General features: G+C 70.9%; 51 protein-coding genes (1 of these 51 only partly in view). 22 read left to right on the top strand and 29 right to left on the bottom strand.

What is annotated here, in order from left to right; translation table 11 throughout:
• Positions 1-52: the 5' portion of a TetR/AcrR family transcriptional regulator C-terminal domain-containing protein gene (locus ACWCXB_RS17465; protein ID WP_450723707.1), read on the bottom strand. It extends 590 nt beyond the left edge of the window; 52 of the gene's 642 nt are visible here — the first part of the coding sequence; the start codon lies at positions 50-52; its stop codon lies off the left edge, out of view.
• A 93-nt stretch (positions 53-145) separates the two neighbouring features.
• Here ACWCXB_RS17465 and ACWCXB_RS17460 point away from each other — a divergent pair, with 93 nt between their 5' ends.
• Positions 146-733, top strand: a complete 588-nt coding sequence (locus tag ACWCXB_RS17460) for a peroxiredoxin-like family protein (protein WP_450723705.1) — start codon at positions 146-148, stop codon at positions 731-733.
• A 17-nt stretch (positions 734-750) separates the two neighbouring features.
• Here ACWCXB_RS17460 and ACWCXB_RS17455 read toward each other — a convergent pair whose 3' ends face one another.
• Positions 751-939: a hypothetical protein gene (locus ACWCXB_RS17455; RefSeq protein WP_450723703.1), complete on the bottom strand. Its 189-nt coding sequence runs from the start codon at positions 937-939 to the stop codon at positions 751-753.
• A 176-nt stretch (positions 940-1115) separates the two neighbouring features.
• Here ACWCXB_RS17455 and ACWCXB_RS17450 point away from each other — a divergent pair, with 176 nt between their 5' ends.
• Positions 1116-2150 carry an NUDIX domain-containing protein gene (locus ACWCXB_RS17450; RefSeq protein ID WP_450723701.1) on the top strand — a complete coding sequence of 345 codons (1035 nt, stop codon included), beginning with the start codon at positions 1116-1118 and terminating at the stop codon, positions 2148-2150.
• Between the two features lie 11 nt (positions 2151-2161).
• Here the strand turns inward: ACWCXB_RS17450 and ACWCXB_RS17445 are convergent, their stop codons facing one another.
• Positions 2162-2863, bottom strand: a complete 702-nt coding sequence (locus ACWCXB_RS17445; protein ID WP_450723699.1) for an MBL fold metallo-hydrolase — start codon at positions 2861-2863, stop codon at positions 2162-2164.
• An 87-nt stretch (positions 2864-2950) separates the two neighbouring features.
• On the bottom strand, positions 2951-4315 hold the full coding sequence (locus tag ACWCXB_RS17440) for a M20/M25/M40 family metallo-hydrolase (RefSeq protein ID WP_450723697.1): 1365 nt from the start codon (positions 4313-4315) through the stop codon (positions 2951-2953).
• A gap of 149 nt (positions 4316-4464) precedes the next feature.
• On the opposite strand from ACWCXB_RS17440, the gene ACWCXB_RS17435 reads away from it, so the two are divergent.
• Positions 4465-5781: a geranylgeranyl reductase family protein gene (locus tag ACWCXB_RS17435; RefSeq protein WP_450723695.1), complete on the top strand. Its 1317-nt coding sequence runs from the start codon at positions 4465-4467 to the stop codon at positions 5779-5781.
• Here the strand turns inward: ACWCXB_RS17435 and ACWCXB_RS17430 are convergent.
• Positions 5771-6235, bottom strand: a complete 465-nt coding sequence (locus ACWCXB_RS17430; protein WP_450723693.1) for a nitroreductase family deazaflavin-dependent oxidoreductase — start codon at positions 6233-6235, stop codon at positions 5771-5773. The two genes, ACWCXB_RS17435 and ACWCXB_RS17430, sit on opposite strands and share 11 nt — an antisense overlap.
• Positions 6236-6357: 122 nt before the next feature.
• Between ACWCXB_RS17430 and ACWCXB_RS17425 the strand changes: the two genes are divergently transcribed.
• From ACWCXB_RS17425 to ACWCXB_RS17415, 3 genes are all read left to right on the top strand, one after another.
• Entirely contained in the window at positions 6358-7149 is a 792-nt protein-coding gene (locus ACWCXB_RS17425) for a TetR/AcrR family transcriptional regulator (protein WP_450723691.1), read from the top strand.
• A gap of 244 nt (positions 7150-7393) precedes the next feature.
• A complete protein-coding gene (locus ACWCXB_RS17420) occupies positions 7394-8647 on the top strand; it encodes a sensor histidine kinase (RefSeq protein WP_450723689.1) in 1254 nt (417 codons plus the stop codon).
• Positions 8644-9309 (top strand): response regulator, encoded by a 666-nt coding sequence (locus tag ACWCXB_RS17415; protein WP_450723687.1) that lies wholly within the window; start codon positions 8644-8646, stop codon positions 9307-9309. The genes ACWCXB_RS17420 and ACWCXB_RS17415 overlap by 4 nt, the downstream gene beginning before the upstream one ends.
• Positions 9310-9366: 57 nt before the next feature.
• Here ACWCXB_RS17415 and ACWCXB_RS17410 read toward each other — a convergent pair whose 3' ends face one another.
• Positions 9367-10884 carry an MFS transporter gene (locus ACWCXB_RS17410; protein WP_450723685.1) on the bottom strand — a complete coding sequence of 506 codons (1518 nt, stop codon included), beginning with the start codon at positions 10882-10884 and terminating at the stop codon, positions 9367-9369.
• A gap of 87 nt (positions 10885-10971) precedes the next feature.
• On the opposite strand from ACWCXB_RS17410, the gene ACWCXB_RS17405 reads away from it, so the two are divergent.
• Positions 10972-11373 carry a MarR family winged helix-turn-helix transcriptional regulator gene (locus ACWCXB_RS17405; RefSeq protein WP_450723683.1) on the top strand — a complete coding sequence of 134 codons (402 nt, stop codon included), beginning with the start codon at positions 10972-10974 and terminating at the stop codon, positions 11371-11373.
• A 96-nt stretch (positions 11374-11469) separates the two neighbouring features.
• Here the strand turns inward: ACWCXB_RS17405 and ACWCXB_RS17400 are convergent, their stop codons facing one another.
• The 3 genes from ACWCXB_RS17400 to ACWCXB_RS17390 all read right to left on the bottom strand — a co-directional run bounded on the left by ACWCXB_RS17400 (position 11470) and on the right by ACWCXB_RS17390 (position 13982).
• Positions 11470-12225, bottom strand: a complete 756-nt coding sequence (locus ACWCXB_RS17400) for a maleylpyruvate isomerase family mycothiol-dependent enzyme (RefSeq protein WP_450723681.1) — start codon at positions 12223-12225, stop codon at positions 11470-11472.
• A 21-nt stretch (positions 12226-12246) separates the two neighbouring features.
• Positions 12247-12597: an SCO4225 family membrane protein gene (locus ACWCXB_RS17395; protein ID WP_450723679.1), complete on the bottom strand. Its 351-nt coding sequence runs from the start codon at positions 12595-12597 to the stop codon at positions 12247-12249.
• 65 nt (positions 12598-12662) lie between these two features.
• Positions 12663-13982: an MFS transporter gene (locus ACWCXB_RS17390; protein ID WP_450723677.1), complete on the bottom strand. Its 1320-nt coding sequence runs from the start codon at positions 13980-13982 to the stop codon at positions 12663-12665.
• Between the two features lie 202 nt (positions 13983-14184).
• Here ACWCXB_RS17390 and ACWCXB_RS17385 point away from each other — a divergent pair, with 202 nt between their 5' ends.
• Together ACWCXB_RS17385 and ACWCXB_RS17380 are read left to right on the top strand one after the other, a co-directional pair.
• Positions 14185-15411: an ROK family protein gene (locus ACWCXB_RS17385; protein ID WP_450723675.1), complete on the top strand. Its 1227-nt coding sequence runs from the start codon at positions 14185-14187 to the stop codon at positions 15409-15411.
• Between the two features lie 112 nt (positions 15412-15523).
• Positions 15524-16288 carry an SAM-dependent methyltransferase gene (locus tag ACWCXB_RS17380; RefSeq protein ID WP_450723673.1) on the top strand — a complete coding sequence of 255 codons (765 nt, stop codon included), beginning with the start codon at positions 15524-15526 and terminating at the stop codon, positions 16286-16288.
• Here ACWCXB_RS17380 and ACWCXB_RS17375 read toward each other — a convergent pair.
• A complete protein-coding gene (locus ACWCXB_RS17375) occupies positions 16261-16887 on the bottom strand; it encodes a DUF4865 family protein (protein ID WP_450723725.1) in 627 nt (208 codons plus the stop codon). The two genes, ACWCXB_RS17380 and ACWCXB_RS17375, sit on opposite strands and share 28 nt — an antisense overlap.
• Positions 16888-16901: 14 nt before the next feature.
• Positions 16902-17474: a TetR/AcrR family transcriptional regulator gene (locus tag ACWCXB_RS17370; RefSeq protein ID WP_450723671.1), complete on the bottom strand. Its 573-nt coding sequence runs from the start codon at positions 17472-17474 to the stop codon at positions 16902-16904.
• 250 nt (positions 17475-17724) lie between these two features.
• On the opposite strand from ACWCXB_RS17370, the gene ACWCXB_RS17365 reads away from it, so the two are divergent.
• From ACWCXB_RS17365 to ACWCXB_RS17355, 3 genes are read left to right on the top strand one after another with little or no spacing between them, the layout of a single operon-like run.
• Complete coding sequence (locus ACWCXB_RS17365; protein WP_450723669.1) at positions 17725-18003, top strand: SHOCT domain-containing protein; 279 nt, start codon at positions 17725-17727, stop codon at positions 18001-18003.
• Positions 18000-18776, top strand: coding sequence for an ABC transporter ATP-binding protein (locus ACWCXB_RS17360; RefSeq protein ID WP_450723667.1), 777 nt, complete (start codon positions 18000-18002; stop codon positions 18774-18776). The genes ACWCXB_RS17365 and ACWCXB_RS17360 overlap by 4 nt, the downstream gene beginning before the upstream one ends.
• Positions 18773-21343: an ABC transporter permease gene (locus ACWCXB_RS17355; protein ID WP_450723665.1), complete on the top strand. Its 2571-nt coding sequence runs from the start codon at positions 18773-18775 to the stop codon at positions 21341-21343. The genes ACWCXB_RS17360 and ACWCXB_RS17355 overlap by 4 nt, the downstream gene beginning before the upstream one ends.
• 41 nt (positions 21344-21384) lie before the next feature.
• Here the strand turns inward: ACWCXB_RS17355 and ACWCXB_RS17350 are convergent, their stop codons facing one another.
• Positions 21385-22005, bottom strand: a complete 621-nt coding sequence (locus tag ACWCXB_RS17350; RefSeq protein WP_450723663.1) for an ATP-binding protein — start codon at positions 22003-22005, stop codon at positions 21385-21387.
• Positions 22006-22277: 272 nt separating this feature from the next.
• Positions 22278-22610 carry a hypothetical protein gene (locus tag ACWCXB_RS17345; protein WP_450723661.1) on the bottom strand — a complete coding sequence of 111 codons (333 nt, stop codon included), beginning with the start codon at positions 22608-22610 and terminating at the stop codon, positions 22278-22280.
• Between the two features lie 206 nt (positions 22611-22816).
• Here ACWCXB_RS17345 and ACWCXB_RS17340 point away from each other — a divergent pair, with 206 nt between their 5' ends.
• Complete coding sequence (locus tag ACWCXB_RS17340) at positions 22817-23932, top strand: PLP-dependent cysteine synthase family protein (protein ID WP_450723660.1); 1116 nt, start codon at positions 22817-22819, stop codon at positions 23930-23932.
• Between the two features lie 51 nt (positions 23933-23983).
• Here the strand turns inward: ACWCXB_RS17340 and ACWCXB_RS17335 are convergent, their stop codons facing one another.
• Both ACWCXB_RS17335 and ACWCXB_RS17330 read right to left on the bottom strand, forming a co-directional pair.
• Positions 23984-24463 carry an SRPBCC family protein gene (locus tag ACWCXB_RS17335; protein ID WP_450723658.1) on the bottom strand — a complete coding sequence of 160 codons (480 nt, stop codon included), beginning with the start codon at positions 24461-24463 and terminating at the stop codon, positions 23984-23986.
• Between the two features lie 203 nt (positions 24464-24666).
• Entirely contained in the window at positions 24667-25506 is an 840-nt protein-coding gene (locus tag ACWCXB_RS17330) for a DeoR/GlpR family DNA-binding transcription regulator (protein WP_450723656.1), read from the bottom strand.
• A 210-nt stretch (positions 25507-25716) separates the two neighbouring features.
• On the opposite strand from ACWCXB_RS17330, the gene ACWCXB_RS17325 reads away from it, so the two are divergent.
• On the top strand, positions 25717-28293 hold the full coding sequence (locus tag ACWCXB_RS17325; RefSeq protein WP_450723654.1) for a hypothetical protein: 2577 nt from the start codon (positions 25717-25719) through the stop codon (positions 28291-28293).
• On the opposite strand, the gene ACWCXB_RS17320 is transcribed toward ACWCXB_RS17325, so the two are convergent.
• From ACWCXB_RS17320 to ACWCXB_RS17305, 4 genes are all read right to left on the bottom strand, one after another.
• Positions 28263-30695, bottom strand: coding sequence for a right-handed parallel beta-helix repeat-containing protein (locus ACWCXB_RS17320; protein ID WP_450723652.1), 2433 nt, complete (start codon positions 30693-30695; stop codon positions 28263-28265). The genes ACWCXB_RS17325 and ACWCXB_RS17320 overlap by 31 nt on opposite strands.
• A gap of 87 nt (positions 30696-30782) precedes the next feature.
• Positions 30783-31391, bottom strand: a complete 609-nt coding sequence (locus ACWCXB_RS17315; protein WP_450723651.1) for an Rv1733c family protein — start codon at positions 31389-31391, stop codon at positions 30783-30785.
• A gap of 155 nt (positions 31392-31546) precedes the next feature.
• Positions 31547-32371: an MOSC domain-containing protein gene (locus ACWCXB_RS17310; RefSeq protein ID WP_450723649.1), complete on the bottom strand. Its 825-nt coding sequence runs from the start codon at positions 32369-32371 to the stop codon at positions 31547-31549.
• An 85-nt stretch (positions 32372-32456) separates the two neighbouring features.
• Positions 32457-32915 carry a DUF6643 family protein gene (locus ACWCXB_RS17305; protein WP_450723647.1) on the bottom strand — a complete coding sequence of 153 codons (459 nt, stop codon included), beginning with the start codon at positions 32913-32915 and terminating at the stop codon, positions 32457-32459.
• Positions 32916-33154: 239 nt separating this feature from the next.
• Between ACWCXB_RS17305 and ACWCXB_RS17300 the strand changes: the two genes are divergently transcribed.
• On the top strand, positions 33155-34453 hold the full coding sequence (locus ACWCXB_RS17300) for a TerD family protein (protein WP_450723645.1): 1299 nt from the start codon (positions 33155-33157) through the stop codon (positions 34451-34453).
• Positions 34454-34466: 13 nt separating this feature from the next.
• Here ACWCXB_RS17300 and ACWCXB_RS17295 read toward each other — a convergent pair whose 3' ends face one another.
• On the bottom strand, positions 34467-35651 hold the full coding sequence (locus ACWCXB_RS17295; RefSeq protein WP_450723643.1) for a glycosyltransferase: 1185 nt from the start codon (positions 35649-35651) through the stop codon (positions 34467-34469).
• A gap of 58 nt (positions 35652-35709) precedes the next feature.
• Here ACWCXB_RS17295 and ACWCXB_RS17290 point away from each other — a divergent pair, with 58 nt between their 5' ends.
• Positions 35710-36513, top strand: coding sequence for a glutamate racemase (locus tag ACWCXB_RS17290; protein ID WP_450723641.1), 804 nt, complete (start codon positions 35710-35712; stop codon positions 36511-36513).
• 133 nt (positions 36514-36646) lie between these two features.
• The gene (locus ACWCXB_RS17285; protein ID WP_450723639.1) at positions 36647-37207 is read left to right on the top strand and encodes a hypothetical protein; all 561 of its coding nucleotides are present in this window, start codon (positions 36647-36649) and stop codon (positions 37205-37207) included.
• Between the two features lie 35 nt (positions 37208-37242).
• Here the strand turns inward: ACWCXB_RS17285 and ACWCXB_RS17280 are convergent, their stop codons facing one another.
• The gene (locus ACWCXB_RS17280; protein WP_450723637.1) at positions 37243-38433 is read right to left on the bottom strand and encodes an O-antigen ligase family protein; all 1191 of its coding nucleotides are present in this window, start codon (positions 38431-38433) and stop codon (positions 37243-37245) included.
• Between the two features lie 232 nt (positions 38434-38665).
• Between ACWCXB_RS17280 and lnt the strand changes: the two genes are divergently transcribed.
• The 4 genes from lnt (at position 38666) to ACWCXB_RS17260 (ending at position 43739) form a co-directional block, all read left to right on the top strand.
• Positions 38666-40270 carry an apolipoprotein N-acyltransferase gene (gene lnt, locus ACWCXB_RS17275; protein WP_450723636.1) on the top strand — a complete coding sequence of 535 codons (1605 nt, stop codon included), beginning with the start codon at positions 38666-38668 and terminating at the stop codon, positions 40268-40270.
• 78 nt (positions 40271-40348) lie between these two features.
• Positions 40349-40831, top strand: coding sequence for an NUDIX hydrolase (locus tag ACWCXB_RS17270; RefSeq protein ID WP_450723635.1), 483 nt, complete (start codon positions 40349-40351; stop codon positions 40829-40831).
• Between the two features lie 55 nt (positions 40832-40886).
• Positions 40887-41708: a 3-hydroxybutyrate dehydrogenase gene (locus ACWCXB_RS17265; protein WP_450723633.1), complete on the top strand. Its 822-nt coding sequence runs from the start codon at positions 40887-40889 to the stop codon at positions 41706-41708.
• A 135-nt stretch (positions 41709-41843) separates the two neighbouring features.
• A complete protein-coding gene (locus ACWCXB_RS17260) occupies positions 41844-43739 on the top strand; it encodes a helix-turn-helix domain-containing protein (protein ID WP_450723631.1) in 1896 nt (631 codons plus the stop codon).
• A 73-nt stretch (positions 43740-43812) separates the two neighbouring features.
• Here the strand turns inward: ACWCXB_RS17260 and ACWCXB_RS17255 are convergent, their stop codons facing one another.
• Positions 43813-45204, bottom strand: coding sequence for an MFS transporter (locus ACWCXB_RS17255; RefSeq protein ID WP_450723629.1), 1392 nt, complete (start codon positions 45202-45204; stop codon positions 43813-43815).
• Positions 45205-47032: 1828 nt separating this feature from the next.
• On the opposite strand from ACWCXB_RS17255, the gene ACWCXB_RS17250 reads away from it, so the two are divergent.
• On the top strand, positions 47033-47683 hold the full coding sequence (locus ACWCXB_RS17250; RefSeq protein WP_450723627.1) for a hypothetical protein: 651 nt from the start codon (positions 47033-47035) through the stop codon (positions 47681-47683).
• Between the two features lie 81 nt (positions 47684-47764).
• Here ACWCXB_RS17250 and ACWCXB_RS17245 read toward each other — a convergent pair whose 3' ends face one another.
• The 7 genes from ACWCXB_RS17245 to ACWCXB_RS17215 form a co-directional block, all read right to left on the bottom strand.
• A complete protein-coding gene (locus tag ACWCXB_RS17245) occupies positions 47765-48871 on the bottom strand; it encodes a M20 family metallopeptidase (protein ID WP_450723625.1) in 1107 nt (368 codons plus the stop codon).
• Between the two features lie 132 nt (positions 48872-49003).
• The gene (locus ACWCXB_RS17240; protein WP_450723623.1) at positions 49004-50284 is read right to left on the bottom strand and encodes an aspartate aminotransferase family protein; all 1281 of its coding nucleotides are present in this window, start codon (positions 50282-50284) and stop codon (positions 49004-49006) included.
• A gap of 138 nt (positions 50285-50422) precedes the next feature.
• Positions 50423-51583 carry an MFS transporter gene (locus tag ACWCXB_RS17235; protein ID WP_450723621.1) on the bottom strand — a complete coding sequence of 387 codons (1161 nt, stop codon included), beginning with the start codon at positions 51581-51583 and terminating at the stop codon, positions 50423-50425.
• A gap of 92 nt (positions 51584-51675) precedes the next feature.
• Complete coding sequence (locus ACWCXB_RS17230) at positions 51676-52926, bottom strand: ATP-grasp domain-containing protein (protein ID WP_450723619.1); 1251 nt, start codon at positions 52924-52926, stop codon at positions 51676-51678.
• Between the two features lie 79 nt (positions 52927-53005).
• The gene (locus ACWCXB_RS17225) at positions 53006-54214 is read right to left on the bottom strand and encodes an NAD/NADP octopine/nopaline dehydrogenase family protein (RefSeq protein WP_450723617.1); all 1209 of its coding nucleotides are present in this window, start codon (positions 54212-54214) and stop codon (positions 53006-53008) included.
• Between the two features lie 15 nt (positions 54215-54229).
• Positions 54230-55150, bottom strand: a complete 921-nt coding sequence (locus tag ACWCXB_RS17220) for a TauD/TfdA family dioxygenase (RefSeq protein WP_450723615.1) — start codon at positions 55148-55150, stop codon at positions 54230-54232.
• 532 nt (positions 55151-55682) lie between these two features.
• Positions 55683-56648 (bottom strand): TauD/TfdA family dioxygenase, encoded by a 966-nt coding sequence (locus tag ACWCXB_RS17215; RefSeq protein WP_450723613.1) that lies wholly within the window; start codon positions 56646-56648, stop codon positions 55683-55685.
• Between the last annotated feature and the right edge of the window lie 178 nt (positions 56649-56826).

Here is a 56826-nt window from a genome sequence, read left to right as displayed (position 1 = left end):
CGAGGGCGGCCGAGGCCACCTGGGCATGGGTGAGCGAGCGTGGGCGCGGCATGACGGTTGACAGCGTACGGCATACGCCTACGATTGGTAGGTGTACGGCATACGCCAACGATGGCTGTGTCGCCCGCGAGGGAAGGGTTGTCCGATGCGCACGTCCCGAACGTCTCCCGGCTCCGTCGTCACCGCCCGCGCACTGACCGCCGTGTCCGGTCCGCCCGTGGCCGTCCCCGATCCCGGGCGCCTTGTTCATCTGCAGTTCCGGCGGTTCGCGGGCTGCCCGGTCTGCAACCTTCATCTGCGGTCGGTGGTGCGGCGGCACGGGGAGATCGAGGCGGCCGGCATTCGCGAGGTCGTCGTCTTCCACTCGCCGGCCGGTGAACTGGCCGAGCACACCGCGGACCTGCCGTTCGCCGTGATCGCCGACCCCGGCAAGCGGCTGTACGCCGAGTTCGGTGTCGAGTCGGCGCCCCGATCGCTGCTCAGTCCGCGCGCGTGGGGCCCGATCCTCCGGGCGGTCGCGCGCAGCGCATGGGAGGTCGCCCGCGGAAGGGAACGCGCACCGGCACCCACCCAGCCCGGCGGACGGCTGGGGCTTCCCGCCGACTTCCTGATCGGACGCGACGCCCGTGTGCTCGCCGCCAAGTACGGCGAGCACGTCTACGACCAGTGGTCGGTGGACGAGCTGCTGGCCCTGGCAGCGGGCGCGCCGCGGCCCGAGCCGACAGCGCCCTGAGCCGGGCTCCGACGAGGTCAGCCGAGCGGGTGGCGGCCCGGTTCGGTCGGCTGGTGCGGGACGATCACCAGGAAGGCGTCCGTGTCGAGGTCCATCACGACCTCTGCCGGAAGGCCCTCGTCGCGCCGGGCGCGCGCGAACTCCTCTGCCGGGCGGCTGCCCCATGGCCCCCCGGCGGGAAACATCTCCAGCACCCTGCGGCGCATCCGCGCACCCCCTCGTCGTCGTGAACCCCAACGACGCTCCCTCAGGAACTGTTACGCCCCGACCGCTTCAGGCCGTTGCGGGCATGGATGCGGCCGGTCCGACCCACCCGGAGACACGGGTTTCCGTGGCAGGGTGTTGCGGGCAGTCCACTGGGGGCTACGGAAGAGGGGGAACCGTGATCGTCTGGATCAACGGTGCGTTCAGCGCGGGCAAGACCTCCGCCGCTCGCGAACTGATCGATCTGATCCCGAACAGCACTGTGTACGACCCCGAAGTGATCGGCGGGGCACTGCGGTATCTCCTGCCGCAGAAACGCCTCGACGAGGTGACCGACTATCAGGATCTGCCGATCTGGCGCCGGCTGGTCGTGGACGCCGCGGCCGCCCTGCTCGCCGAGGTCGGCGGCGTGCTCGTCGTTCCGATGACGGTGCTGCGTCAGGAGTACCGCGACGAGATCTTCGGTGGGCTCGCCGCCCGCCGCATACCGGTCTGCCATGTCCTGCTGGCCCCGGAGGAAACGATCCTGCGGACGCGTATCGCCGAACGCGAGGAACCCGACGTCCCCGACGCCGAACAGCGGGTACGGCAATGGGCGTACGACCACATCGAGCCCTACCGCAACGCCCTCGGCTGGCTCACCGCCGACGCCCACGTCGTCGACACCTCGCACCTGACACCCCGCGAGACCGCCGAGGCCGTCGCCGAGGCCGTACGCACCGGCGCCGCCGGGATATGCGAGATCGTGCAGACACCCGAGCCGACCGCCGAGACACTCGCCGCCGGAGTCCTCCTCTTCGACGACGAGGACCGGGTGCTGCTCGTCGACCCCACCTACAAGCCGGGCTGGGAGTTCCCCGGCGGAGTCGTGGAGCAGGGCGAGGCCCCGGCCCGCGCCGGGATGCGCGAGGTCGCGGAGGAGATCGGCATCCAGCTCGACGCGGTACCACGGCTGCTGGTCGTCGACTGGGAGCCGCCGCGGCCGCCCGGCTACGGCGGGCTGCGGCTGCTCTTCGACGGCGGACGGCTCAGCGGCGAGGCGGCCGCACGGGTGCTGCTGCCCGGTTCGGAGCTGCGGGGCTGGCGCTTCGCCTCCGAGGAGGAGGCGGCCCGGATGCTGCCCCCGGTCCGCTACGAACGCCTCCGCTGGGCCCTGCGGGCCCGCGAGAGAGGCACGGTGCTCAACCTGGAGGCAGGTGTGCCTGTCGGCTGAACGCCGTCGGGTCACGCGCCTTCGGGCGAGGCATCGGCCGCCGCCGCGCTCAGTGCGTCCGCGGCGTCCGCGGTCACCGGGTCACCGTGCCCGCAGCAGACCGTCGTCGGCGCAAGAGCGGCCAGCCTGTGCAGTGACGCCCTCGCCTGCTCCCGGTCCACATTGAACACACCCAGCATCACCTGTCCCACGGACGCGACTGCGTCCCCGGTGAACAGCACGCCGTGGCGCGGCAGATGAACCGCGATCGAGCCGTCGGTGTGGCCCGGGACATGCACCACCCGGGCCCCGCCCGCGAACCCGAGCTCGTCCCCGTCCGCCAGCTCCCGGTCCACCCGGGTCGGCGGCGCCTCGGGCACCGTGAGCCCGTGCTCGTACAGCGGGATCTCCCAGTCGAGCAGTACGGGTTCGGGCACGGGCGCCTCGCCGCGGATCACCGGTGCGTCCAGCGCGTGCGCCAGCACCTGGGCCCCGTACCGGTCCGCGAGCTCCTGTGCCGCACCGACATGGTCACGGTGACAGTGGGTCAGCACGATCCGGCGGATGTCCGCGGGGTCGAACCCGAGGCCGCGTACCGCCTTCTCGATGCCGGCGGCGGCATGGACATGGCCAGCGTCGACCAGGGTCAGCTCGTCGCCGTCCCGCCACAGGTAGGCCTGGCCGATCGGGAAACGGAACATGTGCAGCTGGGGGAGCACCTCGATGACGTCCATGCGGCGAACGTACGGTGCCCCGTACGCCCGCCGCATGGATGTCAGCTCTCGGCGATCTTCGCCCAGCGCTTAACCCTGCTGCGACACCTAATTCTGCTTCGAGCGCGCGTAGTTCACCAGGAACAGCGCCTCCGCGACCGACAGCCGCTCCAGCTCCTGCGGCGAGACGCTCTCGTTCACGGCGTGGATCTGCGCCTCCGGCTCGCTCAGCCCGATCAGCAGGATCTCGGCCTCCGGGTAGAGCGCGGCGAGCGTGTTGCACAGGGGGATCGAGCCGCCCATGCCGGACGTCTGCATCTCCTCGCCCGGGTACGCGACCTGCATCGCCTCGGCCATCGACGTGTACGCCGGGCTGTTCACATCCGCACGGAACGCCTGGCCCTGGCCCACCTGCTCCAGGCTCACCCGGGCGTTCCACGGCGTGTGCTTCTCGATGTGGGCGAACAGCAGCTTCGTCGCCTCGGCCGCGTCCTGTCCGGGCGGCACCCGCAGGCTGATCTGCGCGCGGGCGCTCGCCGGGATCGACGGGGTCGCACCGGCCACCGGCGGGCAGTCGATGCCGATGACGGTGACCGCGGGGCGCGCCCAGATCCGGTCGGCGACCGTGCCGTGGCCGATCAGGCCCACGCCGTCCAGGACCTTCGCGTCCTTGCGGAAGTCGCCCTCGGGGTACTGCAGCCCGTCCCAGGCCGCGTCCGCCGTGAGGCCCTCCACGACCGTCGAGCCGTCCTCGGCCCGCAGTGAGTCGAGGACGCGGATCAGCGCGGCCAGCGCGTCGGGCGCGGCGCCGCCGAACTGCCCCGAGTGCAGGTTCCCTTCGAGGGTGTCCACCTGGACCCGGATCATCGTCATGCCGCGCAGCGTCGCCGTGACGGTCGGCAGCCCGACCCGGAAGTTCCCGGTGTCGCCGATCACGATCGTGTCGGCGCTCAGCAGCTCCGGGTGCGCCTCCGCGTACTGCTCCAGACCGCCGGTGCCCTGCTCCTCGGAGCCCTCGACGATGACCTTCACGGAGACCGGGACGCCGCCGTTCGCCTTGAGGGCGCGCAGGGCGAGCAGATGCATGATGAAGCCGCCCTTGCAGTCGGCGGCCCCGCGCCCGTACCAGCGGCCGTCCCGCTCGGTCAGCTCGAACGGAGGCGTGATCCACGCCGACTCGTCCAGCATCGGCTGCACGTCGTAGTGCGCGTACAGGAGCACGGTCGGCGCGCCCTCCGGGCCGGGCAGCAGGCCGTACACCGACTGCGAACCGTCGGGGGTGTCCAGCAGCGCGACGTCCTGGAAGCCCTCGGCGCGCAGCGCGTCCGCCACCCACTCCGCGGCCGCCTCGCACTCGCTCTTCGGAGCCACGGCCGGGTCCGCCACCGAATGGAACGCCACCAGCTCCGCGAGCTCCGTCTTGGCGCGGGGCATCAGGGTGGCGACGGTCTCGGCTATCGGATTCGCGGACATGGGCACGCTCCTTGTGGGTGCGACGTTGTGTTCATTGTGTGTACGGCGAAGGTACGGCCGATCCTCCCACAGCGGGGGTCGCGGGCCGCGCCCGTAGGATGCCGTCGAGAGCTTGGGCCTTGGGGTCGGATCGGGAGCAGAAGCACATCGTGAGCAGCGAGAAGGCAGATGCAGTCAGCGGACACGGCGAGCCGGTGTGGGATGTCGTCGTGGTCGGGGCCGGACCGGCGGGAGCATCGGCGGCCTACGCCGCCGCGGTCGCCGGACGCCGGGTGCTCATCCTGGAGAAGGCCGAGCTGCCCCGCTACAAGACCTGCGGCGGAGGGATCATCGGCCCTTCGCGGGATGCCCTGCCGCCCGGCTTCGAGCTGCCGCTCCAGGACCGGGTCCACGCGGTCACCTTCTCGCTGAACGGCAAGCTGTCCCGTACCCGCCGCTCGCGGCGGATGCTCTTCGGGCTCATCAACCGGCCCGAGTTCGACGCCGCGCTGGTCGAGCAGGCGCAGAAGGCGGGCGCCGAGCTGCGCACGGGGGTGACGGTCTCCCGGGTCGAGCAGCACGGCCCCTCCGTGCCGGACCGCCGCACGGTCGCGGTCGTCCTCGCCGACGGTGGGACGGTCCTCGCGCGGGCCGTCGTCGGCGCCGACGGCAGCGCCAGTCGGATAGGAGCGCATGTAGGGGTCAAGCTCGACCAGGTCGACCTGGGCCTGGAGGCCGAGATCCCGGTGCCGGCGACGGTGGCCGAGGACTGGGCGGGGCGGGTGCTCATCGACTGGGGCCCGCTGCCCGGGAGCTACGGCTGGGTCTTCCCCAAGGGCGGGGTGCTGACCGTCGGAGTGATCTCGGCGCGTGGCGAAGGGGCCGCCACCAAGCGCTATCTGGAGGACTTCATCGCCCGGCTGGGGCTGGCCGGTTTCGAGCCGTCCATCTCGTCCGGGCATCTGACCCGCTGCCGCGCCGACGACTCACCGCTGTCGCGCGGTCGGGTGCTGGTGTGCGGGGACGCGGCCGGGCTGCTGGAGCCGTGGACGCGTGAGGGCATCTCGTTCGCCCTGCGCTCGGGGCGCCTCGCGGGGGAGTGGGCGGTACGGATCGCCGAGGCGAACGACGCCGTGGACGCCCGCCGCCAGGCGCTGAACTACGCCTTCGCCATCAAGGCGGGGCTGGGCGTCGAGATGGGCGTCGGCCGGCGCATGCTCGCGATCTTCGAGCGGCGCCCGGGCTTCCTGCACGCGGCGATCACCGGGTTCCGGCCGGCCTGGAAGGCGTTCGCGGACATCACCCGCGGGTCGACGTCGCTGGCGGGCATCGTGCGCTCCCGGCCCATGGCCCGGCGCGCGCTGGAGGCGCTCGACCGGGTACGGCCGGTGAGCGCGGGGGCGGACCGCCGGGGGGCCGCCGCGTCGGGAGCGGGCGAGCGGGGACCGGGCGAGCTGGACGCCGACGGCGCACGCGTCACTTCATGACCGTGATCCGGAACACCGGGTGATCGGGGGCGGCCGCCAGGATCTCCGAGTCGGAGGACTTGGCGGTGACGCCCTGGAAGAACCGGTCCACCTCCCAGCCCCAGCGCTCGAGGTAGCCGCGGAGGACGGGGAGTTTCTCGCTGTCCGGGATCTCCTCGGCGGTGAAGGTGTGCACCTTGCGGCCGAGGCGGAGCTCGCCGCCACCCGCGGCGCGCATGTTGCGCACCCACTGGGAGTGGCCGCGGGCCGAGACCAGGTACTGCACTCCGTCCTGGGTGAACGGATTGACGGGGATGCGTTGCATGGTGCCGCTCTTGCGGCCGCGCACGGAGAGCTCGGCGGTGCCTAGGAGGCTGACGCCGCGGCGGGCGAGCCAGCCCACGATGCGGTTCATGCGGACCTCGAGCGCGTTGGCATGGACGTAGTGCGGCGACGACGACATCGCGATCTCCATCGTATGAGGTTGAGAGAGCACTGCTCTCGCTTGAGAGCAGTGTGCACCGGATCGGCGATCCAAAGCAAGAGCACTGCTCTCGTTCTTGAGCGATGCTCCGGGAACGTGACACACTGTCTCGCATGAGCAGCGCCGGCCGGACGAGCAGCACGAGCACCACGAGCACCACGAGCAGCACCGGCTCCACCGTGCGGGGGGCCAGGGAGCGGGCCCGCAGCGAGATCACCGCCGCCATCAAGGACGAGGCACGCAGACAGCTCGCGGCCGAAGGCGCCACCAAGCTCTCCCTGCGCGCCGTCGCACGCGAGCTCGGCATGGTGTCCTCGGCGCTGTACCGCTATTTCCCGAGCCGCGACGAGCTGCTCACCGCGCTGATCGTCGACGCGTACGACGCCGTCGGCGCCGCCGCCGAGCGGGCCCTCGCCGACGTCGACGCCCACGCCGAGGCGCAGGCTGCCGGACCGGCCGACCCCGTCGTCCGCTGGACCGCCGTGTGTGTGGCCGTCCGGGCCTGGGCGGTCGCCCACCCCCATGAGTACGCCCTGATCTACGGCTCCCCGGTCCCGGGCTACGCCGCCCCGGCGGCCACCATCGCGCCGGCCTCCCGCGTCGGCCTCACCCTCATCACCATCGCCCGCGACGCCCACCGCGGCCCCGGCGTCGCCCCGGCCCCGCTTTCCGCCGAACTCCGTCCCGAAGCGGACCGTCTGACCGCCGACCTCGCGCCCGACCTGCCCGCTGCCCTCGTCGTCGCCCTGGTCGCCGCCTGGTCCCAGGTGTTCGGGCTGATCTCCTTCGAGGTCTTCGGCCAGTTCAACCGCATCGTGGAGGACCGGGAGACCTTCTTCTCGTACGCGGTCTCCCGCCTCGCGCGAGACACGGGACTCGTCCTGCCCGGCTCCGCCCCGCGTTAGGTCCCTGCCCCGCGCCGGCTCAGAACCTGCCCATCTGCTCCTCGGTGCGGTGCCCCAGCCGCCTGCCGAACTCCTCCGGGTGGTCACCCAGCGACAGCACCCCCGGCCCTTCGGCTCCGTCTCGATCAGTGCGGCCCACTGTGGCACGGCCCTCTGAGAGCAACTCTCGTACTCCACAGGGAGTACGTCCGATCACCGCGCCCGGCTGACGCCCGCCGGGACCGGTGCGGTCTAGCGTGACGGTATGGATGAGCAGCGCACGAGCCACCACCATGGTGGCCCGCCGTGGATGCACGGCGGGCCACCGTGGTGGCGTGATGGACGGGACCGGTGGGCGGACCGGTGGGGCGGCACCGGCGTGCCCTGGCGGTCCACGCTGTTGCTCGCCGTCTTCGTGATGGTCGGTACGGGCTTCGCGGCGCGGAACCAGCCCTACAGGGAGCCGCTCGACACCTTCGCCCGGGCCCTGCTGCTCGCCGGGCCCGCCTTCCTCCTGCTGCGCCGGAAATACCCGGTCGTCGCACTCGTCGGCGCGGCGGCGACCGCCCTGGTGTATCTGGCCACCGGGTATCCGTACGGACCGGTCTTCGCCACCGTCGCCGTCGGAGTGTTCTCGGCGATCGTCGCGGGCCACCGTCGCGCGGCCTGGTGGGCCGTCGGAGTGCTCGCAGCCGGCCACCTGCTGGTCGGACACTGGCTCTACCGCTATCTGCCACCCGGAAACGACACGGCTGCGCCGTGGGGCGAGGAGCTGATCGGCACCGCATGGGTCGTGGCTGTCCTCGCCGGCGCCGAACTCGCCCGCGCCCGCAGGGAGCAGTGGGTCCGCGAGCGCGCCGAGCGCGCCGCCGCCGAGAAGCGCCGCGCCGACGAGGAGAGGCTGCGCATCGCCCGCGAACTCCACGACGTACTCGCCCACTCCATCTCCGTCATCAACGTCCAGGCGGGGGTCGGCCTCGCGCTGCTGGACTCCGACCCCGAGCAGGCCCGTACGGCACTGACGACCATCAAGGCGGCGAGCAAGGAGGCCCTGGGGGAGGTGCGGCAGGTCCTGGACACCCTCCGCGCTCCCGGCGACGCCCCCCGCGCACCGGCGCCCGGCCTCGACCGGATTCCCGAACTCGTCGAGCAGGCCGCCAGGACCGGACTCACGGTGGAGGTCACCACCGAGGGGACGAAGGCCGCTCTGCCGCCGGGAGCCGATCTCGCCGCCTTCCGGATCGTGCAGGAGGCGCTGACCAACGTGGTGCGCCACTCCGGGTCCCGCACGGCACGGGTAGCGATCCGTTACGCGCCGGGCCGCCTCGCTCTCCGTATCGACGACGACGGCCCCGCCACCGGCACCGAACAGGGTGGCAGCGGCAACGGACTCGCCGGGATGCGGGAGCGGGCCGCCGCGCTCGGTGGCACGATCGAGGCGGGCACCCGCCCGGACGGAGGCTTCCGGGTGCACGCCGACCTGCCGTTCCAGCCGAGGGCACTGGAGGAGACACCGTGATCCGGGTACTGCTCGCCGACGACCAGTCGCTGGTACGGGCCGGCTTCCGGGCACTGCTCGACGCCCAGCCGGACATCGAGGTGGCGGGGGAGGCCGCGGACGGCGAGGAAGCGCTGCGCGAAGTCGCCGCGCTCAAGCCCGACGTCGTCCTGATGGACATCCGGATGCCGCTGCTCGACGGGCTCGCGGCCACGCGCCGTATCACCGAGGACGAGTCCCTGGACGGTGTGAAGGTCGTCATGCTGACCACCTTCGAGCTGGACGAGTACGTCTTCGAGGCGATCCGCGCCGGGGCCTCCGGCTTCCTGGTGAAGGACACCGAGCCGGAGGAACTGCTGCGCGCCGTAAGGGCGGTGGTGGACGGCGACGCGCTGCTCTCGCCCGGTGTGACGCGCCGGCTCATCGCCGAGTTCGCCGCCCGGTCCAAGGCGCCCGCCCAGGACGAGCGGCTCGCGGAACTCACCGAGCGGGAGCGGGAGGTGATGGCCCTCGTCGGGATAGGCCTCTCCAACGAGGAGATCGCCCGCCGGCTCGTGGTCAGCCCCCTCACCGCCAAGACGCACGTCAGCCGGACGATGGTGAAGCTGGGCGCCCGCGACAGGGCCCAACTGGTCGTGCTGGCCTACGAGTCGGGGCTGGTCCGCCCTGGCTGGCTCGGCTGACCGGACAGCGCGGCGGCGTGCGGGCAATGACCCGCACGCCGCCCCGTGTCGTTTTGGTCAGTTACGGGCCCCGACGCGCTCGTCGGCCGCGTCGTCCTCCCGTACGGACCCGGTGCCGGAGCTGGACCCGGACCCTGACTTCGCGACGACCACCGAGTGCTGGGCGGCGCGCCGCGCACGCAGTCCGGTCAGCGTGATCAGCAGCCCGGCCGCCGCGATCGCGGTGACCACCACCAGGCCGGGCCGGAAGCTGTCGAGCACCTCCTGCGGGGAACGGCCGGTCTCCCCGCCCGCGGTGACCACCGCCGTGACGACAGCCAGGAAGATCGCGCCGCCCACCTGGATCGACGTGTTGAGCAGCCCGGAGACCATGCCCTGCTCATGGTCCTCCACCCCGCTGGTGGCCTGGATGTTGAGCGAGGGGAAGACCAGCGCGCACGCCGCGCCGAGCAGCAGCATCGACGGCAGGATCACGGCGGCGTAGCTGGGTGTGAGGTCGATCTGGAGGAACAGCGCATACGCGATCACCAACAGCGTGAATCCGGTGGCGATCACCCGTGGCGTGCCGAACCGGTCCACGACCGTGCCGATCTTCGTCGAGGAGAGGGCCACCAGCGCACCCGCCGGCAGGAAGGCCAGCGCGGTCTGCAGCGCCGACCAGCCGAGCAGGGACTGCATGTACTGCGTGACGAGGAACTGGAAGCCGACGTACGAGCCGAAGAAGAAGGCGGCACCGAGGTTCGCCCGGACCTGGCTGCCCGAGCGCAGCACCCCCAGCCGGATCAGCGGGTGGGAGCTGCGCCGTTCGATCGCGACGAAGGCCGCGATCAGCAGGGCCGTGGCCAGGAACGACAGCAGCGTGCGGGCCGAGGCCCAGCCCACCTCCGGCGCCTGGACGACGGTGAAGACCAGCAGCAGCATCGAGGCCGTACCGCTGACGGCGCCGGGGACGTCGTACCCCTTGCCGGAGTCCTCGCGGCTGCTCCGCGGGATCAGCCGGATGCCCACGAGGAGCGCGATGAGCGCGATGGGCGCGGGCAGCAGCATCGTGAGCCGCCAGCTCACCTCGGTGAGCAGCCCGGACAGCACCAGGCCCATGGAGAAGCCGGTCGCGGCGCAGGTGGTGTAGATGGACAGGGCACGGTTGCGCTGCGGCCCCTCCTTGAAGGTCGTCGTGATGATCGAGAGCCCCGCGGGCGCGGTGAACGCGGCGCTCAGGCCCTTGATGAAGCGGCTGGCGATGAGCAGCGGCCCGGAGTCGACGAGCCCGCCCAGCAGGGAGGCGAGCGCGAAGACGGCAAGGGCGATGAGGAACACCCGGCGCCGGCCCAGGAGATCGGCCGCGCGACCGCCGAGGAGCAGCAGTCCGCCGTAGCCGAGGATGTAGCCGCTGACGATCCACTGCAGGGTCGAGGTGGTCAGGCCGAGGTCGGTGGCGATGGAGGGCAGCGCGACGCCGACCATCGAGACATCGAGGGCGTCGAGGAACATCGCGGCGCAGAGCACGAGCAGGGTGCCCCACAGCCGCGGTGTCCAACGCTCCTGCGATGTGGGGACGTTGAGCGGAGAGGTCATGCGCAGCACACTACATGCACATGCATTGAATGCAAGTGCATTTAATTCCGATGCAACAAAGTCCGTGTTCTCTGCTAACGTGCGGTCATGGCGGCGAAGAAGTCCGAGCGCACGCTCGTGGACGAATGGCGTGACGTACTCGCGCTGCACGCGCGCACGATGTGCGAGCTCGACCGGGAGCTCCATCAGCACGGCCTCGGCGCGAGCGACTTCGAGGTCCTCGATGTGCTCGCCGAAGGCGCCGCGGATGACGGCGGCTGTTCGTACCGGGTGCAGGAGCTGGCTTCCCGCGTGCATCTGAGCCAGAGCGCGCTGTCGCGGCTGGTCGCACGGCTGGAGAAGGACGGCCTGGTGACGCGGGGGATGTGCAGTGAGGACCGGCGCGGGGTGCGCGTGGCGCTCACGGACAAGGGGCGCGAGCGCCATGCGGAGGTGCAGCCGCTGCAGCGGGCGGTGCTCTCCCGGATGCTGGCCGGCCCGGACCGCTGACGTCCGGGGCAGCCGGCGCCTGGGGCTGCTGCGGCCCGGATCGCTGACGTCCGCGCTTCCGGGGCGTCCGCGGCCGCTGACGCCCCGGGACGGGGCTCAGGACCAGGTGATCGCGGACTTCTCGCGCCACAGCCGCGCGAGTCCGGCGTCCCCCGCGACGGTCACGGCGGTGAGCGGCAGCCGGTTCCACAGGGCGAGGTAGAGCCGGCCCGCGGGACCGCTCAGCTCGCAGTCCGCCAGCCCCTCGCCGGTACGTTCGGTGCGCGCCGGTTCCGGGGACAGACGGACGGTCCAGACGTCCTCCGTGTCCGTGGCCCGCACCCGGAAGGTCCGCGGCACGTCCGCGCGTACCCGGCTCTTGGGCCGGGCGTGGAACGCGCACAGCAGTTCGTCGATCCCGTCGGCCGCGAACCGGGCCGGCACGGCTGCGGACACGGACAGCGGACCGCCGGCGAGAGCGGATTCCGCGTCCATGCGGTGCATGGCGGTCTCGTGGGCCTGGCGCCGCGCCCAGAAGGCCCGGGGTGACGGCGCCGGCAGGAAGCTCCAGCAGTCCAGATCCTCCGGCGCACCGGTGAGCGCCGCGACCAGCAGCCCGTGCCCTTCCCGGAACCACTCCAGCAGTTCGTCCCCGTCGAGGTCCGGCTCACCCGCGTCCGGGTGGTACGCCGTGTGTCCCTCGACCACGAATTCCGTCGCCCAGCGATGCACCATGCCGGTGTGCCGCAGCAGATCGCTCACCGCCCACCCGGGACAGGTCGGCACTGCGGCCTCCGGGCCTGCCTTTTCGGCGGCGCCGGCCAGCAACCGCCCCTCCTCCGCGAGGTACTTGATCAGCTCCACGGTCTCCATGCGGGCATTGTGCCAGCGGCGTCACACACCGTGGAGGTGTGCGGACCGCGGCCTGCCACGCAACATATGGACGAACCAGCCGATCGCGAAGGCCTGGATGAGCGCCGAGACGGCCAGCGCCAGATACGGGAACCAGTCCGATCCGGCCACGGAGCCGCCGAGCCACTCGCCGCCCGCCGCGACGACGAAGAACGTGGGCGCGGTGAGCATCATCGGCATCAGCCACGCGAACGACGCGTCCTCGTGGTGCACGAACAGCGTGTCGTATGCGGCGAGCAGGGTGGCCACGGCCACCAGTCCGAGATACACCAGCGACGCCGGATTGGCGAAGGTCAGCCGGGCGATCCGGCCGAGACGTCCGTTCCTGTTCATGAGCGGTGCCCCCTCGGTCGATGTCTCCATCGTGGTGCAGGGGCGGCGTGGACGCCTGCGTACGTCTACTCGGCCCGCGAACCGGTGTCTGCGCCGTGCGTGCCCGGTACGGGTGCCTGCGCCGTGCGCGCCGCGTATCCGATCAGGGCCGCCGCACCCGCGAGGACCGCCACCGTCGTCAGAGCCACCGGCAGCGAGAACCAGTCGGCGAGGAAGCCGATCGCGGGCGGCCCGAGCAGCATTCCGCCGTAGCCGAGCGTGGACGCGGCGGCCACACCGCCGGGGCCGGCGATGGCGCCCGCGCGGGCCACCGCCACCGGGAAGATGTTCGCGAGGCCGAGCCCCGTCACGGCGAAGCCCAGGAGGGCGAGCCACGCGGTCGGGGCCAGTGCGCCGAGCAGCATGCCGGCCGCGGCCGTCGCACCGCCCGCGACCAGCGTCCGGGTCTGGCCGAGCCGCTCCAGCAGGGTCGTGCCGGTGAGCCGGCCCGTGGTCATGGCGAGGGCGAACAGCGAGTACCCGGCGGCAGCCACGCCCGGATGTGCGTTCAGGTCCTGCTCGAGATGGAGCGCTCCCCAGTCGGCCAGCGCGCCCTCGCCGTACGCCGTGCACAGTGCGATCACACCGAAGAGCACGACCAGGCGCCGGGTACGGCCGGTGAGCCGCGCCGCTGCGGGTGCGCAGGTGCGCGCCGCTGCCTGTGCGGATGTGCGTGCCGACGCGGGCCGCCCCCGGTCAGAGGAAGGCGTGGGCGGCACGGGCCGCGCGGGCGAGGGATGGCGCAGCAGCATCGGGCCTGCCGCCGCCGTGACCAGCAGCCCGATCCCGGTGAGTGCGAAGAGATGCGCCACGGGGGAGAGGCCCGCGGCGACCAGGCCGCCGAGCCCGGCGCCGATCATGCCGCCGAGACTGAAGGCGGCGTGAAAGCTGGGCATGACCGGCCGCCGCAGCGCCGCGACCAGATCCACGGCGGCGCTGTTCATCGCCACATTGATGCCGCCGTACGCCGTGCCGAAGACCAGCAGCACCAGGCCGAGTGCGAGCGTCGAGTGCGTCATCGCGGGCAGCGCGATGCTCAGCGACATCAGGACCCCGGCCGCGACGGTCACGGGGTGGCTCCCGAAGCGCCGGCACAGCCGCCCGGTGAGGGTCATCGTCACCACGGCACCGGCCGACACCCCGAGGAGGGCGAGGCCCAGACCGCTCTCCGAGGCGCCGGTCTGCTGCTTGATGGCGGGGATACGGACCACCCAGCCGGCGAAGAGGAAGCCGTCGAGGGCGAAGAAGACGGTCAGCGCGGCGCGGAGGCGGGTCAGGGAGTGTGAGGCGGGGTCTCCGCCGTGGCTCCCGTGAGTGGCCGTGCATAGTTTGTTTAGTAGCGGCACAAACTCAGGATAGAGGCGCCGCCGGTACGGCACAAGCGCGCAGCACAGCGCCGAGGCCCGCCCGGGTGCCCATGACGGCGTCGATACGGACGGCAAGGGACGGGTACGGCGCCGGCCCCGGCCCCGGGCGCCTGTTCCGGTGGAAGGGCAGCCGGCCACACGACCGCTCGCCTTCCTGCTGGATCATGGGAGACTCGCCTCCATGAACGGCAAGGTGACGACGGCCCGGACGAGGCTGGAGAGAGGCCGCAGCGCGCTCGGCCCCGCGCTGGAACTGGTGCATACGGGCCGTGCGCCCACGCGGGCCGTCCTCACCGCCGAACTGGGCGTCACCCGCGCCACCGCCGGCGCCGTCGCCGCCGAACTCGAAGCCCTCGGTCTGATCCGCGTCGATTCCCGGCCGGGCGCCGCCGCCGGTTCCCAGGGCCGTCCCTCGCACCGGCTGTCCGTCGACGACACCGGACCCGTCGCGCTCGCCGCGCAGGTGCACGCGGACGGATTCCGGGCCGCGCTCGTCGGACTCGGCGGGCGGATCGTCGCGACCGCGCCCGGCTGTGTCACGGTCTCCGCCGACCCGGCCCAGGTGCTCGGCGAGGTCGTCGACGCCGGTGCCGCTCTGCTGCGGGACAGCGGCCGCCGCTGCATCGGCGCCGGGCTCGCCGTCCCGTCCGCCGTGGCCGAACCGGAGGGCACCGCGCTCAACCCGCTGCATCTGGCCTGGCCCGCGGGCGCCCCGGTCCGCGACATCTTCGCCGAACGCGTCCGCGCGGCCGGCATCACGGGCCCGGCCTTCACGGGCAACGACGTCAATCTCGCCGCCCTCGCCGAGCACCGCCACGGCGCCGGCCGCGGCGCCCAGCACCTGCTCTGCGTCGCCACCGGCCACCGCGGCGTCGGCGGCGCCCTCGTCCTCGACGGCCGCCTGCACACGGGCAGTTCCGGCCTCGCCCTGGAGGTCGGCCACCTCACGGTCAACCCCGAGGGCCGCCCCTGCTACTGCGGCAGCCGCGGCTGCCTCGACGTCGAGGCCGACCCCCTCGCCTTCCTCACCGCTGCGGGCCGCGAGCCCGGCCCCGAGGTGTCCCTGCTCCAGCAGTCGCGCGACCTGCTCCGCACGGAGTACGACGACCCCTCGGTACGCGCGGCCGCCGAGGAACTCGTCGACCGGCTCGGCCTCGGCCTCGCGGGCCTCGTCAACATCCTCAACCCGGACCGCATCATCCTCGGCGGCCTCCACCGCGAACTGCTCGACGCCGACCCGGAACGCCTCCGCGCCGTCGTCGCCGACCGCAGCCTCTGGGGCCGCAGCGGCGGAGTCCCCATCCTCCCCTGCACCCTCGACCACAACAGCCTGGTGGGCGCGGCGGAACTGGCATGGCAGCCGGTCCTGGACGACCCGTTGACCGTACTGCCGGCGCGCGCGTCCTGACCGCGGCGGCGGCCGGGGAGGCGGCCGGCGCCCCGGCCTGGCGCGCCCGCCGCCCGCCGCACCGCGCGGAATTCGGATGTGTGTACGGCCCGCGTGTCGTACCGTCCGCATCATGTCCGAGACCGATCTTCCGCCCAGACTCACCCGGCTCACCTTCCACGGGCCCTTCTCCGAGGTGCGGGCCGCCGGGCTGACCGCGCGGCTCGCCCGCCTCGACCCCACCTCGATCCTCGACATCGGCTGCGGCTGGGGCGAGTTGCTCCTGCGCGTCCTGGAGGCCGCGCCGGGCGCGACCGGCGTCGGAATCGACATCAACGCCGAGGACCTGGCCCAGGGCCGGGATCTGGCCAAGGAGCGCGGGCTCGCCGAACGGGTCGCGTTCGTCGAGGAGTCCGCCCTCGGCAGCACGCGCGGCCCCGCCGATGTCGTGCTCTGCCTCGGCTCCAGCCAGGCGCTGTGCGACCCGGAGGGACCGCACGACCCGGCGGCGGCACTCAAGGAGCTTCGGCGCCTTGTCGCCCCCGGCGGCCGGGTGGTGCTGGGCGAGGGCTTCTGGGAGCGCACACCGACCGACGAGGAGTTGGCCGCGATGTGGCCGGGCGCCCACACCGGGGACCATCTCCTGCTGGGTCCCCTCGTCGATCTCGCCGTCGAGGCCGGGTTCCGCCCGGCGCGGATCGAGACCGCGTCGGCGGAGGAGTGGGAGGAGTTCGAGTCCGGTTACCGCGAGGACAGGGAGGTCTGGCTCGCGGCCCACCCGGACCACCCCCAGGCCGCCGAGATCCGCGAACGTGTCGACCGCCAGCGCTCCAGCTGGCTGAACGGCTACCGAGGTGTCCTCGGGATCGCCTATCTGACCCTGGTGCCGGTGGGCTGAGGACTTCCCTCGGGCCGGCAGTCCGACAGCCGGGCGCGGTGCGGCGCCGAGATGTGCAGCACCTGGAAGCGGTCGCCGGCCGCCGCGTCGGGGGCGGCCCCCGCCCACAGCGCGAAATGCACGAGCTCCCAGTGCCGGGAATCGACCGCGACGGCCGCCGCCACCACGCCCTCCGTTCCGGCCAGTCGGCGGTGTTCGGCAAGAGCCTCCTGCACCGCATCGGCGGGCGTGTCGTCCTCCCGCATCCGTACGCGGCGGCGCGTGGCCGTTCTCGGCGCCGCTCCCGAGGCGCGTCCCTCGCGTCCCTCGTCGTAGGCGAGTCCCACCCAGTGCTGCACCGCCGGCCGTCCGAAGTCGTTCACGATGCCCTGGAATCCGGGCCCCAGGAGGAAGGCGTTCATCCCCTCGGGCGCAGTCCACAGATAGAACGGTGCGTACTGGTTGACCGCCGAGCCGTCAGTCCGCTCGCGGATCAGATACGCCTTGAGGCCGAGCCCGGGGAAGTCGTCGAGCAGATGCCCCTTCGTGGCGACGCGCCTGCGGATGATCTCCATGTCGTAGTCGGCGGGCAGAGTGATCTCGTACTGCATGGCATGCAACGGCACGAACCTCCTCAGTCCCCAGCGGAGTCACGGGGAGCGAGCAGTGCGAGCAGGCCCCGTACGCCCGTGTCGAAGGCAGCCGTCGACCCGGAGGCCCGCGCGAGCACATAGCCACCCTGTACGGTCGCCACGATCAGCGCCGCGACCTCGGACGGCACGAGCGAGGCGCTGAACTCGCCCCGCTCCCGCCCCTCGTCGACGATTCCCTCCAGCCGCTCGCGCAGCCAGTCGAGCGTCTCGTCGACCGGCGCGCGCAGTGTGTCGCTCGCGATGACGTCCGGGTCCATCGTCAGCCGCCCGACGGGGCAGCCGCGGAGCACATCGCGCTCGCGCGACAGATAGGCCGCGATGCGCTCGTACGCCGATCCGGGCCTGCCCAGCGGGACTTCGGCGGCGGCTCGCAGCTCCTCGGCCGTGCGGCGGATCGCCGCAAGCGCGAGATCGGGCTTGCCCGCGAAGTGGTGGTACATGCTGCCCTGCCCGGCACCCGCTCGCTGCTGGATCGCCTTGGGGCTGGTGCCCACGTAGCCGCGCTCCCACAAGAGCTCTTGCGTGGCTTCGATCAGGCGCTCCGACGTGCTCATGCACCCGACTGTACATACTAGTAGGTACAGCCGTCGAGACCTGATCCGCCGCGGCCCGGAGCAGCCGCGAACGCCCCGCGTACTCCCCGGGTGGTAGGCGCAGTGCCGCTGGCCGTACGACGACTCGGACCCCCTCCCGGAGCGAGCCTGTGACCAACGGAAGACGGCTACGCGAGACACGCCGTCGGACACCGACGTCGGACACCGCCGTCAGAGATCGCCAGAAATCGCTACCGAGGAGCCGACCGCCATGAACACCCTTGCCTACGACGGGCCCGGCCCGTGGGTCCTGTTCTTCCCGCTGATCTGGGCCGCCGTGATCGTCGGCGTCGTCACCGTCCTGCGCCGCACGGTCTGGCGCGGCCGCCGCGGACCGTGGCAGCACCGCGCGATGCACGGTGAGCAGTCGCCGATCGCCGTCCTCGGCCGCCGGTTCGCCGCCGGTGAGATCGACGAGGACGAGTACTGGCGCCGGCTGTCCGTCCTCGACGAGCAGTTCGGCCCGCACTCCAAGGGCGGTGCCGCATGACGACCGCGACCGCCGCCACGTCGACCCGTACCGCCGTCCGCGTCGTGGACGCCGTCAAGGTCTACGGCGCGGGCGACACCGAGGTCCGCGCCCTGGACGGGGTCAGCGTCGGCTTCCCGGCCGGCCGCTTCACCGCGATCATGGGCCCGTCGGGCTCCGGCAAGTCGACGCTGATGCACTGCGCGGCCGGGCTCGACACGCTCACCTCCGGCTCCGCCCTCATCGGCGACACCGATCTGAGCACCCTCGACGACCGCGGCCTCACATGCCTGCGCCGCGAGCGCATCGGCTTCGTCTTCCAGGCCTTCAACCTCATCCCCACCCTCACCGTCGCCGAGAACATCACGCTCCCCGCCGATCTGGCGGGGGAGCGCCCCGACCAGCGGTGGCTCGACACCCTCATCGATGTCGTCGGCCTGCGCGACCGGTTGCACCATCGGCCGAGCGAACTCTCCGGCGGCCAGCAGCAGCGTGTCGCCGTCGCCCGTGCCTTCGCGGGCAGCCCCGACGTCGTCTTCGCCGACGAGCCGACAGGCAATCTCGACTCGCGCTCGGGCGAGGAGGTACTGCGGCTGCTCGGCGATGCGGTACGCCGCACCGGCCGTACGGTCGTCATGGTCACCCATGACCCGGTCGCCGCGGCCCACGCGGACGAGGTGGTCTTCCTCGCGGACGGCCGCCTCGTCGACCGCATGGACGCGCCCACCGCCGGCAAGGTCCTCGACCGGCTGAAGGCCTTCGACAACAAGGCGGCAACGGCGGTGACGTCATGAGTTCCGTCTCCACAGCCGCCCGGCTCAGCCTCTCCTCCCTGCGCGCCCACAAACGCCGCTTCGCCGGCACCTTCACCGCCGTACTGCTCGGGGTCGCCTTCCTCACCGGCACCCTGGTCATGGGCGACACCCTGCGGGCCAGCTTCGACACCATGTTCGGCAACGCGACGAGCGGCACCGACGCCGTCGTACGCAGCGCCGACACCATCACCGTCCCGGGCCAGGCCCAGGGCACCCGCGAGCCCGTCGACAGCGCGCTCGCCGAGCGGATCGCGAAGACACCGGGCGTCGCCGCCGCCGTACCGAACATCCAGGGCGCGGGCCAGCTGATCGGCAGCGACGGCAGGCCGATCGGCGGCCAGGGCCCGCCCACCCTCGCGGGCAACTGGATCGACGACCCCGAGCTCAACCCGTACCGGCTCGCCGAGGGTCGCACCCCCGCCGGGCCCGGCGAGGTGGTCGTCAACCGCGGCGCCGCCAGGACCGGCGGTCTGGGGATCGGCGACACGACGGTTCTGCGCACCCCCGACCCCGTCCGGGTCAAGGTCGTGGGCCTGGCCACCTTCGGCGGCGAGGACGGCATGGGGCAGGTGACCTTCACCGGCATGATCCGCGCCGACGCCGAGAAGTACCTCACCCCCGAGCCGGGGCAGGCGTCGAGCATCCTGGTACGGGCCGGACCCGGCACCGGTCAGCGGGACCTCGTCGACGCGCTCACCCCCGTACTCCCGCAGGGCGTCGAGGCGATCACCGGCCAGGAGTCCGCGCAGGAGAACACCGACATGATCTCGGGCCAGTTCCTGACCCTCTTCACCACCTTCCTGCTCGTCTTCTCCGGCGTCGCCCTGCTGGTCGCCACCTTCTCCATCCACAACACCTTCGCGATCGTCGTCGCCCAGCGCACCCGTGAGAACGCCCTGCTGCGTGCGCTCGGCGCGTCGCGGCGCCAGGTCGTCGGATCGACGCTCGCCGAGGCCGCCGTCGTCGCCGTCGTCGCCTCCGCGGCGGGACTCGTCGGCGGCATCGGCATCGCCGCGGGGCTGCAGACGCTGTTCCCCGCGATCGGCTTCCCGTTCCCGGAGGGCGACCTCGTCATCAGCGGGCTGTCCATGGCCCTGCCGCTCGTCGTCGGCATCGTCGTCTGCCTCGGCTCCGCGCTGCTGCCTGCCGTACGGGCCGGGCGCACCGCGCCCCTCGCCGCGCTGCGCGAGACCGCCGTCGACCGGTCCGGGTCCTCTCGTGGTCGCGCCGTCACCGGTGCCGTTCTGGCGCTCGCCGCCGTGGGAGCGTCCCTCGCCGGTGTCCTCGCCACGCCGTCCCTGTGGCTCGCGGGGGCGGGCGGAGTGCTGGCCCTTGCCGCGTTCGTCGTTCTCGGCCCTGTGGCCTCCTCGACAGCCGTGCGGGTCCTCGGAGTGCCGCTGGACCGGCTGCGCGGCGTCACCGGACGGCTGGCCGTGCGCAATGCCCTGCGCAGCCCCCGGCGCACCGCCGCGACCGCGAGCGCCCTGATGATCGGTGTCGCCGTGGTCTCGCTCTTCACCGTCTTCGGCGCCTCGCTGAAGGCGACAATGGACCGGACGGTGTCCCGATCCTTCGCGGGCGATGTGGCCGTCAGCGCCCCCGCGTTCGGCGCGGGTGGCAGCGGCCTCAGCCCCCGGCTCGCCCCGGCGCTCGACCGGCAGCCCGAGGTGGCGACCGCGGTGGGCCTCGGCCGCGGGGTCGCGGAGGTCGACGGAGAGGGCCGTGCCCTGACCGTCGCCGATCCGGCCGCCGTCGGTGAAGTGTTCGACCTCGGCACGGTGGAGGGCTCCCTCGACGGACTCGGCGGCGACGGCATCGCCGTGACCCGCGACGAGGCGGAGTCCCACGGCCGCCGACTCGGCAGCACGACCGAACTCACCTTCACCGACGGCACGAAGCAGACCTTCACGGTCCGCGCCGTCTACGACAGGTCCGAGCTGGTCGGCGACTACCTCCTCGCCCGCGAGGCCTGGGCCCCTCACCGCGCCCAGGACGCCGACACGCTCGTCGCCGTCTCCTTCAAGGATGGTGTGGGCGCCGCCGACGGCAAGGCCGCGGTCGAGAGGATCGCGCAGGCGTACGGCGACCCCGAGGTGCAGACGCGCGACGAGTACGCCGCGTCGTCGGCGGGCGGCATCGACATGATGCTCACCCTCGTCCATGCACTGTTGGCCCTGGCCGTGCTCATCGCCCTGCTCGGCATCGCCAACACGCTCACCCTCGCGATCCATGAACGCACCCGTGAACTGGGCCTGTTGCGCTCCGTCGGTCAGACCAGGTCCCAGCTGCGTGCCATGGTGCGCTGGGAGTCGGTGCTGGTCGCCGCCTTCGGTACGACGGGCGGGCTCGCGCTCGGTGCCTTCCTCGGCTGGGTGCTGGTCAGGGCGTCCGACGGTGGGACCGACACGGCGTTCGCGTTCGCGCTCCCGCCGGACCGGCTCGCGGTGGTCGCGCTGGTGGGTCTCGCGGCCGGGGCGGTCGCGGGCCTGCGGCCCGCACGCCGGGCGGCCCGCCTCGACGTACTGCGGGCCATCGCCACCGAGTGAACTCCGAGCCCGGCTCTGCCCTGCCGGCCCACTCCGCCCGGTCAGCCGGAAACGGCCGACCGGGCCGCGGCAGCTGTACGGGGCGTACGGGGCTCCGACGAGGGCCCGGCTTCCACGACCGCGAAAGGATCTCCGGACCCCACAGCGGCATCAGCCGCGAAGGAAACGCCGGCTGCCACGGGAGCACCGGCGGCCGCGGCAGCGCCGGCCTTCGCCCCGTACGCAGCGGCGACCGCATACGTCGGCGTCTTCGCCGCACCGACAGGAAGCGTTGCCGGGAGCGTGAACCAGACGACCTTGCCGTCCTCGCCCTTGGGCAGCACACCCCAGCTTTCGCTGAGGGCCTCGATCAGCGCGAGCCCGCGCCCGGTGGTCTCGAGCGGACCGGCGGTGGCGACCACGGGAAGCCTCGGGTCGTGGTCGTGTACCGAGACCGTGAGACGGTCGAGCAGCAGCTCGATCTCGACGGTGCAGAGTTTGTCCGGCTCTGCGTGCCGGTGGACATTGGTCAGCAGCTCTGTGACGCCGAGCGCCGCATGGTCGATCAAGGGATCGAGCTGCCAGTAGCGCAGTTGCGCCGAGACGATCCTGCGGACCTGACCGATCCGCGACGGGAGGGCCTGGAGCTCCACCCTGCAATGCCTGCTTGCCTCGCTGATCACGGCTGCGACTCCCCGAAATAGGTCCGGAAGAAGACGAAGGAACGGATCCAGCAGTTGGCTGCCTGCTGTTTGCGCCGACGGTCTGGGTCACAGTGTCACCGCCGGTGAACCCTGAGTGATGTAGTCAAGCGTGAACCCGGGGTGACGACTTCGCAACTCCGCGCACACGTGGCGGCGGACGGTTCACAAGGCTTCGGCGGGCACAGCTGTGCCACGCCGCGTACCTCGTAGGTGCCCATGCATACGGCACGGTCGGCACCAGGGGCGCACGGTCAGGCGCCGCTGCCGCCCGCCCTGCGCAGCGCGTCCAGGAACCGCCCCGCCAGCGCCGTACCGTCGGGCCCGTGGCCGTCGTCCGCCCGGCCGGGCCGGTCCATGGTCAGCCGGTAGCGTGTGCCGTTGACGGTCGCGATCATGCTCTCGCCGCCCGCGAACCAGGGCTTCCCCGCCCGTACCGCTTCCACCGGGGCGCTGTCGATCACCCGGCCATAGCTGGTCAGCAATGCGAGACGGCCGTCCTCGATGAGGACTTGACCGGCCTTGGTGAGCGAGCGGGGCCACCGCTCGATCCGCACACCCGTGGCGTTGAACTCCGGCTCCTGCATGGCCGTCCGCCCCCTTCGCACCAGCTCCTGCACCTCAGTCTGCCCACGTAACCGCAAGGACACCAGGGCGCATTCCAGCACCCTCCCACAAGGAGGTGCTATGGAACCCCAAAGTGAACGTTTGTGCAGGTGAGGGGCTTATGGTGGTCAGTGGGGAGTGGGTAGCGGGCAGTGGGCAGTGAGCCGACAAGTGAGGAGCGGGGCGCATGAGTACGTACGAGGCGATGGCCACCATCGACGTGGACCGCAGCGATCCGGAGTACCGGGCGTGGCTGAAGGAGGCCGTGCGCAAGGTGCAGGCCGACGCGAACCGCTCGGCCGACACCCACCTGCTGCGCTTCCCGTTGCCCGAGGAATGGGGGATAGACCTCTACCTCAAGGACGAGTCCACCCATCCCACCGGCAGCCTCAAACACCGGCTGGCCCGTTCGCTGTTCCTGTACGGGCTCTGCAACGGCTGGATCAGGCCCGGCAAGCCCGTCATCGAGGCGTCCAGCGGCTCGACGGCGGTGTCGGAGGCGTACTTCGCGAAGCTGATCGGTGTTCCGTTCATCGCCGTGATGCCCCGCACCACCAGCGCCGAGAAGTGCCGGCTGATCGAATTCCACGGTGGACAGTGCCACTTCGTGGACGACTCGCGGAAGATGTACGAGGAGTCCGCCGTGCTCGCCGCGGAGACCGGCGGGCACTACATGGACCAGTTCACCTACGCCGAGCGGGCCACCGACTGGCGCGGCAACAACAACATCGCCGAATCGATCTACCAGCAGCTGAGGTTGGAGCGCTACCCCGAGCCGGCGTGGATCGTCGCCACCGCCGGCACGGGCGGCACGTCGGCGACCATCGCCCGCTATGTGCACTACATGCAGTTCGACACCAGGATCTGTGTGCCGGACCCGGAGAACTCCTGTTTCTTCGAGGGCTGGACCCGTCATGACCCGCTGGCCACGAGCGACTGCGGCTCGCGCATCGAGGGCATCGGACGCCCGCGCATGGAGCCGAGCTTCGTGCCCGGCGCCATCGACCGGATGATGAAGGTGCCGGACGCGGCGACCATCGCCGCCGTACGCGCCCTGGAACAGGCCATCGGACGCAAGGCGGGCGGCTCCACCGGCACGGGGCTGTGGAGCGCCCTGAAGATCGTCGCGGAGATGGTGGCCGAGGGGCGCAAGGGCAGTGTGGTCACGCTCATCTGCGACCCGGGCGACCGCTACCTCGACAAGTACTATTCGGACGAGTGGCTGGCCGGACAGGGTCTTGACATCGCCCCTTACGCCGAGGCGATCGACCAGTTCCTCGGCAGCGGCGTGTGGCCGGACTGATCTGACCGGACCGACCGGACCGACCGGACCGACCGGGCTGGCCGGACCGACTCAGGCGGCCGAGGCCGCGAGCCGGCGGTCGAGGCTGCGTACGGCATCACGGAAGGCGTGCCCGACGCCTGCCCGCCCCAGCCGCAGCCCGAGCCGGAACGGCGCCGCACCGGCCGCCGCCATGGTCCACTGCACCCGCGTCCCGGACCCGGCGGGCGTGATCCGCCACTCCTCCAACATGGCCCGCACACCGGGGACGTTGGTCTCGTCGACCCGGTACGCGTATCGGGCCCCGGGTTCCGCGGCCACGATCGTCTCGTCGAAGCGGGTGCCGCCGATCAGCCGGACCTCCCGGCCCGCGCCCCCGCGGGTGGGCCGGGCGGACGTCACCGCCCTGAACCAGGAGGCCCAACCCTCCACATCCTCCGCGAGCGCGCGATAGACGGCCGCCGGTTCGGCGTTCACCTCGGCCGCGAAGACGAGACGCACCGGCGCGGACTCCACGAAGTCGAGCCGCACGGGGTTGAGTCGGCGTGGCATGGACGGAACCTCCGGAGTCGGGGGACGGGCGGCTGTCGGGGTTGGGACACCCTAGCTGTCGGACCGTCAGATGGGCACTACCGTGCGAGATCGGGCCTCGATCCCGGCCGACGAGGCGACGTGTTGCCCGCTCTCCGATGTGTGTCTCCGCCGCATGGGCCCGCCGCAGACGCACGGCACGCAGCGGCCGCCGACAGCCGAGGTCACTCCGTGCCGGCTTCGGGCGACTCACCCGCCACGACCAGGTGCAGCAGATGCTCCGCGATCTCCGCCCGCGCCTCCGCCGGCAGCCCCGCATCCGTCACCAGCGTGTCGACCTCGTCCAGCCGGGCGAACGAACTCAGCCCCACCGTCCCCCACTTGGTGTGGTCGGCCACGACCACCACCCGCCGCGCGGACCGGACGAACCGCCGGTTCGTCTCCGCCTCCGCCAGGTTCGGCGTCGACAGCCCCGCCTCGACCGAGATGCCGTGCACCCCGAGGAAGAGCACGTCGAAGTGGAGCGAACGGATCGCCTGGTCCGCGACCGGGCCCACGAGTGAGTCGGACGGCGTACGCACGCCACCGGTGAGCACCACCGTCGCCGCCGCGGCCCGCTGGCCGCTCGACGTGCCCGCCCGCTGTGCCGCATGGAACACATCGGCGACCCGCACCGAGTTCGTCACCACCGTCAGATCGGGCACGTCGACGAGATGCTGCGCCAGGGCGTAGGTCGTGGTGCCGCCGGAGAGCGCGATCGCACTGCCCGGGAGCGCCATCGCCGCGGCCGCCCGGGCGATGTCCTCCTTCGCGCTGAGCTCCAGTGACGACTTGGCCTCGAAGCCCGGCTCGTGCGTGCTGGCCTCGACCACCGGCACCGCGCCGCCGTGCACCTTCTCGATGACACCCTGCCGGGCGAGGGCGTCCAGATCCCGGCGCACGGTCATGTCGGAGACGTTCAGCTTGCGGGTGAGCTCGTTGACCCGTACGCCGCCCCGTCGCCGTACCTCGTCGAGGATCAGGGCGCGCCGCTGTTCCGCGAGGAGGTTCTGATTGTCGCTCACCGCCCGGGCCGGTCCTTCCGTTTCGACTTCTTCGGGTTCGCCGAATCACCGCTGTTCATCAGGGCTGCTCATCCTGCCACGACCCGTTCGCGCCGGGTGCGGGGAGATTCCGTGAGAGCCGTGCGGCGGCAGGCCGTGATCAGGGATTCTGGTCGCGCGCCGATCATCCCACCAGAGGCCGATCATCCCACCAGAGAGCGAGTCACAGAAGTGTCCCCTGCCACCCCGGCCCCGGCCGCCCCGGTCCCGCAGAGCGGCGGCGCCGCGCTGGAGCTTCTGGTCCACGGCGTCGGCGGGGCCACCCCGCAGGACATGCTCGACGATCCCCGTACGGTCCGGATCACCGGCGACGCGACCGCCGCCGTGTACCGGCGCCCCGAGGACGCCGACGCCGAGAACCACCCCGAGCGGTACGAGAACGGGCCCGTCCCCGAGGCGTACTGCTGGTCCAACCTCACCTCGGGGAACGGCGCCCGCGCGCTCTGGCTGCTTCTCCTGCCGTTCATGGTGGTCAATCTGGCCCACTGGATGCGGCCCACGACCAAGGGTCCTGCGAGGGCGGTCCGTTTCTACGGGATGCTCGTACGGCTCGTGGCGCTCAGCCTCACCGCCCTGCTCACCGCCGCCGCCTGCGAGGTGGCGCTCGATCTGACGGCCTGGCAGTGTGCGGGCTCGGCCGCCTGCTCGGCGAACCGCTCCTGGCTGGGTTTCCTCTCCGCCGCGGGCGACGGCTGGTGGGCACAGCCGGGCCGCCGGCTCTCGCTCGCGGCGCTGGTGCCGGCCGGTCTGGTGGGACTGCTCTGGTACCTCTCCAACCGCACATGGAACGCGTACGAGTCGCAGCGCCCGCCCAGCACCACGACGACGCAGCACGCGGACAGGGACGCCGAGCAGGGCGGCGCGGACAAGGACCCGGAGAATAACGCCGAGGACGCCGAGGACGCCGAGGACGCCGAGAACGGCGAGGAGGCCGAGGGCGGCGAGAACGGCGAGGAACACACGGCGCAGGACGCGGAAGCGGCAGTGCACCCCGCTCTCGGCCGCCCCGGCTTCTGGTACGGCCGGCGCGTCGTCGCCCGGCTGCGGGCCGCGCACACCGGCGCCGGGTTCCTGGTCATCGCCGCCGCCGTCGCCGGGGCGGCCGCCCGCCACGACCGCGGCGCGGACGTCCTCGCCCTCGAGGTCGCGGGCTGGGCGCTGGAGTCGGTGCTCGCCCTCGTCGGGGCAGTCGTCGTCGGCGTCGTGTTCCGCCGGGGCCGCAGCGAGAAGGTCCTCGACAACCGCATCGACCACGCCGTCGTCAGCTGGCTGCCCGGCTTCTCCCTCGGCCTGCTCGCCCTGTCGATGCTGTACGCCTCGTGGTCGCGGCCGGGCTGGGTATCCCACGGCACCCTTCCCGGAGACACCGCCTTCCGCGTCATCGCCCTCGCCCAGGGCGGGCTGATCGTCGCCCTCGCCGTCACCGCGCACGTCCTGTACCGCCGGGTCCGGGACTCCCGCACCGCCTTGCGCGGCATGGGCGGCCCCGCGGTCGCGCTGCTCGCCTGCGCCCTCGGCGGTGTCATGACCGGTGGGGTCGCCCAGCGCGTCGCCGACTGGCTGGACGGCCCCGGCACCCCCGGCGTGAGCGGAGGTTCCATCGTCGGACCGCCGGTGCTGCTCAGCTGGCAGGCGTCCGTCATCCCCGTGCTGCTGTTCCTGCTGCTCGCCCCGCTCACGGCCCTCGGCGTACGGACCTGGCGCACCGCCCGCGCCCTGGCCCCCACGGTCGAGGAGGACTACCCGGAGGAGCGGCCCGACGAGGTCCGTACCCGACGGATCGCCGGCATCAGGGCGAGGGCGGAGCTCACCGACGCCGCCCCCACCGTCATCGGCATCGTCTGCGCGGCGACCCTGCTGCTCGGCGCGGGCGCGGTGGCCGGTGCCTGGGTGAGCGGCGATGTTCCCGGGGAGGCGTTCCACCGGGCCCACCCGGTCGTGGAGGCCGCAGCCGACGCCGCCCAGACACTCGGTTCCTGGCTCGTCGGCCTCGGTTTCATACTCTTCGTCACCTGGGGCCGGCGGGCGTACCGCGATGCCTCAGCCCGCCGCACCATCGGCATCCTCTGGGACGTCGGCACGTTCTGGCCGCGCGCCGCGCACCCCTTCGCCCCGCCGTGCTACGCCGAGCGCGCCGTGCCCGACCTCACCTGGCGGATGGCCTCCTGGACCGGCAGCACCGGCGGACGGCTCGTCATCTCCGGCCACTCGCAGGGCAGTGTGCTGGCCGCCGCCGCTGTCTGGCAGCTCCCGCCGACCACCCGGCGCCGGGTCGCCCTGCTCACCTATGGCTCCCCGCTGGAACGGCTATACGGCCGCTGGTTCCCCGCCTACTTCGGGCCCGCCCCGATGCGCGCGCTCCACCAGGAGCTGCACTGCTGGCGCAACCTCTGGCGGCACACGGATCCGATCGGTGGCCCGGTCCGGGTCCCGGCCGAGGACGGCAAGCCCGAGGTCGACCGGGAAGCTCTCAAGGACCCGGTGGTGTATGGGCGTACGGACACGCATCCGCTGCCGGAGCCCGTCCTCGGGCACTCCGAATACCAGGCCGACCCGGCCTTCGCCCAGGAGCGCGAAGAGCTCCTGAACCGGCTGCCACCCCCACTTCCGCGCCAGCGCGGCGGGACGGTCGGAGACTGCGGCGGGGCGGCCGGCGACCGCGAGGGTATGGACGGAGACCGCGGCGGCACGGCCGCGGCCGGCAAGCCGCCGCGACCTCAGGGCAGTTCGGGCAGGTCCTCGGGATAGAGCAGGGTCAGGTCGTCGGTGCTCACCTCGGTGAGCTCGGCGACCCGGCCCGCGTGCCGCTCCACCATCGACTCGAAGGTCTGCCGCGCGGTCCGGCCGTTGCCGAACGCGGGCCCCTTCGGCAGCGCCGTGAAGTACTTGTGCAGCGCCTCGGCCGTGCCCTCGGCCAGCCGGTACTCGTGCTCCTCGGCCTGCTGCTCCACGATCCGCAGCAGCTCGTCCGGGACGTAGTCACTGAAGGTGATGGTGCGTGAGAAGCGGGACGCCACACCGGGGTTGACGGACAGGAACCGCTCCATCTCCGCGGTGTATCCGGCGACGATGACCACGACCGCGTCCCGGTGGTCCTCCATCAGCTTCACCAGGGTGTCGATGGCCTCGCGGCCGAAGTCGCGCCCGGAGTCCTCGGGGGAGAGCGCGTACGCCTCGTCGATGAAGAGCACCCCGCCGCGTGCCCGGTCGAACGCCTCCTGCGTACGGATCGCGGTCGAGCCGATGTGCTCACCGACCAGGTCCACCCGGGACACCTCGACGAGATGCCCGCGCTCCAGCACCCCGAGGGAGGCCAGGATCTCGCCGTAAAGCCGGGCCACGGTTGTCTTGCCGGTGCCGGGTGATCCGGTGAAGACCAGATGGCGGCGGACGGAGGCGGCCTTCAGGCCCGCCTCCTGGCGCCGCCTGCCGACCTCGATCATGTTCGTGAGCGTGCGGACCTCCCGCTTGACGCTCTCCAGGCCGACCAGCGCGTCGAGTTCGCCGAGCACGGCGGCCGACGTACGGACCGGGGCCGCCACGTCCGCCTTCGGCGCGGGTGCGGGCCAGGGCTCGGGCTCGGCGGTGCGCTGTCCGGGAATCGTGCCGAGCAGTCCGGGGGAGGAGCGGTCGGGCTGGGCCGTCGTCAGCACTGCCGGGGTGCGCTGCGGCGCCGACCGTACGCCGCTCTCGTCACTGGTGCAGTCCTCCACGACGAGGCCCTCTTCGGGGAACTCGTAGCCCCCGCGCGCACATCGCTCGGTGCGGCAGTGCGTCAGCGTCGTACGGCAGCCGTCCATCACATGAAAGCCGTAGCCGCCGCTGCCGGTCACCCGGCAGCCGTGGAACGTTCCGCGGCCTTCCGCCGAGACGTAGAAGCCGGCCTCGGCGGGGGAGGTCACCGTGCAGCGCTCGATCGACGGATCGGCGCCCTTGGTGACGATGACGCCCGTCTGGGCCTGGTCGATGGTGCAGTTGCTGAGGGTGCCGCCGCTTCCGTGGTCGCGGAACCAGGCGCCGGTGGAAGCCTCCCGGATGCGGCAGTCGTCGAGCTGGGCCGTGGCGCCGTCGCTGACCGACACCGCCGTGTTGCGCACCTGGGAAAGATCGCTGTCGACGACATCGGCCCGCGAGCCGCGGTCAAGGACGAAGAGGGCATCCGGAACATCATGGACACGGCATGAGTCGAGGACGGCGGTGGCGCCGTCGCTGACCCAGACCGCCGGATAGTCGCCCGTACTGTCGTGGATCTCGCACTGGTTGGCGTCCACCCGGGTGCCCGGGTCCCACACCGACAGCCCGTTGCGGCCGAACCGCCGCACCGTCGACCGGGTCAGGGTGAGCACCGAACGGGAGCGCAGATCCACCGCGTTCTCGGGAACGTCGTGGATGTCGCAGTCGGAGAGCGTGAGCACGGCGTCCGTGTCCAGGGTGATGCCGTCCGACGAGGTGCGGTGCACGCTCGAGTCGGTGAGATGGGCCGTGGCGCGCGAGGCGATCTGCACGCCCGCGCCCTTGATCTCGTACACCTCGCAGCCCAGCGCCTCCAGCGCACTGGCCTCGCCGGTGATGCTCAGCCCCGCGCCCGACGCGTGGTGCACCCGGCAGCGCTCCAGGCGTGGATGCGCCCCGCCGCGTACCGAGACGCCGGACTGTCCGGCAGCGACGACCTCGCACTCCTCGAACACGCCACCCGCGCCGTCCAGTACGGCGATGCCGACCCCGGCCGGATTGTCGACGGTGCACCGGCGCACGGTCGGGCGGGCCGCGCCGCGCACCTCGATGCCCGCGGCGGACCGCGTGACGATCCGCAGATCCGTCAGCTCCGGTGCGCCGTCCTCGACGAGCAGCGCCGGCGCCGCCGCGTCCTGGCCCTCGACATGAAGGTCCTGCACGGTCGCCGAGGCCCGCACGGTCAGGGGAACCCCCTCTGGCGGGGCGATCCGCACCGAGCCGACCGACCCGTCGGTCCCGCGCAGGGTCACGGCGCGCTGCACCACCAGATTCTCCCGGTACGTACCGGGAGCCACGGTGAGGACGTCTCCGTCACCGGCGGCCTCGAGGGCTGCGGCAAGGGAGGCGTACTCGCCCGTGCGGCGCCGCCACCGCGATGTGCCGGTGTGCGTCACCTGGACCGTGCCCTGTGCCATGGTGCTGATCTGCCCCCACCTCGTCGGTCGACTGCCGTGTCACGCGTCGCACCACCGTAGCGCGCGCGGCGGGCGGGAGTTGACCGGTCAGCTGCCCGTGCCCGTACGGCCCCAGTCGGGACCGGCTTTCGCCCACGCACGGTCGAGGTGCGCATACCGCCGCTGTATGAGCCGCCATACGAACAGCCGCCTGCCGCCTTCCACCACAGCGGCTGCGACGGCAGCCGCGCCGAGGCCCGCGAGCACGGCGTGCGCCCGTGCGGTCTCCGCGTCCATGGGGCGCGTGACGGCGTTCCCCTCGTCGTCCGTCCATATCCGGAACGTGTCCCCGGGGTCCGACGTCCGGATGCCGGTGGCCATCGTGCCGGTGTGCCGGCTGCCGTCCGCACCCGTCCACTCGGCGACCACCACCCGGCTCGACCGGCGCTCGAATCCCGCCTCCGGATCGGCAACGGCCTGCTGCGGCTTGGGCGCCGGGCGCAGCACCCGCGCCGTCGTGGCGTGCCGCTCCGCCCGCTGGGCGCGCACGGACTCGCGGAGTGCGGCGTCGGCCAGCCCGCCGCAGAGCCACCCCACGGCCGGGACCGCGACGGTCAGCAGCAGCACGGCGGCCAGCGCCGCCCATGCCTCGACGAGATCGGTGGCACGGCGCAGGGGATTGTGCCGCCAGCGCCGGAGTCCGGTGATCGCGCGCACTGTCCCGCACCCCCTTCCCCGTCCGTCATAGACCCGTACGGCAGCGCGTACACGCGGGTGGAGCGAAGAGAGAGCAAGCTCACCCGTTCACGTTCCCAACGTGCCGGGCTCCGTGCCGAGTTCCCCGGCGGGGCCCCCTTGCGGACAGAGACCCGCTAGTCGAGGATCCGAACGGGATCACCCACCCGCACGGTTCCGGTGTGCTCCGGGACCAGGTTCTGGCCGAAGACCAGCCGGTCCCCGAAGCGGCGGTGCCGGGCGAGGGTGCGCAGCGGCTCCTTGCCGCGCTCCGCGGTCTGCTGGTCGGTGGTCGTCACGACGCAGCGTCCGCACGGCTTGGCCACCCGGAAGCGGACATCGCCCACCTGGATGCGCTTCCAGTCGTCCTCGGCCCACGGCGGCGTGCCGTCCACGACGAGATTGGGCCGGAAACGGTTCATGGGGAGCGGGCCTTCGTCGGCGTGGTCGCCCTGCGCGATGAGGGAGTTCAGCGCGTCGAGGGAGGCGACGGAGGTGATGAGCAGCGGAAAGCCGTCGGCGAAGGACACCGTCTCGCCCGGCAGCGCGTAGTCCGGATCGACGGGGCGGCGGTGCGCCGGATCGTCGAGATGCATCAGCCGGACCGGCGCGCCCAGAAACGCGCCGAACCAGGCGTCGGAGGCGGCGCCCACGGGCACCGCCTCCACCTTCTCCCCAAAAAGCTCCACGACAGCCGTGCCCGCGAGGCGGGGCACCGCGACCGTCAGCGGCGCGCGGCCGGGCGCGGACAGCCGGATTCCGCCGTCCGTGAGCGGCTCGGCGGAGGCCAACGCGAGCCGGGCGTGCTGGCGTTGCGTGACCGCCTTGCCCGTCTGGTCGACGAGCATCCAGCGACGGTCACCCGCGAGGCCCCACGGCTCCACGACGGCCGCGTCCGGCGCGTATCCCGCGACCGATTTGACCGGGTGGACATGGACGGAACGGAGCACTGGATTCGGCATACAGTCATCCTGCCAGCAACACCGTGCGTCCCGCGCCGGGCGACGCGTGCCCGCCGGTCGGAAACGGTCGGTCGAAAACCGTCGGTCAGTACCCGCCACCCTGGTACGGACGGTTGTACGGGTCCTCGTACGGAGCCGGGGTGGGCATCGGGCGCGGTGCCGCGGCCGGGCGCATCGACTCGTATCCGGTCGCCGCCGGGCGGGGCATGGGCTGGGGCTGGGCGCCCGGGTAGCCGCGCGGGCCGACGGGCTGCTGCGGGATGTACGGCGCCTGCGCCTGCTGCAGCGGCACCGGCTGCTGCATCGGCTGCGGGTACCCGTACGAAGGAGACGGGGCGGGGTGCGAGGGAGCCGCCGGGAGGGCTGGCAGGGCCGCGGGCAGCGCCGGCAGGTAGCTGCCGACGGTGTCGTATGCGGCGGGCACTCGGATCGGGGCGATCTGAGGCGTGCCCCGCTCAGCGACCAGGGAGTCGTAGATCGGGGTGTCGGGGAACGACGGCGCGGCGTAGTAACCGCCGCCGTAGGTGGAGCGGGGGGAGGTCATGGCACATAAGTTAAGCCCACGATGTGCTGGTTGGGGAGCCCGATAAGAGGGTTGTTTGACGTGTTACGAGTGACCATGGATCCCCAATGCGAGCGAACTCGGGAAAAACGGTCGCCCCGAAACGTCTAGATCGTGTAAAGGTCAAGCTGAGAAGGGGTTACCCACGGGTCGCGGGGGGTGTCCGGGGGGCACCGCGGCTAAGTTGTCGGCACGGAATTGTCCGGGCACGAGGACCCGTGATGGGGGCGAGGATGTCCATGCTCAAGGGAGCGAATGTTCCAGTACCCGCGTTGAGCGTTCATGTCGAGTTGGGGTGGCGTTCGGGAAATGGGGTACCCGACGTCGACGCGTCGGCCCTGCTGCTCGACTCCGGATCAGGAAAGGTCCGCTCCGACGCGGACTTCGTCTTCTACAACCAGCCCGAACACGCCTCGGGCGCGGTGCGCCACGACGGCAAGCGCAGCGCCGGGGACGGGACGACCGACCGTCTCGTCGTCGACCTGGGCCGCGTAGAGCCGGCGATCGAGCGGATCGTCCTCGCGGCATCGGCGGACGGCGGCAGCTTCGGGCAGGTGCCGGGCCTCTATGTGCGCGTACTCGACGCCGCCGGGGGCACGGAGATCGCCCGCTACGAGAGCCAGGACGCGACGGTCGAGACCGCCTTCATCCTCGGTGAGCTGTACCGGCGCCAGGGCGCGTGGAAGTTCCGCGCGGTCGGCCAGGGGTACGGGAGCGGACTCGAGGGCCTCGCGACCGACTTCGGCATCACGGTCGACGAGCCCCAGCAGCCCGTGGCGCCCCCGGCTCCGGCGCCCGCCCCGGCGCCCGTACCCGCCCCGGCACCCTTGGCCGCCCCGGCGCCGGCACCGTCGCACGCGGCGCCCCCCGCGCCCGGGCCCGTGCGCCTCACCAAGGTCACCCTGACGAAAGAGTCGCCGACCGTCTCGCTCAACAAGCAGGGCGGCACATCCGGCGCCATGCGCGTCAACCTCAACTGGGAGGTGCGCAAGCAGTTCAAGGGCTGGGGCGCCAAACTCGGCCGGGCCGTCGCCATGCACTCCGATCTCGACCTCGACCTCTGCGCGCTCTTCGAACTCACCGACGGCCGCAAGGGAGTCGTCCAGGCCCTCGGCAATGCGTACGGCGCGCTCCACCAGCCCCCGTACATCCACCTCGACGGCGACGACCGCACCGGCGCCGTGACCACCGGCGAGAACCTCACCATCAACCTTGACCACAAGGACAAACTCCGCCGCGTCGTCATCTTCGTCACCATCTACGAAGGCGCCCGCAGCTTCGCCGACCTCCATGCCACGGTCACCCTCCAGCCGCAGCACGGCGCCCCCATCGACTTCTCCCTCGACGAGTGCACCGTCCCCTCCACCGTCTGCGCCCTCGCCCTCCTCACCAACCAGGGCGGAGACCTCGTCGTCCAGCGTGAGGCGCGCTATCTCGTACCGGAGCGCGGTGTGAGCCCCCAGCGCACCATCGATTACGCCTACGGCTGGGGCATGAACTGGACACCTGGCAGGAAGTGACCTACGCCCGGTGTCAACGGTCCGGTGCGGCTTCGGGACGGGCGTACGTACGCCCCTTCCAGGCCGCGCCGCGCCCCCTGTAGTGCTGCACCGCCGAGTCGAGCGTCATCAGGAGATAGAGCAGGGCGGTGAACGGCAGCAGGGGGGCGAGCCACAGCGTCTGCCGGTAGTACCGCAGCATCGGCACGTACGTACCGGCCATCACCGCCCACGCCAGGAACCCCGCCCAGCCCGCCACCGTGTCCCCGCGGGCGTCCGCACCGAACAGCCCGGCGCACAGCGCGACGGGCGGCGCGAGATACACCACCGCGAGCCCCGCCACCGTCCCCGCCAGCAGCAGCGGATTGTGCCGCAGCTGCGCGTACGCGCTCCGCGACACCATCCGCCACAGATCCGCCAGACGCGGATACGGCCGGATGCTGTCCACCCGCTCGGCGAGCCCCAGCCACACCCGGCCGCCGGCCCGCCGCACCGCCCGCGCCACCGCCACGTCGTCGATGACCGACTGCCGTACGGAATCGGGGATCGCCGCCCGCTCGGCCGCCTCCATGCGCAGCAGCACGCACCCGCCCGCCGCGGCCGTCCTCCAGGCCCGCTCCTTGTTGATCCAGCGGAACGGATAGAGCTGCGCGAAGAAGTAGACGAAAGCCGGCACCACGAGCCGCTCCCAGGCGGTGGCGACCCGCAGCCGCGCCATCTGCGAGACGAGGTCGAGGCCGTTCGTGCGGGCCGCCGCCACCAGCTCGCACAGGCTGTCGGGCTCATGCGCGATATCGGCGTCGGTGAGGAGCAGATACTCGGGACGCCGGGTCCGCGCAAGCGCGATGCCGTGCCGCAGCGCCCACAGCTTGCCCGTCCAGCCCGGTTCCGGTTCGCCCGGCGAGGCCACGGTCAGCGGCAGCCCCTCGTACTGGACGGACAGCTTGCGGGCGAGCTCGCCCGTACCGTCCGTGCTGCCGTCGTCGACGAGGATCACCTCCGCCTCGCCCGGATAGGCCTGCCGCAGCAGCGACGGCAGGCTCTCCGGCAGGACCCCGGCCTCGTCCCTTGCCGGTACGACGATCACGACGGACGGCCAGGGACGCGGCGCCGTACGCCGGGGCAGCCGCTGGTCCGTACGCCAGAAGAAGCCCTGACCCAGCAGCAGCCACAGCCACGCGGCCAGGGAACCCACGGCGATCCACGCAATGGTGCTCATTCGCCGCAGTGTGCCCCACATTGGCGGGACCGCAAGGGCCGTCGGCTAGGGTGACCGGGTGAAGATCGCGCTCATCGACTCCGGAATCGGCCTGCTGGCGGCGGCCGCCGCGGTGCGCCGGCTGCGGCCGGACGCGGATCTGGTCCTCTCCTCCGACCCCGACGGGATGCCCTGGGGCCCGCGTACGCCGGACGACGTGACCGAGCACGCGCTCGCCGCCGCTCGCGCCGCCGCCGCCCACCGCCCCGACGCGCTGATCATCGCCTGCAACACCGCATCCGTGCACGCGCTGCCCGCGCTGCGCGCCGAGCTGGAGCCCGGCCTGCCCGTCATCGGCACGGTCCCCGCGATAAAGCCGGCCGCCGCGGGCGGCGGCCGTGTCGCCATCTGGGCCACCCCCGCCACCACCGGCAGCGCCTACCAGCGCGGCCTCATCCGCGACTTCGCCGACGGCGTCGACGTCACCGAGGTGCCCTGCCCCGGACTCGCGGCCGCCGTCGAGCAGGCCGACGAGGACGCCATCGACCGCTCCGTCGCCGCGGCGGCCGAACTCACTCCGATGGACGTACGCGCGGTGGTCCTCGGCTGCACCCACTACGAGCTCGTCGCCGAGCGCATCCGTACCGCCGTCTCCGCGGGCCGTACGGAGGGGCTGCCGCCGGTCGCCCTGCACGGCTCCGCCGGGGCGGTAGCCGCCCAGGCACTGCGCCGAATCGGCGCCCGGCCCGAGCCGGCCGCCACCCCGAGCACCCGGCTGACCGTGCTGCTCAGCGGGCGTGAGGCAGCACTGCCGGAGGCGGCGCCGGCGTATGCCGAGGGCCGGCTGCTGGGCGCGGTGAATCCGGTCACTCCCGCGCACTGAGCCGCCAGGCGGCGCGAGCCGGACGGTCCCCGTTCTTGCCTGCGACGACGGGGCTGGGCGGGGCTGCCACGGGCGGCTTTCCCGGGCCGGACGACCGGTGCCGGGCGAGCGGAACGTGAGTACGCTGCTACGCATGACGGACCAGCCTCGTACCGAGGGGCAGGCCGCTGAGGCCCCGCCCGCAATCTGGACCGGCCGCGCTACCAACCGCATCCAATGGATACTCGCGGCCGCTGGTGCGGGCTGCATGGCGCTCGGCATCGAACTCGCCGTCGACTCACCCTGGACCTCGGGCATCATCGCGCTCCTGATGTCAGTGATCGGCTGCGTCGCGGCCGGGCTGCTGATGCTGTTCGGCACCCTCGCCTTCGTTCATGTCGCGGTCACCGTGGACCGCGACGCCATGGAGGTGCGCTGCGGTCACATCGGCGTGCCTCGCCGGAGGATCCCTCTCGCGTCCGTGGTGGGCGCCGAGTTCGTGCCCAGGGTCTGCCCACGCCAATGGGGCGGCTGGGGCTACCGCTGGCGCCCCGAGAAGGGCACGGCCGTCATCGTCCGCCGCGGCGAGGGCATCGCGCTGCGACTCGGCGACGGCCGGACCTTCACGGTCACTGTGGACGACGCCGAGTCGGCGGTGCGGGTGATCCGCGACCGGCTGCGCCTGGCGTCGACGGGGACGGCGGCGGGGGCCTGAGGAGCCCGGGGGGCCCGCTCTCGGCCCGGTCGGCGTCAGGCCGGATGACGGGTGTCCGCAACGGTGTCCCTCGGTTCGGCGGTCCGCGCCGGGGACGAAGGAGCGAGCGGGAACGCGTCCGTGGCGGGGATCGCGTCCGCGGCAGGGAACGTGTCCGCGGCCGGGCGGGCCGTGGCCAGGCCCGCGAGGAGACCGGCGCCCGCGGTGACCGGGGTGAAGCTCAACGGATTGCCGACGCTCGCCAGCGCGGCGAGCGCCGTGAGCGCGGCGCCCGCGCTCAGGACCACCGCCGTGGAGCGGGACGAGCGCCACAGGCCGTACAGCATCCAGCAGTACAGCGCGCCCAGCAGCCCCGCGCCCACGAACCCCTGCTCCGCCGCCTGCTGAAGGGGTGCCGAGTGCGGCTTGCCGTCGGAGTACAGCGACTGCTGCACCGTCGGGCTCAGATCGCCGAACCGGTCGGGGCCCGCGCCGAGCACCGGATGCTGCTTCGCGAGGGCGGCCGCGTCCTGCCACAGCTGCACCCGGTGCTGGGTGAGCTGCCCCTGGAGCGACACCTTCAGCCCGTCGGGCAGCGCGTCCTGCGCGATCGCCCATGAGCCGCCGGTCACGAGGGCCGTCGCCAGCGCGAACCCGGCGAGCGCCGGCAGCCGGCGACGCATTCGAGCCGCCGCGAGCGAACAGAGCAGTACGCCGAGGGCCGCCGCGAACCCCTCGACCGAGCCGAGCACGAGCGACGTACACACGACGGCGACGGCAAGCAGCCGGAGCACGAGCCGGACGGCCACGGGCCCGGCCGCCGACGCGGCGCAGCACGCCGCTCCCGTCGCCAGGACCAGCAGCGCGGCGGCCGCACCCGTGTATCCCGGCGGGGCCTGCGCCATGGTCGTCACCCCCGGCACGCCGTGCGGCGAGGCGATCGCCAGCCCGAGCCCGCCGAGCGCGGCGGCGGCCGCGGCGGTCACCGGCAGCAGCGTTCCGCAGATCCGCCCGCATGCGTATCCCGCGGCGACGGCCAGGACGGCGAGCAGCACCCCTTCGGGCCGTGCGTCCCGGCCGGCCGCGCTGATCAGTGCCCAGGCCGCGCAGCCGCCGAGGACGGCGACACCGAGGGCGTCGGGGGCACTGCCCCGGTCTTGTCGCTCCCGGTCGTGCCGCTCCCGCTCCTGCCGCTTCCGTTCCGTGCGCTCCTCTACGGCCGGCGACCGGCCCGGCGGTGCTGCCATCCGTCGACCCCCCGACCTGTGACGGGCCCTGTCTGCCGCCTGCCGGACGGGCAGGGGGACAGGACTGGCGCACACGGTAACGGCAGGGACGAGGGTTTGTGGATGGATTGCGCAGGAACTGTGTCCCTGAGGCTTCGGTCCTTGGGCCACCACCGCGTCGCCGACCCGTCGCGGGCGGCCCGAGCCGGTGCGGACTGCCGCCTGTCTGCCCCGCGCCCGTAGACTCCGGCAGGTGAGCGCGACCATGACCTCCGTCGAGACCCAGCAGCCCGTCCAAGCCCCCCGAGACCGGGCCCACCGGTTGCTGCGGCGGCTCGTACGGCCCGGCGCGGCCGCACTGTCCGGGGTACTGCTCTTTCTGAGCTTCCCGCCACGACCCCTGTGGTGGCTGACCCTGCCCGGCTTCGCGCTGCTCGGCTGGTGCCTGCAAGGCCGCCGCGCGCGTGCGGCCCTCGGCCTCGGGTACCTCGCCGGCCTCGGCTTCCTGCTCCCGCTGCTCGTCTGGACCGGCGAGGAGGTCGGAGCCGGCCCGTGGCTCGCGCTCGCCGCCGTCGAGGCGCTCTTCGTCGCCGTCACCTGTGTGGGCATCGCCCTCGTGACCCGGCTGCCGTGGTGGCCGGTGTGGGGTGCGGCCGTCTGGATCCTCGGCGAGGCTGCGCGCGCGCGTGTGCCGTTCGGCGGCTTCCCCTGGGGCAAGATCGCCTTCGGTCAGGCGGACAGCGTCTTCCTGCCGCTCGCCGCTGTGGGTGGCACACCCGTGCTCGGCTTCGGGGTCGTCCTGTGCGGCTTCGGGCTGTACGAGACCTGGCGCCGGATCGTCGCGTACCGGAGGACCGGCGAGCTGCCCCGCGGCCCTCTCGCGGCAGCGGCGCTCACCGTCCTCGTGCCCGTCACCGCAGCGGTTGCCGCGCTGCCGCTCGTCGACGACTCGGCCGAGGACGGCACCGCCACCGTCGCCGCGATCCAGGGCAACGTGCCGCGCCTCGGACTCGACTTCAACTCACAGCGCCGCGCGGTCCTCGACAACCACGCGCGCCGCACCGAGCAACTCGCGGCCGATGTCGCCGCGGGCAAGGTGGCCAAGCCCGATTTCGTCCTGTGGCCCGAGAACTCCTCCGACCTGGACCCGTACCGCAACGGCGACGCGCGTCTCGTGATCGACGAGGCCGTGAGGAAGATCGGCGTACCCACCGTGATCGGCGCGGTCGTCACCCCGGAGACCGGAAAACTCCGCAACACCCTGATCGAGTGGGAGCCGGCGCGCGGCCCCGTCGCCACGTACGACAAGCGGCACGTCCAGCCGTTCGGCGAGTACATCCCGATGCGGTCCTTCGTCCGGATCTTCAACTCGAACGTCGACCGTGTGCGCCGCGACTTCGGCCCCGGGCACAAGGTGGGCGTCTTCGACCTCGCGGGTACGAAGGTGGGCCTCGCGACCTGCTACGAGGCCGCCTTCGACTGGGCGGTCCGGGACACCGTCACGCACGGCGCCCAGCTCATCTCCGTGCCCAGCAACAACGCCACCTTCGGGCGCAGCGAGATGACGTACCAGCAGCTGGCGATGTCGCGGGTTCGGGCCGTCGAGCACGGCCGGGCCGTCGTCGTCCCGGTCACGAGCGGCGTCAGCGCGGTGATCCACCCGGACGGGAAGATCGTCCAGCAGACGCGGATGTTCACCCCCGACGCCCTGGTCGCCGAGGTCCCGCTGCGCTCCACGCTGACCCCCGCGACCCGCATGGGCACACTGCCCGAGGGCGTCCTGGCCGCGCTCGCGGTCGGCGCGTTCGGCTGGGTCGGCTACGCCCGCGTTCGCGGACGCGGCCGACCGGAAGCCTGAGCCGACGAGGGCTGACCGTGCTGCGGCTCGTCGAGGCCCTGAAGGCGGCGCGCGGTATCACCACATAGGGTCGGCGGTATGGGTACTCCTGATTTCATCCGTCGGATCCGGGCCAGCGCGGGCTCCCAGCTGCTCTATCTGCCGGGCGTCAGTGCGGTGGTCCTCGACGACGAGGGACGAGTGCTCCTGGGGAGACGGGCCGACACCGGCAAGTGGTCGATCATCGGCGGGATCCCGGAGCCGGGGGAGCAGCCCGCGGCGGCGGCAGTGCGTGAGGTGTACGAGGAGACCGCGGTGCGTTGTGTCGCGGAGCGGATCGTGCTCGTCCAGGCGCTGCGGAAGCCGGTGACGTACCCGAACGGCGACCGGTGCCAGTTCATGGACGTTTCCCTGCGCTGCCGTGCCGTCGGTGGCGAGGCGCGTGTCAATGACGAGGAGTCGCTGGAGGTGGGCTGGTTCTCCGTGGACGCGCTGCCGGAGCTGCAGGAGTTCGCCCTGTTCCGGATCAAGCAAGCGCTGAGCGACGGTCCGACGTGGTTCGACTCCACCTTGCCTGAGTGAACTGTGGGCGCTGCCCACATCGGTCGGTGCCTGAGCGCTGCCTAGGGTGCGGAACATGACCATGAATCCGGGTCCCGCCCCCCAAGCCCTGGCGTCCGTCCCTTCCCTCGGCCTCGACCTCGGTGGCCGTACCGCACTCGTCACCGGAGCGGCGGGTGGCATCGGCCGCGCCTGCGCGCTGCGGCTCGCGGCCGCCGGGGCCAAGGTCAGGGCCGTGGACAGGGAGGCGGGTGGCCTCGACGCGCTCGTCGAGCAATCCCTGGGGACGGGTGTGGCGGGCTCCGTGGAGCCGCACGTCCTCGACCTGACCGACCTGGACGCGGCGGAGGCGGCGGCCGCAGGCACCGACATCCTTGTCAACAACGCAGGGCTGCAGCTGGTGCGCCCCATCGAGGAGTTCCCGCCGGACGTCTTCCACACCGTGCTCACCGTCATGCTCGAGGCACCGTTCCGCCTGATCAGGGGCGCGCTGCCGCACATGTACGGGCAGGGGTGGGGCCGGATCGTGAACATCTCCTCCGTGCATGGGCTGCGAGCTTCGGCCTACAAGTCCGCCTATGTGGCCGCCAAACATGGTCTGGAGGGGCTTTCCAAAACCGCCGCCCTGGAGGGCGCCTCGCACGGGGTCACCTCCAACTGTGTCAACCCCGGTTATGTGCGCACCCCACTGGTCGAGAAGCAGGTCGCCGACCAGGCGGCGGCTCATGGCGTTCCCGAGGACCGTGTCGTCGCCGACATCCTGCTGAAGGACTCCGCGCTCAAGCGGCTCATCGAGCCGGAGGAGGTGGCCGAGGCAGTCGCTTATCTCTGCGCGCCGCAGGCATCCTTCATCACCGGCACGTCGCTGGCGATGGACGGGGGCTGGACGGCGCACTGAGCCGCGTCGTCCGGCGGGCCCCGCCGCCCTGCCACCGGAAGGGGGCCGGCGGCGGGGGTGACGGAGTTGTCCACAGGGGCCGCGTCGTCCACAGGGGCTGGTGCGACCCCCCGCACGGCAGGTATCCCTGTGTCCATGTCCCACGATCAGGCCTCTTACCTGGAGCTCCTCGCCCGCGGCGCCGCCGTGGAGGCGTACGACCGGCCCGTGCTGCTCGCCCGTGCGAGCGGCGCGGGACCCGAGACGCTCGTCGGCCTGGAGCACGCCAAGCAGCTCGCGCTGCGCGTGCGCGCCGAGCTGGAGGGCCGGCGGCGCCGCGAGGCCGAGCTGTCGGCGCTCTTCGAGACCGCGCACGATCTGGCGGGTCTGCGCGACCTCGACGCGGTGCTCCGGGCCATCGTGCAGCGCGCCCGTTCGCTGCTCGGCACGGAGGTGGCCTATCTCAGCCTCAACGACCCGGCCGCCGGCGACACGTACATGCGCGTCACCGAAGGCTCGGTCTCGGCGCGTTTCCAGCAGCTGCGGCTCGGCATGGGGGAGGGGCTCGGCGGACTCGTCGCCCAGACCGCCCGACCGTATGTGACCGAGAGCTATTTCGACGACGAACGCTTCCAGCACACCCGCGCCATCGACTCGGGCGTCCGGGACGAGGGCCTCGTCGCGATCCTCGGCGTACCGCTGATGCTCGGCAGTCAGGTGATCGGGGTGCTGTTCGCCGCCGATCGCCGCGCCCGCGTCTTCGAGCGCGAGCAGGTCGCGCTGCTCGGCTCGTTCGCCGCCCATGCCGCGGTGGCCATCGACACCGCCAACCTGCTCGCCGAGACCCGCACCGCGCTCGCCGAGCTGGAGCGGGCCAACGAGATCATCCGTGACCACAGTGCCGTCATCGAGCGCGCGTCGGACGTGCACGACCGGCTCACGGAGCTCGTGCTGCACGGCGGCGGGGTGCACGACGTCGCCGACGCGCTCTCCGAGATCCTCGACGGCACCGTCGAGTTCGCCGACCCCGACGCACCCTCGCTCGCCGCGCTGCAACTGGACGGCACCGACGGCCACGCGATACCGCACGGCGAGGACTGGGTGGCCGCGGTGTCGGCCGGAGGCGAGCTGCTGGGCGTGCTCGTCCTGCACGGCCACCCGTCCCTGGACCCCGTCGACCGGCGCACCCTGGAGCGGGCCGCCATGGTGACGTCCCTCCTGCTGCTGGCCCGGCGCTCCGCGGGCGAGGCCGAGCAGCGGGTACGGGGTGAACTGCTCGACGATCTCCTGGACGCCCCCGGCCGCGACCCCCGTCTGCTGCGCGAACGGGCGATCCGGCTCCGCGCCGACCTGGACGCCCCGCATGTGGTGCTCGCCGCCCGTATCGACGCCCACCCCACCGAGGACAGCGCGGAGCGGGCCACCGCCGACCGTCAGCGCCTCGCCTCCGCCGCCGCCCACCTCGCGGCCACCCGCCACGGCCTGGCCGCAGCCCGCGACGGCGGTGCGGTCCTGCTGCTGCCGCTCGGCCCCGCGGACAGCGCCGCCGACCTCGCCCGCCGGACCGCCACGCAACTCGGCGGCACCCTCCGCGAGTCCGTCACCGTCGGCGCCTCGTCCCCGGTCCGGACCCCCGCCACCGCCCGGGGCGCGATAGCCACTGCCTACGCCGAAGCGCGCCGCTGCGTCGAGGCCCTGCGACTGCTGCGCCGCTCCGGAGAAGGCGCGGCGGCCGAGGACCTGGGCTTCCTCGGTCTGCTCCTCGCCGACACGCGCGACATCGAGGGCTTCGTCCGCCGCACTCTCGGGCCGGTCGCCGACTACGACGAGCGGCGCGGGACGGATCTGGTGCGCACCCTCGACGCGTATTTCGCGAGCGGCATGAGCCCTGCCCGTACGAAGGACGAACTCCACGTCCACGTCAACACGGTGGCGCAGCGGCTCGAGCGAATAGGCCGGCTCCTCGGGGACGACTGGCAGTCACCGGCCCGCGCCCTGGAGCTTCAGCTGGCGCTCCGGCTGCACGCGATATCGGAGGCCGTCGCCCGCTGACGGCAAGAAGCGAGCCGCGTGGACCGCTGTGCAGCGGTCCACGCGGCCCGGAGGGTCTTCCTGCGGCTCAGGCTCAGGCGGTCGTCGGCGCGTCGGCGGTTGCCACCGCGTCCCGCACGTCATGGCTGTCCTGTCCTGCCGCGACATCGGCCAGATCCCGGTCGCGGGTCTCCCGGGCACAGATGATGGCGACGACCGTCAGCAGCGCGGCGGCGATCACGTAGAGGGCGATCGGCGTCGAGCTGCCGTAGTCGGCGAGCAGCGCGGTCGCGATCAGCGGGGCCGGCGCCCCGGCCGCCACGGACGAGAACTGGGCGCCGATCGACGCGCCCGAGTAGCGCATGCGCGTCGCGAACATCTCGGAGAAGAAGGCCGCCTGAGGCGCGTACATCGCCCCGTGCAGCACGAGTCCGACGGTGACGGCCAGCAGCAGGCTGCCGAACGACTTGGAGTCGATGAGCGTGAAGAACGGGAACATCCACAGACCCACGCCGACCGCGCCGATCAGATACACCGGACGCCGCCCGATCCGGTCCGACAGCGCACCCCACGCCGGAATGACCGCGAAATGCACGGCGGAGGCGATGAGCACCGCATTGAGGGCGGTCTGCTTGCTGAGCCCTGCCGAGGTGGTCGCGTAGACGAGGATGAAGGCGGTGAGCACGTAGTAGCTGATGTTCTCGGCCATCCGCGCGCCCATCGCGATCAGCACGTCGCGCCAGTGGTGCCGCAGCACCGCCACGAGCGGCATCTTCTCGGCCTGCCCCGCGGCGGCCTTCCGCTCCTCGGCATGCGCCAGGGCGGCCTTGAACACGGGCGATTCATCGACAGACAGACGAATCCACAAACCGACGACGACAAGCACTCCGGAGAGCAGGAACGGTATGCGCCAGCCCCACGAGGTGAACGCAGCATCCGACAGCAGCGCGGTCAGCGCCGACAGCACACCGGTCGCCAGCAACTGCCCGGCCGGCGCCCCGGTCTGCGGCCACGAGGCCCAGAACCCACGCCGCCGGGCGTCCCCGTGCTCCGACACCAGCAGCACGGCTCCGCCCCACTCACCGCCGAGCGCGAACCCCTGCACGAGCCGCAGCACGGTCAGCAGCACGGGAGCGGCCGTTCCGATCGTTGCATGCGTAGGCAGCAGCCCGATCGCGAACGTCGCCCCGCCCATCAGCAGCAGACTGAGCACCAGCAGCTTCTTGCGCCCGAGCCTGTCCCCGTAGTGCCCGAACACCAGCGCCCCGAGCGGCCGCGCGGCAAAGCCGACGGCGTACGTCAGGAAGGACAGCAGGGTCCCGACCAGCGGATCCGAGCCCGGAAAGAACAGCTTGTTGAAGACCAGCGCCGCGGCCGATCCGTAGAGGAAGAAGTCGTACCACTCGATGGTGGTGCCGATGAGGCTCGCGGCGACGATGCGACGGAGGTTGGACGGTTGTGGGGGAGCGGTCGCGGGGGAGGACATCGGCACCACTTCCTGGCGGTTGACGTGGACGTTTTCGTGTCGCCACACCGTAGAAACACGCAGGTCAGAGGCGTATGTGGTGGGACACCATAGTTCTGGGTGTCGGAGTGCGCGCGGCCACCATGGGGGCGCTGTCGGAGCCTCTGCGGGGGCTTCTAGAAGGCCGCGAGGGACCGTGTCCGAGTTGAGCTATTGGGGCACGAGGAGATGCGGTGCTGACTCCCGTGCTGGTTTCGTGCTGACTAAAAGCCCACGTCATCACCCCTTCTCACCCCTCCCGTGCTGACTTGGTGCTGACTACGCTGCGTTGAACCCCGGCATGTGTAGCAGATCGGGCCGTTTCCAACGGGGGCTGTGTGAATCGGCTCGTCTGCGGAGGACGCAGTGTCTGAAATTGCTGCCGGCCTGACTCCCGGGCAAGACTTCGACTCGTGGCAGGCGCGTTTGGTGCCTGTGAGTCCGAGCAAGTTCTTCGTCTGCTGGTGGTACAGCGGCAACGCATCGCTGACCAGCGCAAATAGCGCCCGTCGAGACCTTGGCGGGGTTGCTGGCCCGAGAATGGTCCGGATCGTGATCGATGCTGTTCCCCGGACCGGGACCTTGCTTGAGTGGACCTTCGCCTCATGCGCTGCTTGGTGGCCGGCTTCGAAGAACGCCACTCCTGGTTGGCCGCCGCCCGGCGCCATGGAGCGGTCGAAGCCGGACGCGACCATGTCGTGGCACGCCTGAGGAATGCACCGAGTTGGCGGGCCGCAGCGTGAGGGCTTGTGGTGCGTATTGCCTCCAGGCCGGGCTTCTGCACTGGCGCGGGAACCGCTGATGCCTAGCCCGCCAGCAGGGACACCCATGCCGCGGGGAGGGGCCGTGCTTCCGACGGCATCTGCATCCGGCCGCGGACAGCGAGACCGGCCACACGGGGTGGTGACCACTGTCCTTGAGCTGTGACGGTCCCACCTGGCACAGGTCATAGCGACCGTCCAGGGGCGTCCAGCCGGTGCAGGACGGGAGCTTAGTGCCAGGCCAGGGCCTCATGGTCCGAGGAAGTCCACACAGTCTGTGAGACGCGTGTGAGAGCGCGTGAGACGCAGAAGCCCCGCCGGAATGCCCGGCGGGGCTTCTGCGCGCGGCGGACTACGACGGCGTGCAAGGCTCGGCGCGGGGGCCGTTTCACTCCGGCTCTCCGCTTTCGAGTACGCGGAGCAAGGACGCGGTGACGACACGTGTCCCACGGCCGATGCGTAGCACGCGGCACGGGAACTCCCCGCGGCGAACCACCGCAGGTGCCTTGAGTGCAGTCACGCCGGATCGCGCTCTGGGCTCAATGCCGATTTGAAGGCCACTCGGATTGAACTCGCGGTCAGTTTTACCCAGGACGTGACAAGGTTCGGTCGCGACGGCATCAACAGCGAAGCATCGGTCCAACTGCGTGTTCCGAGCGATCTGGAGCGCGACTGGGACCTGTTCCTCACGAGCGGAAGCGTGAAGCGTTGACGATGTGAGGGGAGTTGAATTGATGATCGTCTTGGTGATGCCTTTCGACGTACGGGCAGGTAGTGGCGGTGGACCATTAATGATGCGCGGGATCGCCGGTTTGGCTAAACGGCGATCCCGCGCTATGTCGGCACCATCGCCTCGTACTGGACCGAGGTCCCGCTGCCCGCACCGGTACGTGGAACGCGCCCGGCAAGGGCGGCCGGCTCCTTGGTGAGCAGGCGCGTGCTCCAGCGGCGCCTGCCACGAGACCCCTGACGAGATCGCCGACAAGCTGGAGAAGTACGCCCGGTTCTTCCGGCGGAAGGTGAAGGACACCGACGGCAAGGAGCGCCCGATGTGGCGCACCCGCTGGACGGTCCCCGCGGGATGGGTCGGTGACGTGTCGCACCCGCCCGTGCTGCTGGTGTTCAACCACATCGGCGACCGCAACCCCCACCGCACCGTCCTGCGCCTGATCGAGCTCACCCGCCACCTGTGGGCGGGGAAGCGGCAGCGCGGTGGCCACCACCTCTACGACGGGAAGATCCCGATCATCGCGACCGGGCTGTGCAACCTCCGCCAGCACGGTCCGGCCGGACCGGTGTTCCTCCGCTTCGGCCGCGACCACATGCAGCCCCTCCTGGAGGCGATCGGCAACCCCCGCCGCGAGGCCGCCGACGCCCGCGAGCGAGAGGAGGCGACGGCCCGCCAGGAGGAGTGCCAGGCGCAGGTGTGCTGCGCGGCAGAGCAGAAGGCGGCCGAGCGCGAGGCCAGCCGCCCCGTCTGCGCCGACTGCGGGGCGAAGTTCACCGACCAGCGCTGGAAGGCGATCCACCCGACCGGGTGGGACGCCCCCAAGGACATCCACCCGTACCTGTGCGAGGACTGCAAGTACCAGGCCGTCACGGCCGTACGCCAGCAGCAGGCCAACGGCGAGCACCAGGAGCATGAACAACCCCGGCCCGAGCAGAAGGCCGGTGACTGGCTCTCGCGTCTCCGCTGCTGACCTGGGCAAGCTGCCCCACCCGGCGGCTTCAGGGAGGCCGTGGCTCACAGTGATGGCCGCCGTTGACGTGAACGCGTTGCCTTACGCCGAATTACGGATCGCCTTCACCAGTTCGGTGACAAGGTTCGCCCGTTCCGCCATCGCTTCGACCACCAGGTACTCGTGGTCGGCGTGGGCACCGCCGCCAACGGCACCCAGGCCGTCGAGCGTGGGCACGCCCAGCGCACCCGTGAAGTTGCCGTCGCTGCCCCCACCCACAGCCGTTCCCTCGATGCCCGGCAGCAGCCGCTGCGCCATCTCGAACAATTTCGCCGACGCCGACTCGGGCATCGGGGGGCGGCCCACCGCCCCCCGCACCGTGATCTGCGCTCCCTCCAGATGCGGAGCAAGCGCTGCGAGCGCCGACTCGACCCGTTCCTTCTCCTGTGCCGACTTCACCCGGACATCGACCGACACTGTCGCGTCCGCCGGAATCACGTTGTCCGAGGTGCCTGCCGACGCCACTGTCGGCGACACCGTCGTCCCGATCTCCGGGCGGCTCAACGCCGCAATTGCCAGCACTTGGTGCGCTGCCTCGACCAGTGCGTTAACCCCGGCCTCCGGCTCAAGCCCGGCATGCGACGCGCAGCCCTTGATAAGGACCTCGAAAGTTCCGCAGCCCTTGCGGCCGGTCTTCAGGTGCCCGCCATCGGCCGCGCCTTCGAAGACCAGCACGGCTCCGCAGGCGCGTGCCCGCTCTTCGATAAGCGCTCTTGAGGTGGCTGAACCGACCTCTTCGTCGGCGGTCATCAAAATCTCCACACCTGAGAGGTCATCCATTGCGGCCAGGCCGTGAATGGCTTGCACCAGCCCGCCGAGCATGTCAAAGACGCCGGGTCCCGTTGCGCGTCCGTCCTCCACCTGGAACGGACGACGCGCTAGCGTGCCCAGCGGGAAGACCGTGTCATGGTGGCCGAGGATGAGCACTTGAGGATCGCCGCCGCCCGTCCAGTGCACATGTGGCCCGGCCTTGCTGTCCAGCAGGACGGCCTGGCGACCCAGGCGTTTCTCGAGGATCGCCGCAACGGTGCGGGCCGACGCGTGGAGCGCGTCGAGGTCACCCGAGGGAGACTCGACTTCGACGAGCATCCGCAAGTCTTCAAGCATCGCGTCGACGCTCACCTCAGTGCTGCTCTTGTACATGCTCATGTCCTCAAGGTTAGGGGGGCACGTTTTACACCACCGGACGCCCCCAGGACCGGTTGCGCGTGCAGGGCTCGGCAGTGGCCGGCCGTCTTGACCCCTCCTGTGTCGGGTGGAGTCGGCGGCATGTGGGCAAGCTCACATTCCGACCTGTGCGACCACCCGTATAGAGCTCTCCAGCGCGGTCAGGAAGTGGGCGTCAGTCTCTGCCGTCTGCGGCAGAGACAGCGTGACGAAGCCGCTCTTGCCGATGTAGATGCCCCGCTCGAGCATCTCGTGGAACAGCAGCTCCACCGGTCGCTTGTCTGTTCCCGCCAGGTCTGACGCGCGGATGATGGGGACGTCGGTGGGATGGATCCCCATGAGGGACCCCCAGCCGGTGGCCTGGAAACCGTGCTCCCGCAGGATGGCGTCGGCGTGCTTGCGCAAGACCTCACCGCGCTGGAACAGCGCGTCGAGGCGCGACCGCGTCAGCACGGTGCTGAGCATGGCTGCGCTGGCCGCCATCGAGAAACGGTTGTTGTTGAAGGTGCCGGAGTGGTCGTAGGAAGGCTCTCCACCCCGTGCGATCTGGAGCATCAACTCTTCAGCGCCACCGACGACGCCGAATCCGAAGCCTCCACCGATGTACTTGCCCAGAGTTGTCAGGTCGGGACGGACGCCGAGGAGAGACTGGCCGCCGCCATGGGACATGCGGGAGGTCTGCACCTCGTCGAAGATGAGCACGCTGCCGTTCTCGTCGCACAGGGTCCTCAGTCCCTGGAGGAAGTCCGGTGCGGCCTGGATACGTCCCCCGGACCCGAGCATCGGCTCGACCAGAACGCAGCCGATCTGCTCGGGCCACTGCTGGAATGCCTCTCGCACGGAGTCGAGGTCGTTGTAGTCGCAGATGACGGCGTCGAGTGGAACATTGAGCGAAGGACGGCCCCGGCTGAAGCTGAGGAAACCGCCGTGGTACCCGCCGTCGAACACCAGGACCTTGCTCCGGCCCGCGGACTTCAGGGCAAGGTTGATCGCCACCAGGTTGGCCTCGGTGCCGGAGCTGGTGAAGCGGACGAGGTCCATCGACTCGAACCGCTCGCACAGCATGCGTGCAACCTCTGCCTCTTCGGCGGCGACGGTGCCGAACGACCAGCCGTTGTCCAGGACCGATGCGACAGCATCCCGAACCGCCTCGGGGTTGTGCCCAGCGAGGCCGACGCTGTAGTCCCCCAGGTAGTCGAGGTACTCGTGGCCGTCGATGTCTCTGAGGAGGCAGGCGGCAGCGGACTCGACGGTGAAGGGAAAGGGGTCGAAGTCCAGGACGGAGCGCGTGGTTCCCGAGGGGAGGAAGGCCCTGGCCTTCGCGTGCTGCTTCTTGCTGATCGGACGCTTGGCGGCGTACCGCTGATGTGCGTTCTCCAACGCGCTGGTGATCATGGTGCTCTCAATCGTTGTATCAGGGTCTTCAGAGCGGCGTGCGTTTTTGTTGTGCGAAGGGGAGCAGCGCTCACCGGGTCTCGGCGTTCATCCACCACGCTGCGATGGTGGCGAGCCGTCACAGGCGAGCCATGCAGCTCAAGGTTTCGAAGGAAGGGTGGGGTGTGCCGGCCGGGTGGACCACAGTCCTGTGGCGACCACCGCACCGATGACGACCGGTGCCATCCAGGCCAGTGGGCTGTCCAGGGACACCGTGTAACCCAGGACTACCGAGGACACGGCTGCGCCGCTGATGACGGCGGCACGGATGATCGCGTTGACACGGCCGAGCAGATCGTCCGGGATCGCGTTGTACCGGTACTCGTTCGTGGTGACGTTCATTCCGCCCTCGCCCACGGACAGCAGGAAGAACCCGGCTATGACGGCGACGGGGGACCCGAACACCATGACGAGGCCACCGATGCCACAGAAGCCGAACCAGATGCCCACGCGTGTCTGAAGACCTCGCCCGGGTGCCACCCACGGAGTGGCCCAGGCGCCGATGGCAGCTCCCAGGGCGCCCAGCCCGAGCGCGACCCCAGTGGTCTGCGGACTCCAGTGCCAGCGCGTTTGCGCGATGACGACGAGCACCGTCGGTACGGCGCCGGCACCCAGGTTGAAGACGGTCAGGGCTACCGTCAGCCGCCTTACCTGCTTCAGGCGCCAGAAGCAGCTGAAACCGTTGCTCAGCATCTGGCGAAACAGGCTCGGCCCGCGCTCTGCGGCGGTGTGCAGCGGAAGCGAGGCCGCGGCGGCGGCCGTGATGAGGAAGGTGGCGGCGTCGATCCAGAGCGCGCCTTGAGGACCTAGTGTGCTGATGACGACACCCACCACGGCTGGTCCCACGAACCGGACGATCGAGATGGTGGTCGTGTAGCGGCTGTAGGCTTTCGCCAGACTGTGGGCCGGGGCGATCGAGGGGATCAAGCCGAAGTCGCTCGTCAATTCGGAAGTCAGTCCACCGCAGCCCACCAGGAAGAGCAACACGAGTACGAACACCACGTTGCCTTCCGAGATGAGCAGTGGTAGCAGTCCCACCATGACGCACTGTGCCACCTCGGCCCAGATGAACACCTGGCGCCGGTTGAAGCGGTCGACGACGACCCCGAAGATCGGCGAGAGCGCGTAGGGCGCGAGCTGCACACCGAAACTCAGGGCGGCGATCACCTTCGAGCCGGTGATCGTGAGCAGGATCCACGGCATGGCGACGTTTAGAAACGTGTTGCCGAGCTTCGAAACGGCGGAGGCGCCGGTGAACACCCAGAAATGGCGCATGGAGCCGTCGGAGCCGTCGGAGCCGCTCGTCTGGTCGCCGTCCTCACGTGCTGCCTCGGCGGGAGCTTCGTCGCGGGTCATCGCGTTGTCCCCGGACCCGGGTCGAAGTCCGCATACTCGACGGTGAATCGCTTCTCCAGGGCATCCACCAGTGTGGGTATCTCATCGACTGAGTCGACGCGAAGGTGGGCCATGCCGGCCATGCTGGTGGAGTAGAGCATTCCGCAGATGCGGTCGCCCGGCTTGGCCTTGATGTCGACCTTCTCGACCTGGGGGAAGTCCGCAAACACGTCGGCGCTGGGAACACGGCTGATGGCGCCCTGGCGCACCGGGAACATCAGGAAGCCGTAGATCCCGTCCGCCGCCTTGGGTGTCCACGCCAGATGGTTGTTGAGCTCTGTGGCCAGGAAGTGCTTCCAGACATCGAACCCGTAGGCGCGCTGCAGGGTTTGAGGGATGCCTCCGCCTCCCGGCCGACAGGCAATCTCGCCGACGACGAGGCCCTCTTGCGTGCGGAAGACCTCGAGGTGGGTGACGGAGTCCGACAGCCCCATGGCCCGGACGACGTTTTGGTGCAACTCGGCGAGCTCCCTCGCCTCGTCACTGTCGTCAGGCAGCGTATAGGAACCGAACACGGAACCCTTGGCGCGAAGCGGGGGGCTGGTGTACTTCGATACGGCGGTGAACTGAACCTTGCCGTCGTGGACGAGCCCGTCACAGTGGTACTCCTCGTCGAACTTAATGAAGTCCTCGATGAGGAAGGGCGCTTCGTCGTTGCTCAGAAGCGGTCCGTCAGGCCGGCTGATCGTGATCACGTCGGACTCGTCGCGCACCACATGAACGTTGGCCGCCCCGTCGCCCCAGGCGGGCTTGATCACGGCGGGAAGTCCGTGCTTGCGCAGGAACTCGGCCACGGATGCGTTAGACGGGGCCAGCGTGGTGTTCGCGACACGCAATCCGGCCCTGCGGAGCCTCGCCTTCATCGCGTTCTTGTTGCAGAACGCGTGGGCGACATCGAAGGGAATGCCCGGCATTGCCAAGTAGCTGCGGAGGTAGCCGCCCGTAGGTATGGAGCTCTCAGCCGGCGCGACGATCGCGTCGAACGTGTAGCGGTTCATCAGGTCGAGCGTGGCGTGCCTGACCTCGTCCAGGTTTTGGACGCTTTCGACCAGGGTGACGGACTCCATGCCGTCCGCCGACGGATAGTCCCGCAGACAGTCGGGTTCGGTGATCAGCGACAGGCGCAGTCCCGGGTCCTGCAGGATGCGAGTCACAAGCTCTTGCCTGCGACGGTTCACAACCAGAACATCGCGGACGTGCTGGGGCATGACTAGTTTCAACTTCCTTTCGACACACAGCTCGTGCTGAACGGTTCGCTGCTGAAGTGGGTCGCCTGCCCACCCGGCATCAGGTCGCGCACAGGAGGGCAGCCCTGCTCAGTGGCTCGTTCAGCAGCTCTCTGACGCCTGCGACGCCACCGTCGATCTTTTCGAGATGGGGGAGGTACGTCGTATAGGACTGGGAGTCGGCACCGATCTCCTGCAGGCCGGCCATGACGTCGTCGAAGTATGACTGCGTGTGCGGCAGGTCCAGCCCAGCTTTGTCGGCGAGCCAGCGGATTGTGTGGAACGCGGGAACGTCCTCCATGAGTACGCGTGAGACGCGCAGCTCATCGATGCTGCCGCTCGACAGCGAACGGTAGATGCCGCGGCATGACTGCATCATGTCGTAGAAGGACTTCTGGGGCGCAAGGCCGTACTGCCGTTGGATGATCTCGGGGAATGTCTGGGCTTCGGCTCCCAGTGCGCGTGCCAGGCGCACGCGCTCCCTGTCCAGCAGGTCGAGCCGAGCAGCGAGCCGTGGCGAGATGCCGTCGATGTAGTGCGTGTACCGGATGCCCTGGCGAGTCTTGTCCAGATTCTCCGGGTCGAGCGCCACACCCACATGAATGATATATCCGAGGGGGTTGAAGAGCAGGTCGATCCCGTCGCAGACGTGCATATCGGGCCAGGACGGCCTGCCGATCTGCTCACCGAGCGGGAACATCCGGCGCAGAGCGCACAGGGCGACATCCGGGGTACGTGAGTAGATCGACACGTTCACGGAAATCTTGCGTTTGAACTGGATGGTGGAACCGATCACTCGGGTTCCGTAGAACGAGTCCTCGACGAGGATGACCGAGGTGTCCTGCAGGCCGGGGGAGTCCCTGATCCACTTGGCAAGCACGGGTTGCCCACCCTGGCCACCGCGTACGAAAACGATCACTTTCCCATCGAGATTGACCGAGCGCTCAAGGTGGTCCAGCAGTTCCAGCCTGAGGTGCGGGATGTCAGGGACTGTTACGACGATCGTGCTGGCTTCTTCCAGCGCCTGACGACCGTCTTCGCTCCACAGCGAACCGAACTGGTCCTCGGAGAGCGAGCATGTCCCCACCGAGCCGGTCACAAGGTTCTCCATGACTAGACCGGTCCAGTTCTTGCTGCGCTCCTTCATCGCAGCGGCGCTCTCGAAAGAGAGGAGGCGTGCGCTGAGTCCATGGTGCGACTTCGCCAGCTGCAGGTCCGCGAGGAGGGTGAGGCCGACGTGACCCGCGCCGATAACAACGACGTCGGACATTGTGAAGTACCCTCTCTAGCTGCTGAGCTGCACCATCGTGTTGCCGTGACGCGCCGCGACCTCGTCCGGCAGGACGTAGGACCGAAGAAGCAGCCGCTCACACTTGTCGGGCTGGATGGTGTCGCGACCGTGCACGCAGTGGTCGTTGGGAATCAGCACCGACTCGCCCTTCTTGATCGAGATGCCGTACAGGCGTCCGACCTCAAGAGCGGCCTGACTCAGCTCGATCAGGGCTTGAGCCGCTCGCTCTGCCTCGGCGGGAGTGAGGCCGGCGGCCGGAGTGTAGGTGCCGAAGTTGAGCCGAATGACCGGCGGCATCCCCTCCTCCTCGATGAGCAATTCCATGCGGCGCACGCGCTCGAACCCCCAGGACAGTGCAGACCCCGAGCGGGCCTCGAAGTGACGCAGTCGCAGGACGTCCTTCGTGTCTGCCGAGAGTTGTTCAAGCACGTCTCGCCCCGGAGCCAGGAGGGTCTTGGGGACCTCACCGGAAGCGACGTGCGGCACAAGCACCAGGGTCCGGGGGCGGCAGTTGTCGCTTGCCCAGGCCAGGTCGTTGTGCATGCTCAGCAGCTCCACGCCGGAGCTCTTCTCCGACGAGAGACTGGTGGGCCGGATATCGGTGATGTACGAGTGGTTGTACTCGGCATAGGCCACGCAGGCGCCGATGGCCTCGCCGAGCAGCAGGCAGAGAATCTTGCTTCGCTCGATGTCGTCGAACTGCGGAAGGTTCTGCACATGCACAGGGTCGCCGGCCGATGCGGCGAAGGTCTCGAAGATGTAAGGGAGTTCGGTGCGGATGCTCAGCTGCTGACGAACGTAGGAGAGGTAGCGGAATTCGGTCTGTCCCGGGCAGTTCTCCAGGACCATCTCGACGAGTTCGGTCAGACGGGTCTGTTCGTCGGGCTTCAGCTCGACGATGGGCATGGTGCGCATGAGTGTTCTCCTCGGAGATCTGGCTGCTGTGGATTGCTTCGCACGGGGCGTTCCTGCTGCTTCACCGGCCTGTCGTGCCCGTGGCGCTGTCTACACGTGGGGCCGGAGCCTGCGTCCCTTGTGCGGGGATGCAGGCCGGGCACGCCGGGCGGTAGGTGGTTCCACTCGCACGGGCGATGTACCAGGGCAGGGGACACACCGGGTCGCCATCGATGCGTGGGAGATGCTGCTGTGCTGGGCCTCTGCCGCGTACGGTGGCCCGTCGTCATGTGGCTGCTGTGTGCGCCAGAGGCGCAGGCAGAGCCGGCGAACCGACAGGTGATGTCGACGGGATGACCGGAGTCTGCTGGGCCTGACTGCCCCAGACTCGCTGTTCCTGCAGGGCGTAGGGCATCGAGTGTGAGGCCGTAGAGGCGACAGCGTCGAGCGGCTGGCGGACGTTGCCCTGATCGCATGGGCGGCTCGTCCTGGAGGGCGGAGGCCGGCTGCCGTCAGCATCCTTCATGAGGCGGTGAGGCGAAGAGCTGCGAGGTCAGGCGAAGGCGACGAAGACCTGCCGGTCGCCGCTGTAGGGCTGGCGGCCGTGCATTGCCGCACGGTTGTCGACCAGGAGAACGTCACCGGCTTCCCACTGGACGGCCACCTCGCATTCGCTCAGCGTGTCGCGTACCAGTTCCATGTACTCGCTGGGGATCTCCGTGCCGTCTCCGAAGGTTGCGCCGTAGCCGATCCAGGATTCCCAGCGTTCCATGTCCGTGACGTCGGGAACGGTGCTGGGGTCCTTTCGCCAAATGTGGGTCTGGTTGAACCAGGCCTGACGCTTGTCAGCGCCGACCTCGACGGTTCCGGCTGTCCGGTTGGTGGTCAGCAGGCCGAGCGGAGTCCACTTGGCCGACGTGTAGCTGGCCTGACAGTGCTCCATGACATCGTCCATCGAGTCCGTCTCGAAGGTCTCGGGCCAGGACTTGATGCCACTCGGGTCCCCGGCAGCGTGCGGCAGGTGCTGAATGTAGGTGACACCGCGGTTCTTGAAGGCCTCCCGGACCTCGGGCGGAAGAGACGAGTACACGCGATGGCCGTCCACGATGGTGGTGGCCCCGCCCTCCTCAGCCACTACGCTGCATCCGAAGATGAGCGTCCCGGGGTGCCAAGGGGCGTAGGAGAGCTCGTTATGGGCTCGCACAGCGCGCGTCCTGTCCGGCCCGGACGCGTTGTAGACCAGGCCCCTCTCCGCGTGACGGGGGGCATCGCCTCCCTTGTACGCGGCCAGCTCTCCCAGGAGATTCCTGGCGACATCCTCGAACTCATCGATGGAGAGAACATCGAAGCCGCGGAAAAGAACGGCACCGGTTTCCTCAAGAAGACGCTTTACCGTCTCCCGCTGCTCAGATTCGATATTCGCCAAGACTTTAGCCGGGTTTGACTCTTCATCGATCATTTCGACGATAGAGGGGAAGCCGGATTCGAACGAGATGGACCTTACGGTTGTTTTCTCCATGTGCAAAACCCTACCCCAGGCGAGCGGGTGCGGGTGTACGGCGTGACTCTGGTAACAGCAATTCACGGAGGCGTTGCTAGAGAATTCGGACATGTCCGAATTCCTCGCTCGTGGTGAAGCGTACTTCCATATGCAAAGGCATGGAAAATAGCCGAGCCGTATTGTCGGAAAAGACTAG

Source organism: Streptomyces sp. NPDC001514 (genome assembly GCF_053597075.1).
The sequence above is the reverse complement of the archived record's forward strand: the minus strand, read 5'-3'. Positions and strand labels throughout refer to the sequence as shown.

Bases quoted from the DNA above. Each gene is read 5' to 3' on its own strand.
- ACWCXB_RS17460 (WP_450723705.1), top strand. From the start codon at position 146: ATGCGCACGTCCCGAACGTCTCCCGGCTCCGTCGTCACCGCCCGCGCA.
- ACWCXB_RS17455 (WP_450723703.1), bottom strand. From the start codon at position 939: ATGCGCCGCAGGGTGCTGGAGATGTTTCCCGCCGGGGGGCCATGGGGC.
- ACWCXB_RS17445 (WP_450723699.1), bottom strand. From the start codon at position 2,863: ATGGACGTCATCGAGGTGCTCCCCCAGCTGCACATGTTCCGTTTCCCG.
- ACWCXB_RS17440 (WP_450723697.1), bottom strand. From the start codon at position 4,315: ATGTCCGCGAATCCGATAGCCGAGACCGTCGCCACCCTGATGCCCCGC.
- ACWCXB_RS17430 (WP_450723693.1), bottom strand. From the start codon at position 6,235: ATGGAGATCGCGATGTCGTCGTCGCCGCACTACGTCCATGCCAACGCG.
- ACWCXB_RS17425 (WP_450723691.1), top strand. From the start codon at position 6,358: ATGAGCAGCGCCGGCCGGACGAGCAGCACGAGCACCACGAGCACCACG.
- ACWCXB_RS17420 (WP_450723689.1), top strand. From the start codon at position 7,394: ATGGATGAGCAGCGCACGAGCCACCACCATGGTGGCCCGCCGTGGATG.
- ACWCXB_RS17410 (WP_450723685.1), bottom strand. From the start codon at position 10,884: ATGACCTCTCCGCTCAACGTCCCCACATCGCAGGAGCGTTGGACACCG.
- ACWCXB_RS17405 (WP_450723683.1), top strand. From the start codon at position 10,972: ATGGCGGCGAAGAAGTCCGAGCGCACGCTCGTGGACGAATGGCGTGAC.
- ACWCXB_RS17400 (WP_450723681.1), bottom strand. From the start codon at position 12,225: ATGGAGACCGTGGAGCTGATCAAGTACCTCGCGGAGGAGGGGCGGTTG.
- ACWCXB_RS17395 (WP_450723679.1), bottom strand. From the start codon at position 12,597: ATGAACAGGAACGGACGTCTCGGCCGGATCGCCCGGCTGACCTTCGCC.
- ACWCXB_RS17385 (WP_450723675.1), top strand. From the start codon at position 14,185: ATGAACGGCAAGGTGACGACGGCCCGGACGAGGCTGGAGAGAGGCCGC.
- ACWCXB_RS17380 (WP_450723673.1), top strand. From the start codon at position 15,524: ATGTCCGAGACCGATCTTCCGCCCAGACTCACCCGGCTCACCTTCCAC.
- ACWCXB_RS17370 (WP_450723671.1), bottom strand. From the start codon at position 17,474: ATGAGCACGTCGGAGCGCCTGATCGAAGCCACGCAAGAGCTCTTGTGG.
- ACWCXB_RS17365 (WP_450723669.1), top strand. From the start codon at position 17,725: ATGAACACCCTTGCCTACGACGGGCCCGGCCCGTGGGTCCTGTTCTTC.
- ACWCXB_RS17360 (WP_450723667.1), top strand. From the start codon at position 18,000: ATGACGACCGCGACCGCCGCCACGTCGACCCGTACCGCCGTCCGCGTC.
- ACWCXB_RS17355 (WP_450723665.1), top strand. From the start codon at position 18,773: ATGAGTTCCGTCTCCACAGCCGCCCGGCTCAGCCTCTCCTCCCTGCGC.
- ACWCXB_RS17345 (WP_450723661.1), bottom strand. From the start codon at position 22,610: ATGCAGGAGCCGGAGTTCAACGCCACGGGTGTGCGGATCGAGCGGTGG.
- ACWCXB_RS17340 (WP_450723660.1), top strand. From the start codon at position 22,817: ATGAGTACGTACGAGGCGATGGCCACCATCGACGTGGACCGCAGCGAT.
- ACWCXB_RS17335 (WP_450723658.1), bottom strand. From the start codon at position 24,463: ATGCCACGCCGACTCAACCCCGTGCGGCTCGACTTCGTGGAGTCCGCG.
- ACWCXB_RS17320 (WP_450723652.1), bottom strand. From the start codon at position 30,695: ATGGCACAGGGCACGGTCCAGGTGACGCACACCGGCACATCGCGGTGG.
- ACWCXB_RS17310 (WP_450723649.1), bottom strand. From the start codon at position 32,371: ATGCCGAATCCAGTGCTCCGTTCCGTCCATGTCCACCCGGTCAAATCG.
- ACWCXB_RS17305 (WP_450723647.1), bottom strand. From the start codon at position 32,915: ATGACCTCCCCCCGCTCCACCTACGGCGGCGGTTACTACGCCGCGCCG.
- ACWCXB_RS17300 (WP_450723645.1), top strand. From the start codon at position 33,155: ATGGGGGCGAGGATGTCCATGCTCAAGGGAGCGAATGTTCCAGTACCC.
- ACWCXB_RS17295 (WP_450723643.1), bottom strand. From the start codon at position 35,651: ATGAGCACCATTGCGTGGATCGCCGTGGGTTCCCTGGCCGCGTGGCTG.
- ACWCXB_RS17285 (WP_450723639.1), top strand. From the start codon at position 36,647: ATGACGGACCAGCCTCGTACCGAGGGGCAGGCCGCTGAGGCCCCGCCC.
- ACWCXB_RS17280 (WP_450723637.1), bottom strand. From the start codon at position 38,433: ATGGCAGCACCGCCGGGCCGGTCGCCGGCCGTAGAGGAGCGCACGGAA.
- ACWCXB_RS17270 (WP_450723635.1), top strand. From the start codon at position 40,349: ATGGGTACTCCTGATTTCATCCGTCGGATCCGGGCCAGCGCGGGCTCC.
- ACWCXB_RS17265 (WP_450723633.1), top strand. From the start codon at position 40,887: ATGACCATGAATCCGGGTCCCGCCCCCCAAGCCCTGGCGTCCGTCCCT.
- ACWCXB_RS17260 (WP_450723631.1), top strand. From the start codon at position 41,844: ATGTCCCACGATCAGGCCTCTTACCTGGAGCTCCTCGCCCGCGGCGCC.
- ACWCXB_RS17255 (WP_450723629.1), bottom strand. From the start codon at position 45,204: ATGTCCTCCCCCGCGACCGCTCCCCCACAACCGTCCAACCTCCGTCGC.
- ACWCXB_RS17250 (WP_450723627.1), top strand. From the start codon at position 47,033: ATGTGGCGCACCCGCTGGACGGTCCCCGCGGGATGGGTCGGTGACGTG.
- ACWCXB_RS17245 (WP_450723625.1), bottom strand. From the start codon at position 48,871: ATGAGCATGTACAAGAGCAGCACTGAGGTGAGCGTCGACGCGATGCTT.
- ACWCXB_RS17240 (WP_450723623.1), bottom strand. From the start codon at position 50,284: ATGATCACCAGCGCGTTGGAGAACGCACATCAGCGGTACGCCGCCAAG.
- ACWCXB_RS17230 (WP_450723619.1), bottom strand. From the start codon at position 52,926: ATGCCCCAGCACGTCCGCGATGTTCTGGTTGTGAACCGTCGCAGGCAA.
- ACWCXB_RS17225 (WP_450723617.1), bottom strand. From the start codon at position 54,214: ATGTCCGACGTCGTTGTTATCGGCGCGGGTCACGTCGGCCTCACCCTC.
- ACWCXB_RS17220 (WP_450723615.1), bottom strand. From the start codon at position 55,150: ATGCGCACCATGCCCATCGTCGAGCTGAAGCCCGACGAACAGACCCGT.
- ACWCXB_RS17215 (WP_450723613.1), bottom strand. From the start codon at position 56,648: ATGGAGAAAACAACCGTAAGGTCCATCTCGTTCGAATCCGGCTTCCCC.